We start from the raw sequence: 57,671 nt of genomic DNA, 5'->3' as shown, positions 1-57,671 counted from the left end.
CTACCAGCTGCAGATTTCCGATTCGGATGGTCAGAACGCGCGCATCGCGCTGTCGAGCACCGAACCGATCATCTCGCCGGCCTGGTCGCCGAGCGGCACGAAGGTCGCGTACGTGTCGTTCGAGCGCAAGAAGCCGATCGTCTACATCCATGACCTGCCGACCGGTCGCCGCTACATGGTCTCCGACCAGAAGGGCAACAACAGCGCACCGGCGTGGTCGCCGGACAGCAACACGCTGGCCGTCGCGCTGTCGCTGACGGGCAATACGCAAATCTACACGGTCAACGCGAACGGCGGCGGCCTGCGCCGCCTCACGCAGAGCAGCTCGATCGACACCGAACCGTTCTACTCGCCGGACGGCCGCTGGATCTACTTCACGAGCGATCGTGGCGGTGCGCCGCAAATCTACCGGATGCCCGCGCAGGGTGAAAGCGCCGGCGCCGCGCAGCGCGTGACCTTCACCGGCAGCTACAACACGAGCCCGCGCGTGAGCCCGGACGGCAAGCTGCTCGCTTACATCTCCCGCACGGGTGGGGGCTTCAAGCTGTACGTTCAGGATCTGCAGACTGGCGCGGCGAACGCCATCACGAATACCAATCGCGACGAATCGCCGAGCTTCGCGGCAAACGGCCAGTACGTTCTGTACGCTACCCAGTCGGGTGGTCGCAACGTTCTGGCTGCAGTGCCCTCCGACGGCAGCGCGCCGCCGCAGATCTTGTCCGTCCAGGGCGGCTCCGTTCGCGAGCCGTCGTGGGGGCCCTTCATGCAATGACCACAAGGAGAGTAACCATGATGTCGAATAAAGCTCGTCTGGCCCTGGCCGTGATGATGATCAGCGCGCTCGCAGCGTGCAAGTCGGGCGTGAAGCTCGACGACAAGGCAAACAACGCGGGCGCAGTCAGCACGCAGCCGAGCGCCGACAACGTCGCGCAAGTGAACGTCGATCCGCTGAACGACCCGAACAGCCCGCTCGCGAAGCGCAGCATCTACTTCGACTTCGACAGCTATTCGGTGAAGGACGAGTACCAGCCGCTGATGCAGCAGCACGCGCAGTACCTGAAGAGCCACCCGCAGCGCCACGTGCTGATCCAGGGCAACACCGACGAACGCGGCACGAGCGAGTACAACCTCGCGCTGGGCCAGAAGCGTGCGGAAGCCGTCCGCCGTGCGATGGCACTGCTCGGCGTGAACGATTCGCAAATGGAAGCCGTGAGCCTCGGCAAGGAAAAGCCGCAGGCAACGGGTCACGACGAAGCATCGTGGGCGCAGAACCGTCGCGCCGACCTCGTCTACCAACAGTAAGTAACGGAAGAATCGCCGTATGACGCACCGTTTAACCTGGCTGCGCGTTGCCGCAGCATTCTGCGTCGCCGGCGCGGCGTGGTCGGCCGCGCCGGCGCACGCCGGCATGTTCGACGACAACGAAGCGCGCCGTGCCGTGCTCGATCTGCGCAGCAAGAGCGACAACCTGTCGAGCCAGTTGTCGGCCGCCCAGCGTACGATCCTCGATCAATCCGGCCGTATCGACCAGCTGAACCAGCAGGTCGCGACGCTGCGCGGCGAGAACGAGGATCTGACGAACCGGCTGACGACGCTCGAGCGGCAGCAGAAGGAGTACTACCAGGATCTCGACACGCGGCTCAAGAAGTTCGAGCCGCAGCAGGCGACGATCGATGGTGTCGAAGGCACCGTGCAGCCGGGTGAAACGGATGCGCTCAGCGCGGCGCAGCAGCAGTTCCGCAACGGCAACTTCAAGGCGGCGGCGGCTTCGTTCCGTGCGTTCATCGCGAAGTATCCGCAGAGTCCCTATCAGCCGACCGCGCAGTACTGGTACGGCAACGCGCAATACGCGCTGCGCGACTACCGCGGCTCGACCGCGACGTGGCAAGGGATCGTCAGCAAGTTCCCGCAACACCCGCGCGCGGCCGACGCCCTCGTGGCGATCGGCACGAACCAGCTCGAGCAAGGCCAGAAGGCGGCCGCGAAGAAAACGTTCGAGCAGGTCGTGTCACAGTACGCCGGATCGAACGCGGCGCAGACGGCGCAGGGCAAGCTCGAAACGATCAAATAATTATCGTGACGGGTTGTTGACAGCCCTGCAACCCGTCGCTATAATCTTTTGCTCTTTGGGTCGTTGCCAAAGTTGTTGAAGCAACGAACCAAAACAAGTTTCAAGAACGTGGGGTGGTAACTCAGTTGGTTAGAGTATCTGACTTTTAATCAGAGAGTCGAGGGTTCGAGTCCCTCCCACCCTACCAACTATCTTCGATAGTGCAAAAAGCCTCCTTCGTGGAGGCTTTTTTGCGTCTGTCGCCGGGCAGCGTATGCTGCTCATTTCCACTTCCCGGCTAAACGCCCGTCGCCCCCTCGCCTTGATCGCTTCGCTACCACGGTTAGTCCGGCTTCTCCTGGTCGGCACCTGACATCGCGACGATCAGGTCGCCGATCCAATACCGCCGCTCCAACACGACGCCCACTGCCAAAAAGCGGAATGAGCAACTATTGCGACGACCGTTCAGTAATTGCCTCTATCAGCGCCAAAATCACCTCGCGTTTTCGCGCGTCGAGCGCTCGAAATCCAGAGACGATCCGCTGCTCATCTGGGCTTTCGAGCCGGGCGCCCTCTTCACCAGTAAGCACGTACCAGACATCGACGCCAGCAAGTGCAATCGCGCTCAAGTAGTCGGAGTTCGGGCGCCTCATGCCCTTTTCGTACTGAAATTGCGCGTGTTTCTGAACCCCTCCTAGCACCGCCAGTTCAGTCTGATTGAGCCCCAAACGCAGTCGCTCCCTTTTTAGCCGCACTTCAAAATCATTCATTTGATATTTTTTTCCTTGACAATATATCAAACGACTCTAAACTGGAATCGAGAAGTATCCGATTGATAGAAAACCTCCCGGTCACGGGGCGTTTGTGCGGGCCGACGCTGGCCAGGATCCCTAGATGCGGAGGTTGCATGTCCCTCACCTATGAAATATGCGGCTCACTGTCTGTACGCGACAATTTTCGGCACTACCATGCGCAGCAATTCGCTCGGAGCATTGCCGAGCCCGCAGACATCTACTTCGCGACCGATACCGTCACGCGATCTCTCGTAATTCGCATTCGTGGCGCACTGACAGACGACGAAACGAAATCGGTGGACAGTGCATTGGAACAATTCTCCCAGAAATGGGCGCAGACCGGCGCAATCTTCAGGCGAGTGCGCTATGGCGAGGTGTCGTTCGTGCCTGTTGGATTCGCTTGGCACGCTGAACTGCTCCAGAAGCTCATCGATGAACAGACTCGACTGGAAGCCCTTCTACAGCGTCAGGCACGGATTCTCGAAAAGTTTCGGCCTACTGCGAGCTAGCGTACGGGCCCACCAACATTGGAGCGCCAACTGCAGCGGTATGGAATCAAACCAACGGAGGTTCAGCATGAAAGAGGTAGCGCCTTATGTCCTGACCGGCGCTCTGGCCGTGCAGGACGATTTGGAAGACGAGCAACTCGATCGCGTATCCCGCCATCTAGGAGGTATCGCCACGGTGTATGCGAAGCACGACAAGATTGCCCACACTGTCGCACTGCGGATCTCGGGCACGCTGGTGCGTGACGACGTGCGCTATATCGAGCAGCGCGTGGAGCGGTTTGCCGAGGAAAACGCCCGCGTCGCCGCGATTCTCATCAGCGAATGGAATGGTGTGACGAGCGAGCTCGTTGTCGGTATGAACTGGGATGCACAATGTCTGCTCAGGCTCGGCGCTGCACAGGAACAGCTCGGGAAGCTCACGGAACAGTACTTCGACTTTTTGCTGCGTATCGAACCCCCAAGCTCCCCTGTCAACGGTAGTCCGCTCGTGCGTGTCGCGATCGAAGCACAAAACGATCGATGTTCGACGGATAGGTTCGCCCCCTAACTCAGTCTCCAGGCGTCGCGCCCCTTTCAACGGACTGGTCAAAAAAGACCATCTTTCATTGAACCGTTACATGTAACGCTGTATGCTTCGTTACATGTAACAGGAGGCTACAATGGCAGCTACCACTTCGGAGCGTGTTCGAATTCACCGCGAGAATCTTCGTGCGGCCGGGCTACGCCCAATTCAGATATGGGTGCCCGACGTCCGCCGGCCGGGTTTCGCCGATGAATGCGCTCGGCAATCGCGCATGGTCCACCAGAGCATCGACGAGAACGATCTGCTCGATTTCATTGAACAGGCTACGGACCTCGGACACTCACAATGAATCGAGGGAGCATTGTCACAGTCGCGCTCCAAGGTGATTTCGGCAAGGCTCGGCCGGCGCTCGTGGTGCAGTCGGACCTGTTTGCCGAACATCCCAGTGTAACGTTGCTGCTAATGTCGAGCTCAATGGTCGATGCGCCCTTGATACGCATTACTGTTGTCCCATCCGAGCAGAACGGCTTGCGCATGCCGTCCCAGATTGCCGTAGACAAAATGTTCACCGTGCGCCGCGAGAAAATCGGTCGCCCCATCGGCCACCTCGAAGATGAACTGATGGTTGCCGTCAATCGTTCGCTACTCGTTTTTCTTGGGCTAGCGTAACCGAGCCGCAAAAACAGCGGGCGGATTTCAGCACAAGACAAGGCCCCCTCTCCGATCACTGCATCAGTGACAGTCGGCACTTACCGCCCTTGATCGCGACCTTTTTGTTTGCCGGAGACAACTGCGCACTATGGTCGCCGTGCGTACGCCTGTCAACGCCAAACCTACCCAGTTGCCACGCTGGTACTCCCTCCGTAGATTCGAACCAGTGCAGCGATCCATCAGCGTGCCTTGCAAGGTCGGGTAAGCGACGCGCTTGCAATGCGTCGTTACCGTCGTCGCTATCCGCGCACCACACCGCTTCCAACATGCGCCGAACATGAGCAAACAAGCCCGAGCCAGACTAAGCGTTGAACTCGGCCCGCTAAAGCGGGAGTGGGACGCATATTGTGCACAGCGTGGCCTGACACCCAGCGAGGGTTTGCGGCAGTTCGTTGCGAAGGTCATTGCAAACGCTACAAATCGACCGCAGCCACATCAGCCCCTACCGCCACGACAAGGCCCATGCAAACAAATTGGGATCGCGTTGACCCACGCCGAGCTCGCACGCGTAAAAAGTGCGGCCTATCTTGACGGCTTCACGGCAAATCGATGGATTGTGGCACTGATCCGCGCATACCTGACGGACGAACCGCAGCTGGGTAACCGAGAATTGACGCTTCTCGCCGAATCAAACCAACAGCTCGCGGTAATTCGGAGGCAGCTGGGCGAGCTTGCAAGACACGTCAACGCAACCGGGTGTATAGACGGGCTCGATGGAGAGCAAATTCGTGCCACGATCGACGCCCATCTACGTACCGTGGCGAAGCTGCTGCGCAGAAACCTCGATCGCTGGAGCCGGTGATATGTCTTTTCCGAGAGTCTATGTCGACGAACTTTTGCTCAACTGGGGAGATCGCCTGTTTCACGATCCCCTACGGCATGTTCAGCCGCCGCGCCTTTCGGAGTGGGCGTTCCACCGAGACGCAATGCATCTGCGCGAGAAGCTGATGATGACACTTCGAGGCGCCTCCGAAGTGATGGTCAAGATCAGCAATAGGGCATCCGGTCCGCAGGGAATGAGCGTCGTCCGTCGTCACTTGAAGTACATTTCGCGCGACGGTTGTGTCGAACTGGAGGACCAGGACGAATGCCTGATTGCCGGAAAGCAGGCATTGGATGCTCTGATCGAACAATGGCATGTAGGCGGATGGGGCATCCCTCAAGAAAGCAAACGTCGAGAGACTCTCAACGTCTTGCTATCGATGCCCCCGGGTACCGACCGCCAGGCAGTATGGGACGCGGCACGGGCATTTGCACACGAAACTTTTGGTGACGGACGTCCGTATGTCTTCGCGAAACACGATGACGAGGCACATCCCCACGTACATATGAGCGTTCACACCCGTGGTCCGGACGGCCGGCGGCTCAATCCACGCAAACGAGATTTGCATCAATGGCGAGAAGCCTTCGCCCAACAACTTCGCGCACGCGGCGTCGACGCAAATGCAACGCCCAGAATGGTACGCGGCCAAACGCGGCGTCTTTCGAAGCAGGCAGCTGTTTGGGGAACGCTACAAGAGACCCCAATACGCTCTCCCGTAATCGACGACAGGACGCGCCATGACTTGTGGAAAGCACATATCGAAACCTTGAGCGCCTGGCACCAAATTGCACGCACATTGGCTAACTCCAATGTCCCCAAAGATCGGGCAATGGCGATAGGCGTCGTAGAGTTCGTACGGCAAATGCCCATTTGTTCACTGGGCCCAACGAACAGGCCGCAAGTCCCGGGCTCACTGCCATGGCCGACCCAGTCGACGGAGCGAGGTCGTTCACCAGCGGTACCAGACCTGCAACTGGACAGAAGTCGCCTGCCATCATTAGATGTTGAGCGCTGATGACCGACCGCCACACGGGCACATGAACAAAGGACAGTGAACCCGCGGCACACCGACGAATGCGGCCATCGCGGACATCATCGCTCAGCAGACGGCTTCGGCGGCGCACGCCCCGCAAGTCGTCACTCTTGAATTGACTGCGCGGAATCGGCGTCGATATAACGCGGCTTCGCGTTCTGCAAGTCGCGCGTGTTCTTCTGCACAGCCACCGAGCCGAACAGCGCGAGCACGAACGACATCGCATAAAAGCCCTTCTCGCTCAACTGCAGCGTCGCGTTGAAAAGGCCGACGACCAGCAGCGCGATCGACAGCAGCAGCGCGATCCAGCTGAGGCCGTAGTAGATGCCCGTGACGGGAATGCCTTCCGCGCGGTCGCGCACGCTCTTCTGCAGCGAGATCGCCGCGTAAAGACCGAACACCAGCACGGTGAAGTAATAGCCCTTCTCGTTGAGCTGCATGCCGGCGTTCCAGAGCCCGATTAGGAAGGCCGCGAAACCGGCGAGCAGTGCGGCCCACGATGCGGCCACGAACGCGAACGACGGTTGCTGGATGGTGGTCTGGTTCATTGCTGTGCCCTCTCTTTCTTGTTGTTCGAAATCGTTTTCGTTGAACTGCGTTTCGCGCATGGTAGCAGCTTTGACGCGCGTCACGGCAGGCGTGCTTGCACGCTCACGTTTCGCGCCGCGCGCGCCGCCAACGCCCCGGCGTCGTGCCCAGCACCGCGCGAAACGCCTTGCCGAACGCGGCCTCGGACTGGTAACCGACTGCCTGCCCGATTTCCGCCTGCCCGCGCTGCGTGTCCTGGAGCAGCGCGCACGCGTGCATCATCCGAATCTGCGCGACGAATGCGCCGACACTCATGCCGGCCTTCTCGCGGAAATGTCGCGCGTAGGTCGCGCGCGACATCGCTGCCTCGGCGCCGAGCGATTCGACCGTCCACGGTTGCGCCGGCGCCTGCAGCACGGCCTGGACCGACGGGCCCAGCCGCGCATCGGCCGCAAGCGCGAGCCAGCCGGACGGTACGCGCGCACCGCGACCGTACGCGCGCAGCGCATACGCCAGCAGCGCCTGCCCGAGCGCATTCACGATCGCGCCGGCACCCGGCTGCACGTTCGACGCCTCGGTACGCAGCACACTCGTCAGCAATTGCAGCGGCGCGGCCCCCGAGGTGTCGCGCAACCCGACGTGCAACACCTGCGGCAGTGTACGCATCAGCAGTTCGCCCGCGCCGCGCGCATAGACGAACCGTCCGCAGAGCAGATCCACGCTCGCGCCGCCCGGTTCGACCGGATCGAGATTCGACTTGACCGGCAGCACCGCGCCGTCGCCGACGCGCGAATCGCGCAGCGGCACGAGTGGCTTCGAGCGGCCGCCCGCTGCGTCGAGCAGGTCGTGCGCACCGCCTGCGGACAGCAGCACGAAATCGCCCTCGGCGAGTTGCAGCGTGCGCCCGTCGGCGGCACGCAGCCGGCAGGCGCCGGCCAGCACCAGATGGAACGCCGCCTCGCCGGGCGGCAGCGGGTCGTGCGGCATCGCGAACGGGCCGTCGAGCAGACAGCGCACGTCGAGCTCGACATGGCTGCGACCCAGCGACAGCAGTTGGCTCAATGCATCCATGAGACGATTGCGCTAAAAATTGACACTCTAACGTATCGAAACCCTCAGCGCGAGCGATCAGAATAGCCTTGCATCGCCCGAGATCGCGGCACCCACCGCCCTCCTCACTCTTCTCGACAAGGACGCATCATGCTGAACTGGAACGAATACCGGAAGGAACTCTCGACCCGTATCGGCGACATCGCCAAGCTGTCGCCCGATACGCTGGCTGGCTACAAGGCGCTGTCCGGCGCGGGCGCCAAGACCGGCCATCTCGACGCGAAAACCCGTGAGCTGATCGCGCTCGCGGTGGCCGTCACGACGCGCTGCGACGGCTGTATCGCCGTGCATACGGCCGAAGCGGCCAAGCATGGCGCGACCAAGGAGGAAGTGGCGGAGGCGCTCGGCGTCGCGATCGCGTTGAATGCGGGTGCGGCGCTCGTCTATTCGGCGCGTGTGATGGACGCGCTCGGCGACTGAGCCGGCACGGTGCGGCACGGCCCACGTGCCGCACCGAACTGCTGCATTGCATGGCGCCGAGCCACATGGTCGCGCGGTCGCGTATCGCGCGGAGGCGGCCGCCACGTATGACGATTGTGGGTGAGCCGCCCGGACGCGGCGACGTCGCGGAGTCGGCTACCATGCGCGAACGATACATCGTGAAGGAGCGCTCCATGTGCCGCTGGCTCGCCTATACGGGTAATCCGATCCATCTGGAAACCGTGCTGTTCCGCGCGAAGCATTCGCTGATCGACCAGAGCCTGCATTCGGAGCTGGGCGCCACGACCACCAATGGCGACGGCTTCGGCATCGGCTGGTACGGGCATCCCGACGAACTCCCGTTCCGCTATCGCTCCGTGCATCCCGCATGGAACGACCGCAACCTGCGCGAAGCCGCGCGTGCGATCCGCTCGCGGATGTTCATCGCACACATCCGCGCGGCGACCGACACGCCCGTGCAGGAAACCAACTGCCACCCGTTCCGCCACGGCCGCTGGCTATTCGCGCACAACGGGCTGATCCGCGACTTCCACAAGCTGCGCCGCGACCTGACGATGAAGGTCGACCCGGCGCTATTCCCGACGCTCGAAGGCTCGACCGATTCCGAGCTGATGTTCCGCCTCGCGCTGACGTACGGTCTCGAGCAGGCGCCGCTGCCGGCGCTCGAACGGATGGTCGGCGTGGTCGAGGAAACCGCCACGCGGCATCGCGTCGCCGATCCGCTCAACATGACGATCTGCGCGACCGATGGCGAACGGATCGTCGCGGTGCGTTACTCGAGCGAACGGCAATCGCGCTCGCTGTTTCACAGTACGTCGTTCAAGCATCTGCACGAGCTGTATCCGCATAACCCGCGTATCGCCGAAGCCGGCGATGATGCGTTCATGGTCGTGTCGGAGCCGCTCGTCGACCTACGCGGCGCGTGGGAGGAAGTGCCGGAGGGCATGGCGATCGTCGCGCATGGCGCCGATGTGCAGCAGCGGCCGTTCGGGCCGCGGCACAAGTGACATGCGGCAGTCCTGACGAAAGCGAGCATATTCAGGGCACCGGATACTTCCACGCGATAAGACAATTGCGGCGATCCGGTTTTAAGGAGCGACGCTTGGGACTACCGATGCAATCAGAAGGGATGCCAATCGTCGCCCGACAAAGATAATCGGCCAGCACGCACCGAATAATCCCCATTCGATAATGAGCGACAGAGCCTCATCACGAAGCGAGCCCCGCACGCGCTCCCTCTCCGTGTTCGCCGAATAAAAAATTAATACTCTTGCGATTTCATACCCGCGAGGAACGGGGGCGATAATCGAAACACGGTCGACGAAATATGTGCCGAGCGATTCGGCCACACGTCGACGGGCGACCGTCGCCATTCTTCTAACGATTCCGACGCAAGCGATTCCCGCTTCCCTCATGGCATCGGGCCCGGCCACAACATACCCAAACTCGGGGGCCATGAAACGGGGCCGAGATTGTACGCGCCTTTTACCTCGGCGCCGACACCTGCTCATTTCAAATTATTACGACGAATCGGCAATCATTACCGGGCAGAGGGAAGCCGAACCACGTCGTGCCGCACGAAGGCGAGCGCTTATTCCTGATTAAAATATTCAAGTTACAAATTTAGAAAAGGCACGTTACAATCCGCCGACGGATGAATCCGCATCACAAAAAAGTACGACGCAGTTACCGGCACATCGAATCCGAGATGACTCAAGATCTCCAAAATTCCCTCCCTGTCATGCTGACGGGTAATCAATCCGTGCTTTCCAGCATGAAGCAGGACCATGCCTTCGCGGTATGGCTCACCGGCGTCTCCGGTGCCGGTAAATCGACGCTGTCGAACCTGCTGAAGGAACAACTCGATGCGCGCGGCCTGCGGACTTTTGTGCTGGACGGCGACCTGCTTCGCGAAGGATTGAATCAGGACCTTGGATTCAGCGACGCAGACCGCCACGAGAATATTCGTCGGACTGCCGAGGTCGCGCGCCTGATGGTGGATGCCGGGCTCGTCGTCATCGTTGCGCTGATCTCGCCGTTTCTGGAAGCGCGCGCCAAAGCGCGCGCGCGTTTCCCGGCGGGCATGTTTTTCGAAGTCTTTGTCGACGTTGCGCTGGATGTGGCGGAAGCGCGCGACCCCAAGGGGCTGTATGCGCTAGCAAGGCAAGGGGCCATTCGGCAGTTCACCGGCATCGAATCGACCTATGAAAAACCGGTATTGCCCGACGTGCACGTGCGCACGGGCGCAGCCAGCCCGATGGAATGCGTGCACGCGATCATGCAGAAATTGCCGTTGAACGGCTGATACCGATACTGGCGCGGCCACCGGCTCATCCGCGTCTCTACTACCCTCGTCTATTTCGGCGCGTCATTGCTGCGCGGGCGACGATTGAACCGTCCGCCTGACGCCACAGCGGCCCACAGTCATCGTTGGCCGCGACGCTCGAGCCGCATCCGGATCGAATCAAGCTCGCCCGGCAACCTGCGCGAACGCGCGCGCTGCCGCGGCAGCACAACGAACCCGAGGCGTTCGTACAGTGCACGAGCCCTCGCGTTGCGCGTCAGCACGTCGAGCACGACATCGCGACTGCCATCGACCGGCAACGCGCCAGTATCCAGCGCATCGCGAAACAGCGCGCTGAACACCCCCGTGCCGCGCTGGCGTTCGTCCGTCGCGCAATGCGCGACGAGAATCTGCGAACGCTTCGGCGCCGGGAGTTCCGTTTCCAGGACCAACCCGCGCAGCAACTGGCCAACCGTGCGGCGCACGCCGAAGAAGCGCGCGAGCGCCCACACGACGTGCACGTCGTCGAACGTCGTCCGCTGTCCGTCGTGAATCGCCATCACCGCGAGCACCGCGCCATCGTCGGCGACTGCGACCCGATGCCGGCGCCACGAGAAGCGTCCGTGACGCGACCGGAACGCTTGCTGCAGGAAAGCGATGCAGCGTGCGTCGCTTTCGCCGAGAAAGAAGCCGAATTCGGCCACGCCGGACGCAAACACGAGCGGCGCGCATGCTGCCGCATCATCCGCACTGGCCGCGCGAAACCGCACCGGCTCGCCCGCGCGTGGAACCGCTTGCGCGACCGCGGCGGCCTGCGTCACGCGCTGCGCCCCGCGAGGCGCGACAACACGCCCACCGTCCGGCTGATCTGCTCCGGCTCGTGCGTCGAGCAGATGAAGAAACGCAACCGCGCGGCCTTTTCCTCGACGGCCGGATAGAAGATCGGCTGCACGTTGATCCCTTCGTCGAACATCGCATTCGCCCACTGCGCGGCCTTCAGCGAACTGCCCGTGATCACCGGCACGACCGCATACCCGGCGCTCGTGCCGGTATTCAGCCCGGCCGCACGCGCCTCGGTCAGGAACTGCCGCCCGCGCGCCTGCAACTGCGCGACGCGCTCCGGCTCGGCCTGCAGGCGTTCGAGTGCCGCCAGCGACGCTTCGGCGAGCGTGGGCGCGAGCCCGACGCTGTACAGGAAACCCGGCGCCAGATGGCGCAGCATGTCGACGAGCGGCTGGCAGCCGGCGATGAAACCGCCGCAGCCGGCCAGCGTCTTGCTCATCGTGCCCATCCACATGTCGACCTGGTCGGGCGCGACGCCGGCATGCTCGCGAATGCCCTTGCCGGTCGCGCCGAGCACGCCGAGCGAATGGGCCTCGTCGACCAGCAGGAATGCCCCGTGACGCGTCTTTACGTCGACGAAGCGCTGCAGGTCGGGGAAATCGCCGTCCATGCTGTACAGCCCTTCGATCGCGATCAGCACGTGCCGGTATTCGCGGCGCACGCGCGACAGCAGCTCGTCGAGCGCCTGCCAGTCGTTGTGCGGGAAGCTCAGCCGCTTCGCGCCGCTCAACTGCGCACCCTGCACGATGCTGTTGTGCGCGAGCGCGTCGTGGACCACCAGATCGCCGGGGCCGAACAGCGCACCGATCACGGTCACGTTGGTCGCATGGCCGCTCACGAACGCGACGCAGTCGTCGGTCTCGTAGAACGCGGCCAGCGCCCGCTCGAGCGCGCGCTGCACCGGACGCTCGCCCGCGACCATCCGGCTCGCCGAAGCCGACGTGCCGTAGCGGTCGATCGCGGCTTTCGCGCGCGCGGACACCGCCGGATCGCCGGCCAGCCCCAGATAGTTGTAGTTGGCGAAGTTCAGGTATTCACGGCCGCCGATCTGCGTGGTGGCCCCGGCGACGCCGTCGTGCACGCGGAAAAACGGCGACTCGACCCGCAGTTTCTCGCCCATCTCGCGCATGATGCGGACCTGCTGATACTGCGGCATCGACTCGAAGCGGCTGCGTGCCGACGCGGTCTGCGCAGCCGGCGTACCGGGCACACCCGGCGCCGCCGCGGCGTCGGTCGCGCGCTCCAGTTGCCGTTTCAGCGCTTTCGCCGCCAGTTGCTGGCGAAGATGCTCTCCCAGTGCCATTGCGTCCTTCGCTCTATCTCGAAAAGACGCTATGTTACGCCGCGTATCTTGAAAAAGTGTGGTTTCAGGTCTCGAAAAACTCGGCCCACTGCCATGCATCGGGCGCGGCCAATAGCGCATCGACCAGCCGGAAATTCATCTCGTGGCTAGGCCGCAGCGCGCTCACGCGCGCGAGCAGCGGCGCGCCGGCCAGCGCGAGATCGCCGACCAGGTCGAGCACGCGATGCCGGACGAATTCCTCGGGCAGCCGCATTCCGCCCAGCACGCGATTGCCGACGATCGACGCGGTGCACGACGGCCGCGCGCCGCGCAGGATCGGCACACCACGAAGATAGCCGGCGACGATCGCGGGCACGGCCCACTTCACGCGCCCGTACGAGCGAGACGGCGCGATGTCGGTCGCGAATGCGGCCGGCGTCAGCGCGCCGTCCCAGTGCATGTCGCCGAAGCCGCGCAGATCGTTGCGCACGCTCAGTTCGTAACGCGGCGCCGGCTCGATCCGCATCTCGCGCCGCTGGTCGCCGTCGCCGTCCGTGACGACGACGGGCCGCAGCACGCGGATGAAGCGTTTCGGCGCATCGAGCGCGACGCGGCCGCATGCGCGGATCGCGTCCACCCACGGCGTGGCGCTGCCGTCGAGGATCGGCACCTCTTCCGCGTCGAGCTCGACGATCGCGTGATCGATCTCGCACGCGAGCAGCGACGCGAGCAGGTGCTCGATCGTGCGCACGCCGATGCCGTCGGCATTGCGCAGCATCGTGCAGAGCGGCTGCGCGCGGCGCAGCGCGGGGTCGACGGGCAGCGTCGCGAGCGTGCGGCCGTGCTCGACCCGACGGAACACGATGCCGGTCACGCCGTCTTCCGGACGCGCGGGCAGAATCCGCACGCCGACCCGGCGCCCCGTATGCAAGCCGTGCCCGTCGATCGTCAGCGGGCGCGCCAGCGTGCCCTGCCGCGTCGCCCAGCCGGTCGGCGCGCTCACCGCGCCACCTCCAGCGACGGCGATACCTGCTCGGCGACCGGCGCCGGCTGCGCATCGAGCATCGCGCGCGCTTCGCCGTCGATCGCATGCTTCGCGGCGAGTGCCGCGACGGCCTCCTGCGCGGCATCGGCCGCCGACGCGGCATCGGAGCCGGCGTCGGCCGATGCGCCGATCGAATCGACGATGCGCCCGGCCAGCGTCGTCACCGACGCGCCTTCCGCGATCGCCATCACCGACAGCTTGACCTCGAACGCTTCCTCGACCGCAAGGCCGAGCTCCATCCCCATCAGCGAATCCATGCCCATGTCGAGCACCGACTTGTCGAGCGCGATGCGATCGGGCGTCATGTGCAGAATCCGCGCGATCTGCGCCTGCAGCGTTCGCGCCACCAGCGCAATGGCTTCATCGCGCGGCAGGGCAAGCACCTCTTCACGCAGTTGCGTGCCGCCGTCGCGCGCATCGCCGCCCTTCGCCTGCGATTGCAGCAGCGCATACCGGCGCGCCTTCGCCGCCGGCATCCCGCGCGCCACCGCATGCCAGTCGAGCCGCACCACCGCTTCACCGGCCGCACCCGCCACCAGCACGCGCTCGAGCGCGGCCATCGCCTCGTCGGACGTGATCGACGCACCGCCGATCCGCGACTGCAATGCTTCGCGCGTATCGGCGTGGCGTGCGAGGAAGCCGACGTCCTCGAGCGGCCCCCAGGCCATGAACGTGGCGGGCAATCCTGCCGCGCGGCGATGTTCGACCAGCGCCTCGAGGAAGGCGTTGGCCGCGACGTAGTTCGATTGCCCCGGATTGCCGAGATAGGTGGTCGCCGACGAATAGACGACGAACAGGTCGAGCGGCAGCCCGCGCGTCGCGCGATGCAGGTTCCACGCGCCGGCGACCTTCGGCGCGAGCACCGCGATCATCCGCGCATCGTCGAGATTGCGCACGAGACCGTCGTCGATCGACATCGCGGAATGCAGCACGCCCTTCAGCGGATGGGCACGCCGGACGATCGCGGCAACCATCGCGTCGACTGCCGCCGCATCGGTCACATCGCACGACACGACGTCGACGGTGACACCGAGCGTGTCGCGCCAGCGCGCCACCTCCTCGCGCGCCGCGGCGGCGAGTTCGCCGGAACGGCTCGCCAGCGTCAGCCGGCGTGCGCCGTGCTCGACCATCCAGCGCGCGCTCGCGAAGCCCAGGCCGCCCGTGCCGCCGACCACCAGGTAAGCACCATGCGGATCGAGCGCGAGCGCTTCTGCCCGCGCGACGCCGCGCGTCGGCGCGGGCGTGCCCGACGGATAGGTAACGAGCACCTTGCCGATCTGGCGCGCCTGCTGCATGTAGCGGAACGCATCCTCGGCCCGCTCGGCCGGGAACGCGCGATACGGCAGCGGATGCAGCACGCCTGCCGCGAACAGCGCCATCACTTCGCCGAACAGCCGCTCGGTCAGCTCCGGCAACGCGCCCATCAACTGGTCGGCATCGATGCCGAAATAGCTGATGTTGTTGCGGAACGGCCGCAGCCCGATATGGCTGTTTTCGTAGAAATCGCGCTTGCCGAGCTCCAGGAAGCGGCCGAACGGACGCAACGTATCGATGCTGCGCACCATCGCCTCGCCGGCGAGCGAATTCAGCACGATGTCGATGCCCTCGCCGCCCGTCATCGCACGAATCTCGTCCGCGAACGCCAGGCTGCGCGAATCGAGCACGTGGTCGGCGCCGAGCAGGCGCACGAACTCGCGCTTCTCGTCGCTGCCGGCCGTCGCGAACACTTCCGCGCCGAAGTGGCGCGCGAGCTGGATCGCGGCGATCCCGACGCCGCCCGCGCCGCCATGCACGAGCACGCGCTCGCCGCGGCGCAGCCGCGCGAGTTCGACGAGCGCGTAGTACGCGGTGAAGAACGTGGTCGGCACGGTCGCCGCTTCCTCGAACGACAGGCGCTGGGGTTTCTGTGCGATGGCCTGCGCGCGTGTCCTGACACGCGTCGCGAACGACGCCGGCGCGAAACCGAGCACCGCATCGCCCGCTGCAAATGCCGTCACCGCGCGGCCTACCCGGACAACGCGGCCGGACAGCTCCATGCCGATCGTCGCGCCCGCGAAGCCGGTTTCCACCGCTTCATCGGACAGGAGGCCCATCGCATACATCACGTCGCGGAAATTCAGGCCGGTGGCAACCGGCTCGATTTCCACCTCGTCGTCGCCCAGCGCGCTTTCCGGCAGCGCGAACCATTCGAGATTGCGCAACGAGCCCGGTGCGTCGAACGCCAGCACCGACGCGCGTGCAAGCGCGCCGTCGCTGCGCGCCGCGGCCTGTGTGGCCGTCAGCATGCGCGGCACCAGCCGCCCGTGCGCGCTCAGCACGACTTCTTCCTCGACCGCCGCGCCGGTCAGCTCGCGAATCAGCGCATCGGGAATCCCGTGCGCCGAACGATCGACGTCGATCAGGCGACACGCGAGTTCGGGATGCTCGTTCGCCAGCACGCGACCGAGGCCCCACAGCGTCGCCTGTTCCGGATGCGCGTTCGCGGCCCCGGCGAACGGCGCGCCGCCGCGCGTGACGACGGTCAGCCGCGTGCGTGCGTTCGGTTGCGCGCCGAGCGCGCGCACGAGCGCCGCCAGCGCGATCACGCCGTGACGCAGCGCGGCCATCAGGTCGTCTCCCGTCGTCGTGTCGGCGAGCGGCGTTTCCGGCGCGCAGAACACGACATGCGCCGGTTGCCCCGCCGGCAACGACGCAATGGCATCGGCCGCATGCGCGAGGTCGACGATATCGGCCGGGTAGCCCGCGTGCGCGAGCGCGTCGGTCAGTTGCCCGCCGAAACCGCCGGCCGTGTCCAGTGCGTGCATCACGAGCCATTGTTCGCTGCGGGCAAGCGTATCGAGATCGGTCGCGTCGCTGCCGCGTTGCGCGGCCGCGGCGCTCGCCGGATTGCGCGCGATGACGAACGTCGGCGTGCCGTCCAGATCGAGCGACTGCTCGACGTGCCGCACGACGTCGACGAAGCCCGCGCGCGCGAGCGTCACCTCGAGATCCGCCGGCGCCAGCGGCGCAGGCAGGTCGACGCCCGTCGACGCAGGCTGCGCGCCGAACACGATGTCGGAGAAGCGGCCGCGACGCGGCTCGGCCAGCAGCAGCAAGCCGCCTGGCGCGAGCCACGAGCGCATCGCGTTCAGTGCATCGGCCGCATCAGGACGGCCGCTCAGCGCGCGGTTCGCGACGATCAGGTCGTACGGCCCGGCTTCGTCGGCGGACAGCGACAACCGTTCGCCCGGCTGCAGCGCCACCGTGCGCACCACGGCTTGCGCGTCCGTATCGAACCCGGCGAGCTGGCCCGCCGTCGCTGCGATCGTGTGATCGCAGCGCGCGGCGGCGAGATGCATGCCGAGCGTCTGCAGCACGTCGCCGTCCGTCGCGCCCAGTTCGAGCACGCGCAGCCGGCGCGCCGGCTGCCACGCGTCGACCGCCTGCTCGACACCGGCCGCCAGCAGCGCATGCACGTGCTGCCAGGTCGGCGATGCGGCGAGCAGTTGCTCGACCAGGCTGTGCCCGGTCGGCGACAGCCAGCGTGCGCCGTCCTTCGCGCCGCTCAACACGTCGGGCAACGCCGCGCCGCAATGAGCGAGCAGCGTCAGTTCGGCCACGTGCCCCGGCGATTCGGCCAGCAGCCCGCGCCACAGATCGTCGAGCGGCGGCAGCGCCGCGCACGCCGCGTCGTCGCGTACCAGACGCACGCCGTCACGCGCGGCAAGACCGTCCTCGATGAGCATGTCGGCCAGGCGTGTAGCCAGCGCCGCCTGCTCCGGTGCGGGCTGCCACGTACCGGCGAATACGCCGAGCGCATCGAACGCGTGCAGCACGTACAGGCTGGCCAGCACGTCGAGCAGCGGCAGGATCTCGGTCAAATGCTGCGTCCGACGGCCGTCGAGCTCCGCGGCGTCGACGCGCGCGACCGCTTGCGCGAGCAGCGCGTCGGGTGCCGGCAACGCGGCCGCGTCGACGTCGTTCGGCAACGGCATCTCTTCGAGGCGGTAGACGAAACGCGAAGGCAGATTCTGCCGCCGGCCGACGAGGTCCACGCGCCGGAACCGGCAGCCGCCGAGCCGCGCGACGATCGCGCCCTGCGCGTCGAGGAATTCGAAATGCGCGACGATCGAATGCGGGCTGCGCCGGTCGACCCGTGCGAGTACGCGGGCGACCGCGTCGCCGCGCAAATAGTCGACCCGGCCGATCTGCACCGGCACGTAGGCCGGATGCTCGCCATCGCGCGCCTGCGCCGCCAGCAGCGCGAACAGCGGATGAAACCCGCTGTCCATCAGCGCCGGATGCAGCAGATACGCGGATAGCGCCCGCGCATCGCCGCACGCGGCCGGCGCGGCGACGTCGGCCAGCGCGGCGTCCTCGGCCGCGGCGACCCGCACGGTGCGGACCCAGCGGAACGCCGGCCCGTAGTTGAGGCCGATGGCTGCCGTGTTCGCATACAGCGTGTCGCCGTCGGCGGCCGGCAGCGCGAGCAGGCGTTCGAGCGTCGCGGCCGGCACGATGCTCGCGGCGCCGAGCGCATTGCCGCTTTCCAGCATCCGCCCCGTCACGTTCAGCGTCCATGCGCCGTCGGACATCCGGTCGCGCGTCTCGATCGTAAACGTCGCGGTGCGCGGCTCGATCACGAGCCGGAACAGCTTCGCCTGCTGCGGCTGGAACACGACCGGCGTGCGGATCTCGACGTTTTCGAGCGCCGCATCCGGCGTATCGAAGAAGGTGCGCGCCGCGGCGAGCGCCATTTCCACGTAGCCGGCACCCGGGAACGCCACGCCGCCGTCGACGACGTGATCGGCCAGCATCGGCAGCTTCGCCGGATCGAGCTGGTTTTCCCAGCCGAATGCATGTTCGTGCAGCCGATAGCCGAGCAGCGGATGCTCGCGGCGCCGATTGACGAGACCGTAGCCTTCGACGGTCGGCGTGAGCCAGAAACGGTCGCGCTGCCACGGATACGACGGCAATGCCGCACGCGATTCGCCCGGCGCAAAGCGGTCGGCATCGACGCTCGCGCCGTGCGCGATCGCCGTGAGAATCGCTTGCCGCAGCGTCGCGGCGCTGCCGTGATCGCGCTTGAGCGTCGGCAGCACCGCGCCGGTCACACCGGCGCCCGTCAACGCCTGCTTCACATACGTGCGCAGGATCGAATGCGGCGAGACTTCGATGAACAGCCGGACGCCCTGCTCGATCAGATACGCGATGCCATCGCCGAAGCGCACCGGTTCGCGGATATTGCGCCACCAGTAGCGCGCATCGAGTGCGTTGCCCGCGAGCGCGCCGCCGGTCACCGTCGACACGAACCTGCCGTTGCCCGGCTGGGGTCGCAGGCTGGCCAGCTCGGCCAGCACGACCGGCTCGATGCGGTCCATGTGGCTACTGTGGAACGCATAGTCGAGATCGAGCATCTGGAAGAACTTGCCGCTGCCGCGCAGCGCTGCCTCCAGCGCCTGCAAGCCCTGCAGCTCGCCGGCGAGCGTCACCGCATCGGGGCTGTTGATGCCGGCCACCTCGACCCGGCGCGCGAGCCCATGGCGCGCGATCAGCTCGCGCGCGGCTGCCTCGCCGATGCCGACGGCCGCCATCCGGCCACTGCCGCGCGTCATCGCCTGGGCGCGGCTGCGGATCTTGATCACGCGCACCGCGTCGGCGAGCGACAGCGCGCCCGTCACCCACGCCGCGGCAATTTCGCCGACGCTGTGGCCGATCGCCGCGTCGTAGCGCATGCCGCGCGCGTCGATCACCCGGATCATGCCGACCTGGATCGCGAACAGCAGCGGTTGCGCGTTCTCGGTCGCGGCGAGCCATTCGGCGCCCGCACCGGCCAGCCATGTCGCGCCCGGGCCGCCGCGCATCACGTCGACCAGCGACGGGCTGCCGTCCGCGCACCACAGCGCGTCGACTTCGTCGAGCGCCGCCCGGAAAACCGCGTTCTCCGCATAGAGTTCGTTGCCCATCCCGACCCACTGGCAACCGTTGCCCGAGAACACGAGCGCGGTACGCAATGCGTCGGCGGGCGCCTGGCCGGTCGCCACGCAGGCCGGCAGCCCTTCCTGTGCCGGCTGGGCCAGTGCCGCGAGCGCCGCACGACCTTCGGCCACGTCGGCCGGCGCGACGATCGCGCGATGTTCGAGCCACTGGCGCCGACGGGCGGCGGCCGCGGCAAGCGCCTGCCAGTCGCCGCCGTCGTCGAGCATGGCCAGATAGCGGCCCGCGAGTGCCGCGAGCGCAGGCGTGCTGCGCGTGGTCAGCACGAGCGGAGACAGTTGCGCTTGAACCGGCTCGGGCGCTGCCGTCGCCACGTCGTTTGCGACCGGCGCCTCGGTCAGCACGACGTGCGCATTCGTGCCGCCGAAGCCGAACGAGTTGACGCCAACCGTCAGCGGCGCGTCGCCCGCATCGAGCGGCATGTAACGATCGACGACGCGCAAACGCCCGCCGTCGAAATCGATGCCGGGATTGGGCGTGACGAAGTGCAGCGATCGCGGCACCGCGCGATGCTTGAGGCACAGCACGGCCTTCAGCAGGCCGGCCATGCCGGAGGCCGTTTCGAGGTGGCCGATGTTGGTCTTCACCGAACCGATGAGCAGCGGACGGTCCGCCGGGCGCTCGCCCGACACGACGTCGATCAGCGCGCGCGCCTCGATCGGGTCGCCGACTGCCGTGCCGGTGCCGTGTGCCTCGAGGTACGCGAGCGACTGCGGATCGATGCCGGCGCGCGCGTACACGCTGCGCAGCAGCGAAGCCTGCGCGGCCGCGCCCGGCACGCTGATCCCGCCCGGCGAGTGGCCGACCGAGTTCACGCCGGAGCCGGCGATCACGGCGTGGATCGTGTCGCCGTCGGCCAGCGCGCGATCGAGCGGCTTGAGCAACACGAATGCGCCGCCTTCCGAGCGCACGTAGCCGTCGCCGGTCGCGTCGAATGCACGGCAACGGCCGCGCGGCGACAGCATCGACGCCTTCGAGAAGCTGACGAAGCCGAACGGGTGCAGCAGCAGGTTGACACCGCCCGCGAGCGCCACGTCGGCCTCGCCGGACTGCAGTGCCTTGACGGCCTGATGGAGAGCGACGAGCGACGACGAACAGGCGGTGTCGACCGTCATGCTCGGGCCGTGCAGGTCGAACAGGTAGGACACGCGGTTCGACGCGATGCTCAGCGTATTGCCGGTTGCCGAATACGGATCGATCACGTCCAGATCGTCCATGTTGCGGTTGCCGTAATCCATGCTGGCCGCGCCGACGAAGACGCCGCAGTTACTGCCGCGCATGTCGGCCGGGCGCACGCCGGCATCCTCGAACGCTTCCCATGCGAGTTCGAGCAGCAGGCGTTGCTGCGGGTCCATCTGGGCCGCTTCGCGCGGCGAAATGCCGAAGAACGCGGCGTCGAAGCCGGCGACGTTGTCGAGCACGCCGGCCGCGAACGTGTAGCTCTTGCCCGGTTCGCGTTTGGACGGGTGCTGGTAGAAATCGGTACCGAAGCGGTCGGGGGGGATTTCGGTCACCGCGTCGCGTTCGTCGCGCAGCAGTTGCCAGAAGTCGCCAAGATTGTTCGCGCTCCCGGGAAACCGACAAGCCATCCCAATTATTGCAATCTTACTGTTCATCTTTTATGTCGCTTTCTCGGATGCGTGCGGTTCTTCCGCGCGATGTCCGTCATCTTGTACCACATGCAAAAGTACCGACCCAAGCTCTTCGGCTGCCAAATTCCGGCATTCGGGCGTGTCCGTGCCGTAATTTCGCCAAATGAAGTAGTCACTGGTTTGCGGAGAAACACCCAGCTTATCGAATACGTGAGGCAGCGCGGGAACGTGGTCGCCGTAAAAACAAACGACTGTTTCACGATCGCTGGTGCGCAAATGATCGAGCAGGCGCCCGATCATTGCGTCTGCATTTTCAATGTGCCGCAGGTAGGCTGTCAGGTCGCGCCAACTGGCATCTTCGCCAAGAGTATGCCTCGAAGACGATTCTCCCGGTAATACCTGCTCAAGGTGCAGGGGGCCGTGGTTCTCCATTGTCATCGCGAAGATGAAGCGCGGCGCGTTCCGGAGTTCGTCCAGCACATCGATGACGGTATCCAGTACGGCCGAATCGGCAATATACGGTCCGGCTCGCGGGGCGGCGACAAAGCTTTCAATATCCAGAAATCTATCGAATCCGAGCAACGGAAAGACCCGATTCCTTCCGAAGAAGTCTGCATAGTACGGATGAATCGCGACAGTCGTGTAACCGCCCCGCCGAAACCAGGCTGCAATCGTTGTACACGCGCGCCGTACGAAAGCGTAAGGGTAGAAACGGGCGTAGCCGAGACGCGCGGACGTCAGTCCGCTCAGCATCGCAAACTCTGTACGCATCGTGTTCGCACCCCAGGCCGGCACGAGGAGTTCACCGTGGCAGATGGATTCCCCGCGCGCAATGTCCAGATTCCGGTAGTTCGCCGAATCGATCGCCGAACCAAGACGCCTCGCGTCGAAATACGATTCGCTCTGGATCACGATCACATCAGGGCCCGCAGTCGGCGCGCCCGATGCGAACGGTCCAGTCCGGGCAACCCCGTCGAATGCGCGCAGCGTCGCGGGACGCAAGCCGTTCAGCAGATACGCAACGAATACTGCAAAAAATCCATGCCGCTGTTGGTCCGCGCCGGCATCCAGCGTAAGCGGCAAGCGTGTCGCCAACCAACAGGTTGCGACCGCAGACACCAGGAGGAGCGCCGTCACCGACCAGAGCGCCCCGTCGAACGGTTGCTCAGCAAAGAAGCCGGTCAACAGCGCCGCGACGCCAATCACGATTCCGATCACCTTTCCGACGCTCAGAAACGGCAGGTACAACCGGGGATGGGCGAACAACTGGCTGAACAGACTCAGATCCGTAAAAACGAATGGCTCGCGCAACGACTCGTACTTTGCATTGTTCACCGTCACCAACAGGCCGACCAGTGCCACTGCAATACAGACGGAAAATACGATGCGTCTTGTCACGATCAGCATCGCACCAGTCAGAAACACAAGTGCAACGGCATGCAACATTAGCGCGACGCCGGAACGTTGCCGCACACGCGGCAACGCCAAGACATCCAGCGCAAACGACACGCCAAGCGCAATCAGAAGCGTGAGCAACATGCCAACGCTCAAGCTAGCGCTCCCGTCGAGGTAAGTAGGACAATCCGCCGAGTATCGCGTCACCCAATCGCGCCGGCAGCAGCGTCAACAGGCGCATACCGAGCGCGAGCAATCCCGGAAACGCAATCTCGGCCCGCCGCGCCGCCAGCTTGCGGCGAATATAGCCTGCGGCCTTATCCGCCGACCACATGAACGGCTTGTCCCCCGGGAATACATCGCTCATCGCAGTCTTGACGAAGCCGGGCAACACGATCGCGAGATGTATACCGTCACGCGCCAGCAACGGGCGCACCGAATCGCCGTACGCCTTGAGTGCCGCCTTGCTCGCGCAATACGCAGGCGAAATCGCCATGCCGCGTAGCGCCGCGATCGAACTCACCAAGGCAATCTGGCCGCTGCACCGCGCTCGCATGCGCGCAATCACCGGCAGTACCGCGTGCATCGCCCCATAGAAGTTGGTATCGACGACTGCAGCCATACGATCAAGTTCTTCCCAGTCGCAAGCTGACTCGAGCGTACTGGCAACCCCGGCATTGGCGATCAGCAAATCTATCGAATATGTGTCGTCAAACTGCCAAAGCCATACCTGCATCGCCGCTGCGTCTCGCACGTCGACCGGTGCGGTCACCACCTGAGCGCCAAGCGCTCGGCACGCGTCAGCGCAGGCATCAAGCCGCCGCACGTCCCGACCAACGAGCCCCAACACCACACCAGGCGCGGCGTAGGCAGTCGCGAGTGCGCGTCCGATGCCTGCACTGGCACCGGTGATGACAATGTGACGAGGGGTGGTACTAGTCATGCGATGCCTCAAGCCGTGACACGGCACCGCGAATCGCCCGCTCGATCCCCGTACGGGTATAGAAGTCGCCGTTGATTTGGGTATGGTGAATAACGTAGTCGAGAAATGCTTGGTAAAGCTCACGATCAGGTTCAAATTCAGCTTTCCAAAAATCATCAAGACTGCCTTGCCATGTCAGTCCCTGCATATCGTAGATCGCATGCCCGAGAGCAATTAGCGGCCGCCGATGATGAAGGGCTGACAACCCAACCGTACTGTTCACGACGATTACGCCGCGCGCATACTCGAGCAAGGTCGGCAAGTGCCCCGCGTCGATGAAGGTAACGCGGTCGGCAATTCCTAATTGCTGCGCGAGCAGCAGCACATGGCGCCGATGATCGATTAGCCCCGTATCTAACGGATGATTCTTGACCACCAGACGAACGTTGGAGTCGGCATGAGCAGCGAATGAGCGTAGTACTTGATCGACCGCCGGCCGGGTGCCGCCAAATGGGGAATGCACAACGAGTTGAGCATCCGAATTGAGTTGCAGGGGGAACAAAAAGTAGCCGCCAGTTGCGCGAAGCAGTTGATCCGTTACCCGGCCTGCATCACGCTCGAACCCACGCTGCGCAAGTGCGCGCCAGGCGAGCCCGGCATACTCTACGAACCCGTTATGTGGCCGATGACTGCGATAGTGCGGGAATCGACGTGAAAATAGCGTGTTGGCTCCGCGATAGGCGATATCGTGAAAAGCTCGCTCACGAAGGTTATAGCCGGTCGGTGCGGCAGGCGGACTTGCTGGCGTCTCCTTGCGTCGGTCACGATACCAGCCCGGATCCCGGGGTAACAGGGAGCGTCCATTGACGCCGTGACGCTCCAGCGTCAGCCAGTGCGGCCGCACATAGCCCTCTTCGAAGACATGCACGCGCATGCCCGCCTTCTGTGCTATCGCGTGCGCGGGTACATGAACCTCGCGACAGTCGCCGAACATCAGCACATCAGTGAAATCACCTCCTCCGATTACGTCCGAATACCATGCCGGCAGTTCGCCAAGGCGCCCCTCATAATTTACCGCATGGCGGGCAGCCCCCCCGTATAGAAGATCTCCTCCACAAAAATTAACCTTCTGTACTGCATGGCCGCGCGTGCGCAAAGCCTCGGCCAGCTTGGAAAAAAAAGGGGAGGCCGTACCCTGAAGCGCAAGATATGAGCGACGCATGAAAGAATGTTGCGAGCGGTGCGGACACACAAGAAATCGGGACACTTTCGTCCCTCACAGCATCCACACTATATATATGAACCGGAAGTGGAAATCACACGGGCGCCACCGCTGGCAATTATCGCATTCGACGGTACCAAAAACATTAGCGCGAACAAAATCGTGAGCCGAAACAGAAATGCAGTGACGCGTGTCACGCAACATCGCTATAATACCGCGCCCCCTCGCCACCCATCCCCGCATACCGCCATCGAGCATGGCCAGATCCGACTACACCACCGACCGGCGCGTATACGCCGTCAGATCCGTCCCACGGCAACCGCCTGAATCTGGCCCGCAGAAATTACCACGCCGCCTGCAAGCCTTACCGCTCACATTCGAAAAAATTACACAAATGACATTGTTGAGTCAGGCGCGAAAAACCACACTTAGATAGCGCAAAATTACGGCGCTGGCTATAATCACTCGCCCGAATTTCGGTGTGAACGTCGCCTGCCAGAGGTGCAGCGGCACGAGCGCTGGGTCGCGAAGCAACCCACTACGCATACCTTGCGCTGGTGGCGCATGCCCTTGACGGTGGACGCGAGCGGCGCCCCCGGCATCCCAAGATCCTTGGCAATTGAGTTTGGACAAGACGTTGAAAACGCTATCGGAAAAGTATTCGGCGTCGTCGCTAGGCGGCAACGATAAAGGTGTAGTGGCACGGCTCAAACGAATCAACACGCTGTTTGCAGTTACCGTTCTGGCCCCGACCATCATCGCCACGGTCTACTACGGCCTGATCGCGTCGGACATCTATGTTTCCGAATCTCGGTTTGTTGTCCGCAGCCCGCAGCGCCAAAGCCAGACAAGCCTTCTCAGTTCTCTGCTACAAGGTACTGGTGCGGGCCGCGCGCAAGACGACACATACTCCGTAGTCGACTACATTCGGTCCCGCGACGCACTGCGTGAGCTGAATCGGGATAACTATATTCTCGACGCCTACAGCCAGCACGGCGACGTAGTCAGTCGCTTTTCACGTTATTTCGACGACAGTTTCGAAGCGCTGTGGCGCTACTACGGCAAACGAATCGTCTCCGTCGATCTGGATGCGACGTCGGCAATCACAACCCTACAGGTACGTTCGTATACCGCAAGTGACGCGCAAAAGATCAATGAAGACCTGATTGCGATGAGCGAGCGCCTTGTCAACCGCATGAATCAGCGTGCGGCAGCAGATACGGTCAGATTTGCACAACAACAAGTGGACTCTGCAACGACAAAAGCGAAAGACGCGGCCGCAACCGTAGCGGCCTATCGCAATTCTTTTTCCGTGTTCGACCCGGAACGCCAGTCCGCTTTGCAGTTGCAGCAAATCACCGGTTTGCAGAATCAATTGCTTACAGCCCAAAACCAACTTATCCAGCTTCAGTCAATCGCTCCGCAGAACCCGCAGATTCCTGTGCTGAAGACGAATATTCAGACACTCGAAAAGCAAATCGCGAATACAACCGTCGGTGTCACCGGAAGTAAAGACTCCCTTTCCGCGAAGGCCGCCAATTACGCACGCCTGCAACTCGATGCCCAATTTGCCGATCGCCAATTGGATGCGGCAATGACTGCCCTTCAAAACGCACGAGTGGAAGCAAATCGCAAGCAGTTGTATCTTGAACGTCTCGTCGAACCCAACAGGCCCGATGTAGCGATCGAACCTAAACGTATCCGCGGCATTGTTACTGTGTTTGTGCTTGGCATTGTAGCCTGGGCCTCGCTCAGCCTGCTGATTGCCAGCGTGCGCGAACATCAGCACTGACGTCATGTCGTCTCCTCAGCCATATCCTTCGCTGCTTACCTCGCTCAAAATCCAGATGCGAGTAGTGTTCGCGCTAACCATGCGTGAAATCATTACGCGCTACGGTCGTCACAATATTGGTTTCGCATGGTTGTTTGCAGAACCAATGTTGTTCACGGTCGGTATCGCGGCACTTTGGAACCTGCTACACGAAACGGGACAGGGACACGAGATTAACGTGACGGCCTTTGCGGTCACAAGCTACTCCACGGTTCTGGTCTGGCGCAACACAATTGGCCGATGCACGCTGGCTGTCGAGCCTAATGCAGCCTTGCTGTTCCATCGCAATGTTCGCGTTATCGACCTATTTTTTGCGCGCATCACACTTGAGATTGTCGGTACAACGCTATCGATGCTGGTGCTGACCAGCACACTGATCGCGATAGGAATAATCGACCCGCCCGCCGATGTCTTGAACATGGCAGCCGGCTGGGTGTTGTTATGCTGGTATTCGGCCGCGCTTGGCCTGCTGATCGGGGGACTGTGCGAATACAGCGAACTTGTCGAAAGACTCTGGCACCCGATTTCCTACTTCCAGCTTCCTGTATCCGGCGCCTTCGTTATGGCGAGTTGGCTCCCCCCCAACCTGCGTGACATCGCAATGTTGTTTCCTGCGCCGAACTGCGTGGAATTATTTCGCTACGGATACTTCGGCTCGCAGATTACGCCATACTACGACGTTCCCTATACGATCATGGTCTGTGCTTTCCTCACGTGGATCGGACTTGCGGTTGTGAGAGACGTGTCGACGAGAGTGGAACACTGATGTTAAATCTTCAAGACGTGTCGAAACACTACAGCACACGTAACGGCAGACGGTTAATTCTCGACCATATCAATCTCACAATCGAACCGTCCGAACGCATCGGCATTCTGGGGCGCAATGGCGCGGGCAAATCGACACTGGTTCGCCTGATCAGTGGCTCCGAATTACCGACTTCGGGTACTATCGAGCGAGCAATGAGCGTATCTTGGCCGCTCGCCTTTTCAGGCGGATTTCAAGGAAGCCTGACAGGTCTCGACAATCTGCGATTCGCCTGTCGAGTCTACGGCGCATCCTACGAGGCCGCCCTACCTTTCGTAGAAGACTTCACCGAACTGGGAACGTATCTGCGAGAGCCGGTGAAGAAATATTCGAGCGGCATGCTTGCACGGCTTGCGTTCGCGATGTCAATGGCGATCGAATTCGACTGCTTTCTGATCGATGAGGTTATCGCAGTCGGTGACGCAAGTTTTCGCGACAAATGCCATCGGGAACTATTTGAAAAACGCCGCGATCGAGCGATGATTATGGTGTCGCACGATCCTCATATTATCCGTGAACACTGCACGCGCGCATGTGTACTTGAGAAAGGGGTGCTGCGTGAGTTCCTGGATGTAGACTCAGCATTTGATTTCTATCACGAAATCACGGGTCAACCTATTCACTCGTAAGTTTGGCCCACTTTCTTTCGTCGAACACGTGCCGCATCGTCAATGCACTCGACCCGACAACGGGTAGGCTAACATTTCACTTGTCGCCGTTGTGCGTTAGACAGCGCCCTGAGCAACACTATCGCAAATCCGATCACGCACGCATTGGAGCCCTACCGTGATTTTCAAGAAGCGCAAAACTGACGCCACCACAGAATCGGATCAGGCGTCGCAAGCCGACAACATCAACGTAGTGACAGATGACGCTACTACCGAAGGGTTTCAATCATCCTCGGCAATAATCCGCGAGAACGATCCAGCTGTTGACGAGCTCGTACGCGACCTGATCGAGGATGCGAAGCGGCGTGTGCACACGGGCGCCATCAAGGAACTGTGTGAAGAATATTTGAAGCATGAGAGCTATCGGATTGCGCGGCGAATTCTCGATCTCGCGAAAAACGCATTTCCTAATGACGCGAGCGTGCATGAACTCTTGGCACGCGCGTGTCACTTCCTTGGTGATCACCTCGCAGAAGCAGACGCTTGGCATCACGCCGCTAAATTGACGAATCGGGTCGAATTCAAGGTCTGCGAAGCGCACGCTCGGCTGCGTATCAGCGATTTCGCAACAGCCGAGACGATTCTCCAGGCAGTCTCCGGTGACGGCATCACTCGTTTCGATGTCGCCGCTGGCCTTGCGGAATGCGCATACCAGCGCCACGATCTAATGCGCGCTTTCGAGTACTGGACGCGTGCGGCGGAACTCGATCCGGAAGATTTGAATGCCTCACTGCAGCGAACCAATGCCCTGATCGAAATGGGAGACTTGCGTACAGCCGAGGCCATTATCGACGACGCGCAGGAAAGGTGGCCGGGCTCGGCGCTCGTTGCGGAAACGAAGGCACGCGTCCTGAAAAGCCGTGCCGATTATCCCGCAGCGCTCGAGTTCAGCCAGATCGCTGTCGTTATGGACTCGTCACCCAATCTGCATTTGACCCATGCAAGTGTCTTGCTGGCACTCAGTCGCGCAGATGACGCATGTCAAACGCTACGACAAGCACTCGCAAGGCAGCCTCGAGATACGAGTGTGCTTGCCATGCTCGCTGAATGCGAAGAGGCAGCTGGTCGCCGTTCGATAGCATTGGCAACCTGGCGCGGCTTGCTGCACTTTCAACCAGATTTTGTTCGAGCGCACATTGAGACGGCCAGGTTGGAAAACGTCGGGCGTTCTGCACAGGATTACCGCGACGCGTTGCTGAAGATTGCCGGACGCTATCCGCTGGCACCAGAGCCTCTTGTAGCAGTGGCCGATATTGCACGCGACGCTCGTCAACAAACAGAAGTCGCGTCGCTTTGGAACCGAATCCTGACTATCGCACCTGGTCGCAAAGAATTCTGGCTACGGTGTGCGGCAGCCCTGCGCGAGTGCAACAAACTCGACGACGCAGAAAGAATGGTGTGGGATGCACTCGAACGTTTCCCAGAGGATCGTGATCTTCTGGAAGATGCGCTCGACCTAAGTACTGGCTTGGAACATCAGGCCCGAGCGGTAGAAGCCGGTAGGCGTCTGACCTTGCTGCTGCGCCGCACCCGTAGCGACGAGCCGGGATCACCCGATATGGCCAATCCCCTGTTCAACGCATACACTCGCCTGACTTGGCTGCATTTCAACGTTGGGGATTTCAAGAATTCCCGAGCGATATGTGAAGAAATCGCGGAAATCTGGCCGAATTGCGCGTTCTATCTTGAACTGCGCGCGATGATGTCGATCCGGGAGCGTAACTGGCAGGATGCGCTCGACTCCGCACGTACCTACAACTACCTGTTCCCGCACTATCCGCGTGGCATTGAACTCGAGTACGAAGCATTGCTTGGCGCTCGAGAATTCAATGCTGCGGCAGAGCTACTCACTCGCGAAGACCTCGCGATGCGTTTTCCGGAATGGACCAGCCGATTCGCAGCCTGGCGCGACGCGGTTCGCTCCATTCGCCCTCCTGAACAGCCTACTGATACTCGTCTTGTCCTCGACGTCACGAGCCTCGCCACCGTTGTCGCGGCATCTGCCGCACCTGGCGGGATCGAGCGCACGATCGTCGAAGTCGTACTGGAATTGTTCGAAAGCTGGAAGGGCAACCTTGCACTCGTGAACTGGAAAACGATCGCCGTCGAAGTCGACCAGGCGGATTTCGCGTCGGCTATCTTCCCATCGAGCTTCGGCGAAGCATCACAGCAAAAAATCAATCCGTTCGTCCAACGTACGCTCACGAATGGAGAGAAAGCGTTCGAATCGAGCCCGCACGACATCGTCGTCATTCTCGGCTCGGCTTGGCACTACGATGCAAATAACGCGATTCTCAACGAATACAAGCGAGCTGGATCGCGTGTCGCAATATACATTCACGATCTGTTGCAGTTGTACTATCCAACGCTCGTCAGCGAAAAATGGGCAGCCATTTTCCGCTACTGGATCGGACCTGCGCTCGACCAGGCTGATCTGGTGATGGTCAACTCGAACCACTCCGGACGAGAAATTCAGCAGTTTTGCGCCGAAACCGGCCGCCAGCCGATCGAAGCCATCAAGGTCGAACTCGGTGACGATTATCGTTGCCTGCCCCGGAAACAACGTGTCGACGAGGCAAAAGTCGCGTCCGTTCTTCGCCTCTCGAAAAGTGCCGGGTACGTCATGTTCGTGTCAGCACTTGGCAAACGCAAGAATCATGGGTTCCTCGTCCGTGCGTGGGACAGACTGCGCAAGATGAGCGGTGAGGATTGTCCGACGCTCGTGTTCGTCGGCTCGCCAGGCGACGGTATGACTGCAATTGAGGCAGAACTTCGCGCAACGCAATACGCCGGTGGCAAGGTTGTCCTATTGCACAACGTCGATGATGCGAGTCTGGACAAGCTCTACGAGAATTGCTTGTTCACCGTGTTTCCGAGTCTGTGCGAAGGCTGGGGGTTACCGATTGCTGAAGCCTTGTCTCACGGGAAAGTTTGCCTCGCATCGGCGACGACATCCATGCCGGAAGTCGGCGGCGACTGCGCGGACTATTTCGAGCCGACCGACGAAGACGCATTCATTGCCCTGGCAACCCAATATGTCTACGATCATCCAAAGCGCACGGAGCGCGAAGCGTACGTCCGGGAGCACTACCAACGTCGCAAATGGAGCGCCACAACAGAGCATATCGTCTCCCTAGTCGATACGCGCCTGCTCGCATCGGGCGGCAAGCCGGTCCTGCCAATTCCGAGAACAACGCAAATTGCAGGCGTCATTCAGGTATGCGCGAGCTACGGAAAGCAATGCGGTATCGCTAGCTACGCATCTCACGTCGCAGCCGCAATGCGAGGACAAGGTAGGGATACCGTGATCGTCCGCGGGGTGGACGAATGTGAACCGTATCTGGCGACGGGTCGCTATGGCTATATATTCGTGCAGCATGAATACGGATTGTATGATTCCTTCAATCCAACTCTTGCCGGCCCAGATACGACTGGAGAATTGATCGAGCAACTCGAAGACTACGCAGAGCGTTACCCGAACGTGAGCTCAGCTGTCGTGATGCACACGATCGACATGAACAAGCCCGATCTACGTGAACGCAGTCAAATGCTGTTTAACTCTACGATTCCTGTCGTTACTCTGAGCAGTGCCGCTGCACGCAATACCCGTGCAATATTCGTTGAGCACGGCATTCATGTGACGTCACCGATCGCTTCAGTTGAAGCCCCGGCACGTGCTGAAGGAAATGCTCTAACCGTATCGTCCTTCGGCTTCCTGTCCCCTCATAAGCGCATCGATCGGATTCTCCAGGCGTGCGTCGAGTCGAATAGTCGTCTTGTCGCCAACTTCGCATGTGATTCCGCTGAGCGGGCACAGCGAGCTCGAGAACTAGTTGCAAGCATGGGCGTTGCTGGCAAGGTCACTTTTGACTTCCAAACCGACGAGGAAATTCTCGCAACGTTGCGCTCGGGCGATGTCGTGTATTTCCCGCAAGGTCCGATTTCTTATTGGGCGACTACCGGCTCCGCTCGTGTGGCAATGACGGCCGATCGGCCAGTCGTTACCTCCCCGGAAGATCAGTTCGAGGACATGGCCGCCGGCGTTATTTTTGCGACCGATGCTGATTTGCCGACCGTTCTTCGCAGATTGTCGAACCCAACCTACTACGCACAAGTTCTGGGCCGATTAAGGGTGTTTCGTGATGAAAACACGATCGATGCGGTCTATCGCGACGCGTTGGTTATGTTGAACTCCGAAAATCGTGCCGCGCGCATTCCGAGTGCCCGATCCGCAATCATCGTCTCGGATCTACTCGCGCTCCCAGCACGCACTGCAGTAAAGACCCTCTATACGTCTCAATTCGATCGACAACCCACATCGAACGAATTCGAATCGTTCGAAGCTACCGAAGGTGGCTCCGTTGACACTCGACTGGCAGCGATTTTTGGTGCTGCTCGCAATGCTCTGATGCAGGGACGCCCGATAGATCTGGCCGTTGATTCATGTCATGCAGATTTGCTCGCAAGTTCCGAGCTCTCCGCTATAGACGGCAACCGACTCGTCAGTGCACTTTCGCTATTGTTACTCGACCAAACTGACTTCATCGACACGGCCATGCTGGCCATCGCCAAGCGTCGTCCGTCCGATTTCGAACGCGCGGAACTGGATGCTATGCCCGTCGACGATGTCGCTGCACGAATGTCCGTTCTGCGCGCAATCGTACGCATTGCAAATAAGGCCCGCGCGACACGCAGCGCGGTCGGTGACTTGCAGGCTCACCTGTACCTCCAGGCACCGGTTCCCGGTCAAATTCAGCATTCGCGACGCCGTTATCATCTATCGGAATTGTGTGTGTATCCTGCTATCTACCGTGCGATCGCTGTTTATCGCAAGCTCTTCAAGCGCGATCCGTCACTAGAGGAGCATCTTGCGTTATCGTCGGTCGACTCATACGAGGCTATCGACAGAGTTTGTCAATTGGCGGCCACCACCGATGCAGTTCATGTGATCGACAACATCCCCGATCGCGCCGGCTGGTTAACGACAATGCAACGCGTACAGTCGGTGCTCGAGGAAATTAGCGATACACAGGCTGACGAGATGACCGGTGAGAATCTCTGTTCGCTCGAGAAGCGACGGTTGTCGCGTGCGTTCCCCAGCTTTGTGCTGCTCACCTGAAACCTCATCGTGCGCGCGAATCTATCGCGCGCACGATGTTCGTCACGATCGATTCAATCCAAGGCGCGGAAGATCCTCCACGTCCGGAAGACAATATCCCCGCGAACCGGCGCATGTTGTGCCGTTTTGCTACCACCGGTGTCTACCGCAGGACACGAATTGCGATCACACCGCTCTATTTCTATGAAGCTGATTCTCCACATTGGCACCGAGAAGACGGGAAGCTCTTCACTGCAGCTCACGCTTGCACATCAACGAGACCGCCTCGCCACCCAAGGTGTATGGTACTCGCGAGTGCTAGGCGAATATGCTCATCGCAAACTGTCGCTCTATGGGAGGGACCCACTAAATGTGATGACGGACGACCGACTTGCCTCATTCGGCGTCCAAGACTCACAACAGTACGCGGCGCTTTGCGCGTCGATTGAAAGCGATCTACAGAGCGATGTCGATGCGGCACTATCCCGCAACTGCCGATACTTTATCGTCAGTTGTGAGTATTTCAGCAGTTTGTATCGCAATACAAATGAAACAGCTCGACTCGCCGACATGCTCTATCGGCACTTTGACGAAATCGAGGTCATTTGCTTTATTCGACCTCAGATCGATGTACTGATTTCCAGAATATCAACACTCGCCTGCGACGGGATCGAAATCAACGAGTCGATGATCCATGATCTCGCTGAAGACGAGCAGTATTTTAATTTCGACCTTTTACTTGATCGATGGGCAAATAGTTTCGGTCGGGATTCCATTAAACCGATTCCTTATAAACGGAATCGCGATACACTCGCATACCTAACGAACAAATTCGACATTCAGATTGAAGAAATTGGACTCGAACGTATCAACCAGTCTATTGACGTTGAATCGATTGCACTTCTGAATGCGGCTCGCTTATCGGGTAGCACACTCGAATCGGTTGCCACGTATCTCAAGGACTTCGGCGCGACAAACAAGCTCAGTTTGTCGCGCCACGATCAAGAGAGACTGCAATCAAAATTCGAAGAGAGCAACTTGGCACTTTGCTCGAAATGGCCGACGATTGCACCGGCGGATCTACAACCAAGCGATGTAGCGGAAGATGATGCCGGAAATCTCCATTTGCTCACTACAGCAGATCGGTTCGCACCGCAGCTTCGCTATGTGCTCGAACGCTTTCAGACCGAAGCGGCTTCACGCACTCGCCGGCACACCTTCGTGCGTGCGTGCGACTTCACGCTAGCCATTCCGGAGGGACACTTTGCAGCCCGCTATCTTCAGGATGGAGGACTTTTTCGACCACGATTTATTCCCTTGTTCGAAAGATTGCTGCATAACGGTCACGTGGTCATCGACGTCGGCGCCAACATCGGTTTCTTCAGTTTGCTCGCGGCACGACGCGTTGGGCCGAGCGGAAGAGTCATCGCCTTTGACCCGAGTGCCAAGGCGATCTCCGCACTGTTGCACGCGTCAGCCATCAACAATCTCTCCAATATCGAGGTGCACAACGTCGCGTTGTACGAGCGATTCGATACGCTGGCAATCGTTCACAACTTGGCATCGACCAACTGTGTCGTAAAGCCAGTCGGCGCGATACCGGGTCATTTGATTGACTACTCACAACTCGATCTTGTTTCCGCAATACAAGCTGACGCTGCGCTCTGCGATCTCACGCGCTGCGATCTCGTAAAGGTCGCCGTAGGCGGCAATGAACTTCCCGTCATGCGAGGTGCGCAAAGATTACTCGATCGATTTAAACCGGTCGTCTTGTCGGAGTACTCCCCCGCCTATCAAGCTGACGTCTCGAACACTTCACCCGATGCCTACTGGCAAGTATTCGCCGAACTCGGTTACCACTGCCGTCTCATCGGCGCGGACGGCCAATACGAAACCATGGCGGATTTATCACAATTGCTCGAACGTTACGAAGCGGAAGAACGAGCATGTGGAGGCGTGACTCACCTTGAGCTCTGCTTCGACCATCCGGCCTCGTCATTGCGGCTATTCGAATAAACGTCGGTATGTGCCTGACGCTTAAAGATCCGCTTCCATCGTCGTCGCCTCGAGTTCCGAGGCTTCCCATTGCCGTCCTACGGCAATGAGTTTTGCATTAAGCTGGGAACTAATTGACTGGATCCAGCGCTTATCAAAACGATGCACATGTACGAAATGCCGGAACAAGCCTATCGTCCATGATCCGTGTCGTTCAGCACTGGCCAAGAGCAGCGACCGAGCGTAGTGTTGAGATCCATTTCGAATATCCGCGCGCAGCTGGCGCACCGAAATCGGCACATCTTCGATTAGATCGCGAATCAACGTGCTGAGTCGACGACATTCGAATAGTGCAGTTGCACTGGGGTGCCCAGAGAAAGGCAATGCAATATCGTCGTGATTCTGAAAAACAAATTTCAGGCACTCTACATGGCGCCGATCAGAGGCCATCCTCGAATCATAAATGAAATACGCGTGTTGGCTGACTGGCTCACGCCATCTATGGGAGTAGCCCATACGGTGACGCACGTCATGCCATCGATCTTCGAATGACGTATCTGCCGGCCTTGGCGAGTATTGCGGACTAATTGCAATGACTTTATCCACATCGAATGCTTGAGCGAAATACAACGCAGCATATGCACCCATACTCGATCCATACGAAATACGTCGACTGTACCCTTTGAGCAAAGGGCGACAGTAATGCTCAATCATACCGGTGGTGATGTCCTGATACCAAATATTACGCTTCGGTTTAAAGCACAGTACATCCAAACCCAAGGATGAGAAATAATCCTCTCCAAATCCCGGCCTCTCGAAGCCAACATAGTCAAATGGCTGAAACGTAACAATAATCGTATCCGAACCAACAGATGTTAGCTCGGCAATCGTCTCCTCATTATCAAAAATTACTCGCTTGCAACGCTGACTATTAGCTTCCGTAGAAACGAGCTTTGTCACGCTAACCCGGTCAATGACCACCGTCGAGTGTGCGTCAACATGCGTGCGAATTTCGAGATCTTGACAAGGCACGTCGAGAGTGAAAATCAGGTTCCGAACCAACCCTCGGCTTGACGTGCTCGCTTCCATTTGAGCCACTACGTGCTTTCCAAGATCGACGGTCACCTCGACAAGACATATGCCGCCATCGGCAATCGTGCCCTCGCCGTCAATATCGACACGATATCGTCCCTTGTCCAAGGTCAAATACGGTCCGTAGGTCAACCAACCCGCGGCACCTGACGAGACGAGCCGACCGCCTTTGAAGGCACCCACGACAGACTTGATCTCCTGCTCAGCCGCCAGTAATGAGCAAATTGTCTCGGCAGCCGATGCCGGCGCAGTGGTGGTTGCGATCCCATTCGACTCATCCGATCGATTGCCACCGAACAACTTTGCTGCTCGCCTCAACAACATCATTGATATCTTGCCTCTATCGAAATATTTCGAAACGACCGTGCGCCCGGGTCGATATGAACATCAAGGTAATATACGGTTATACATTGCTTGCAGGCGGTCGGCATAAGCTGCTGAATCGAACATTTGAGCACGTGCGACTCCACGTACCGCAAGTTGAGCTCGCAACCCAGCGTCCTGTTCGAGTTGACGCAAGCCATGAGCAATCGAGTTCACGTCGTACGGATCGACAATTACGCTGGCATCTCCAGCGATTTCCGGCAGCGAACCGCCCGTCGAGCATAACGTAGGGGTACCAAGCTGCATGGCCTCGAGAATTGGCAGGCCAAATCCCTCGTATAGCGACGGAAACACCACAGCCTTGGCCGCGCGAATAAGGCTGATCAGGAATGAGCGCGGCGTGTAGTCGAATACATGAATTCGACGCCTCAGGTCTGGCCGCTGCTTCAGCATTGCGTTAATGAGTTTCATTTCCTCATCCGCCTTCCATGCGAGCGAACCGACAATAACCAACTGCGTGTTCAATCGAGCAGAGAGAAATGCCTCGACCAGACGCCCAACATTCTTCTTCGGCTCAATTGCACCGAAGAACAAGAAATAACTCCGAGGCTCCAGTCCAAAAACCCCCTCGACCTCAAGCTCCGCATCATACAGACTCTTGCCAGCGGCCACGTCGCTTGTATCAACAGCCTGATAGGTGTTGCTGACGTGTTGCGGCGACGTACCGAACAATTCAATAATATCCGCCTTGGAACGCTCCGACACCGTACAGATGTGGGCGCTCGTTTCAAGGCAAGACTTGATCAATCGGTAGTAATAGCGCTTGTTGTCGAGAGTGGTGTACGGCAATCGCAGCGGTACGAGGTCGTGAATCGTGTAGACGTTAGGTACACCCTCTATGCGAATAGGAAGTGGGTAGGTCCAATGCATCACGTCCGGCTTTTGTGGAAGGCGAATCGTGAGGAATTTTCCATAGCGCCGGAAATGCGCACGCGCGACAGAAAAGAGATCTGTCACATTCCAAATATCGGATTCTCTCGGTAACCGCTCCGCAAAACGGGCAGTTTCCACCTTCCCCGAGATTAATATGGGGCTGGCTTCATAGCCGAACGGAGCCGACAGTGTCGACTTCACGTAAGACACGGTAGTCTGGAGCAACTTGCGATTCGGCGTTGTTCCACCAAGATAGTCGAAGAACGATATCTCACGCAGCAACGGAAGCAGCTTCGGCGAAATTGGGGCACCATATAGTGTCTGGGTACGCCCCCCCATCTGACTCACGTGATTCGCGAGATTGCGAGCGTAGGTGGCAACGCCCGTTCCGCGTTGGAGCGCAAGATTGTGTCCGTCGATAGCAACAACTTTATTCATTGAAACGGGTCACAACATAGATATCTTGATCAGATGGCCAGCGCATGGGCCGCTCGACCGCACAATAGGTGACGGCCGACATCCAGTGCGATGGACGTACACAACTATTTGAAATTCTGGACGCCGGTCACGACCGGATAGGCGACCGAAAATACAAGATTCAGCACCTTTTGAATTTCAGTAACCGGTGCGTTCGAGACATAGAGCAAGTCCTTATTATCCATCATGAAACTCTGCGCGACGAAGAATGCATTCGGATCACGCAAATTCACTCGATAAATAACCGGAACTTTGCCGTCGGCCGTAGTTCGGACAGGTGAATTGGGCCATGTAATCGCATTCTGATCTTCCAGTCGGAAAATAAATACGCCCTGTGCATCGGAGCGCGAGTCCTCCAATCCCCCGGCCCTCGCCAACGCTTGCGCCAGTGTGATCCCCTGCGCTTCGAAGTTAACCTCTTGATTCTTGCCGGTAGCTCCAAGCGCCGTAAAGCTGTATGGCTGATATAACGCTGTCACGACATCGCCGGCTCGCAACACGACATTTTGGCGAGGATCCCGGATGATCGCTTCCAGCGGCTGCGAAACGACGGTGTTACCCCGCGTAACTTGTATCGTCACTTTATTGATCGACTCGCGCACGCCGCCTGCCGTCGCCAGCGCGTCAAGTAGGCGCTCACCACGCGCGGTCAGTTGCATCCTGTTGCTGGCGGCGACATCGCCGACGATGGTCACATACGACGTCACATTCTTGGACAACTTGACAAGAACTTGCGGGTTGTGAGCCATGCCGCGCAGCCTTGCGGCGATACGCTCCTGCAATTGCGAGGACGTACTACCGGCGGCCTTGACCGCGCCGATAAAGGGCACATTTATATTGCCATCAGCGTCGATCATCTGATCCGGCAGGACCGTAACACGCGCGCCATTCACGCCGCTGGCCGACTCAAGCTGCTGGCCCGCACCAAACAAAGCCGCAGGCGGCGCCTCCCAAATCGACACGGAAACGGTATCGCCAGTCCCGAGTTGCTGCTGGAATTCCGCCCCTCCGCCAAGCGTCGAAAAAAAGTCAGTTTGCTTGCGATCTGCATACAACTGGCGTGCAACTTCATCCGTTACATCGACGATCTGGATGCCGGAAGCGTTATTCCGGGCCTGCCCTGCACCATCGATCTGAGCTCTACTTGGGCCCGACGTCGGAATTGCAGAACAGCCTGCAAGCCATACGACGCCGCAGCAGAGCAATCGCCCACCGATACCTCGAAACAAATGCAGCATTTTTGACACACGTGATTGAGTTCGGCGCAAATTGTCTCACGTAGTCCATTAGAATGAAGCGCAGAAGCAAAAAAACCACGCTCGAAGTGCGTACGCGTCTCGATTGACTAGCACACAAATGTAACAGCAGTGTTGAATATCTTCCTTGATGTCTCCCGCCTGATGACGCGGTTGTACGATGGACTGCGCCCTACCGGGGTCGATCGTGTCGGGCTCGCTTACATCCAGCGATACGGAACAAACGCGCGCGCGGTGCTAAGTGAGCAGGGCTTCTGTTCCATCTTGTCCGCCGCCGATACGCGTGCGACCTTCGACCTACTACTCTCCTCAAAAATCGACCGCTGGGCGATACGCAAAATTGTGGCGCGAGCATGCATGCAGAGCGTCTCGAGACAGGCAACGAACGGCGGCATATTGCTACATACCAGTCACAACGGGATGGAGCACGGCCGTTACTATGACGCTCTGGCGCGTCGAAATATTCGCCCGGTCTTCTTGATTCATGATTTGATTCCTGTAACTCATGCCGAATTTTGTCGCCCTGGCGTCGATACATTGCATCGTCATAGAATCGATACCGCGCTGCGACGTGCTGCTGGACTGATCGCGAACTCCGATGCCACCCTGGAGAGTCTTTTAGCAGAGGCAGTAAAAGCGGGCATAACAAAACCTCCACCTACTGTGGTCGCGCGCCTGGCGCCGGGTACAGTAGAGTGCTCGTCATCTCCGGCCCCCATCGACGAGCCGTATTTCGTTATGTTGGGCACGATCGAACCTCGCAAGAATCACTGGTTCATCCTTCATGTCTGGCGGCGTCTTGTTGAACAGATGGGTAACGACGCACCCAAGCTTGTCATTATCGGTCGACGTGGCTGGGAATGCGAAAACGTTATAGATATGCTCGAGCGCTGTGAGCCGCTGCGTCGAGTGGTCATCGAAGAATCGGACTGCAGCGATATACAACTCAACGCGTGGCTGCAGCACGCGCGCGCGTTGTTGTTCCCTTCTTTCGTCGAAGGTTACGGCATGCCGCTTGTGGAAGCTTTGGGCCTCGGTGTACCAGTAATCGCGAGTGACCTCCCGGTGTTCCACGAGATTGCGTCGGATTTCCCCACGTATCTTGATCCGCTAGATGGTCCCGGCTGGTATGCCAATATCCGGGCCTATATGGAATATGACAGCCCTGAGCGTCGCCATCGGATTCAAAAAATCGCTAGCTTCCGCACGCCAACATGGAGCGAACATTTCGAGCAAGTTGATAGCTTTCTCGATTCGCTACGTTAAATGATGCCCCCGTCACACTCCTACTTCACGTCGGCGGCCGATCGCGAATTCAACGTGCGTTCGGTCGTTCGCGGCAGACGACTGATCGGATGGATGACCGGTAGGTCGCCGCTGATCTGGGTAGACACGTTGGTGGGTCGCATTGCGGCTCGTTCGGCACTCGTCGTCGGAGCCGCAATGCAAGCGACCTATCCCGGACCGATACTTGGGCACCGCAAGCAACATGCGCCGCCACTTTCGTGGTTCGTGTGTCCTGATGATTGCATCTCTCGCGGCGGATTCGTTGCCGCACTGGAGTCGCAACTTGTGCGCTCCTCAGATGCCACGCCAAAGGAACATATAGAGGATGCCATCGCCCGCGTTCTCGAAACGGATGCTCTCCATATCCGTCATCGCGTCAGCCCATTGCCGAAACAATGGCATGATTCATGTGCCACCTCACGAGTCGTTTTGCTGGACGAGCGCACAACTACTCACATTGACTACTGCACGTCGCGCGTCTCTCGAAGAGCGGCCTTCACTGAAATGGTGGCCAATGCACGCCGTTCGCATCCTGACGCACAATTCTGGCTACTGAGGTCGGCAGACTCCGGCCAAGGCACTTGGCTGTCAAGCCAAACGACACTGCCCCCGGATACGGCCTTACTCGAAGTCGACCACTCACTATACGAAATGCTCGATCGAATAGATGCAGTGTATGTCGTCGGCGCCTCGGAAGGAATGGCCGCTCTGTTGGCAGGCATTCCAACTCATGTCTTTGGAACCCCTTACTATTCGGGCTGGGGTCTCACTCAAGACTATGCGGTGATGCCCGAACGCACGGCGCGCCCTACGCGCAACACGTTCTTCAACGTAGTGTTTCAACAGCTTGCTCGTTACCTCGATTCGACCACCGGTCAGCCGGGTTCGCTGGACGCGACGCTGGATAGTGTCGCCCTGCAGCACTCGGTCGCTACTCGCTTCTTCGACTTGACGGCGATCGCCGCTTTGCGCTTTCAGTGGTGGAAACGCTCCTATGCCACTCCTTACCTGCGTGCTGGGGGCAGCAACCTCCGTTGGGTTGGAAAAACCGGAGACGTTGGCTCTAACGAGACCGCAGCCGTTTGGGGTGGCCGCACCGCAGTCGGTTTGCCCACCGGCACGCGCGTGGTTCGTATAGAGGACGGCTTTCTGCATTCGGCGGGTCTCGGCTCGGACATGTCAGCGCCGTATAGCCAGGTACTCGATTTTCAGGGAATCTACTTCGACGCCACCCGTCCAAGTGACTTGACCACGATACTCAATACGGCGCAGTTTGATGAACGGGAACTCGAGCGCGCAGCAGCGTTGCGCCACGCTATCGTGCGATTCGGGCTGACCAAATACAATCTTGGCAGGCGAGCGCCCGTCTGGCGCGCCCCGTCGGGAAGACGCATTGCATTGGTTGCTGGCCAGGTTGCGGATGACGCTTCTATCCGGCTGGGAACCGGGAGTATCGCAACAACCGAAGCCTTGCTTAAGGAGGTGCGTTCGCGCTATCCCGACACGTTCATCGTGTATAAGCCGCATCCTGACGTGATGTCCGGAAATAGACCCGGTGTCATCGATGGCGCGAAACTCGCTGACATCGTCGATGACCGAGCAGACCTCGTATCGCTCATCGCCGCAGTAGACGAAGTCCATACGCTGTCTTCATTGACAGGCTTCGAAGCATTGTTACGTGGTAAAGAAGTGTACACCTATGGACTGCCGTTCTATGCTGGCTGGGGGCTCACCCACGACGCGCTACCCCAGCCCTGGAGAGCCCGAACGCTGACGCTCGACATGCTGACAGCCGGCGTATTGATCCGGTATCCAATCTATTGGGACTGGGATCTCGCACTATTCACCAGCCCCGAGGCGGTCGTTCTGCGGTTATCGCAGATAGCCAATCGCCCTCTTGGCGAAATCCGCAAGGACCACAAACGCTTTTTCGTCAAAGCCGCACGATGGAGCCGTAATGTGCTTTGGCATGCGTTATGGCACTGCCGACACCGCCCAACCGACAACTCCCAACCGAGGCGGCGCAGGCAGACGTAAAGGGCTTTCAACGATATCGCATTTCACCCTTTCCTCTATGTCGGTCGAAAACTGATATCAGAGGTAATTCAACTCGAGGCATCCTATGATTTATCCGGTCATCCTATGCGGTGGTAGCGGCACTCGGCTCTGGCCGATGTCACGCGGCGGCTATCCCAAACAGTACCTGAAACTCACGGGTGACAGTACGCTCGTGCAGCAAACAGCGCTACGCCTGCGCAATATACCGGACGCTATTAACCCGATCGTCGTCACGAACAATGAGCAACGCTTCTTGGTCGCGGAACAACTTCGACAGATCGGCGTCGTGCCATCTTCGATCGTGCTTGAGCCGATCGCTCGTAACACAGCACCGGCGATAGCAATCGCCGCTCTATTGGCACAACAGAGCAATCCTGATGCACTGCTTCTAGTGCTGCCGTCCGATCATGTCATCCAAAACGAAGCTGCCTTTGTAGCAACAACCGCAGAAGCAGCATCGATTGCCAAGCAGGGGCATCTCGTCACCTTCGGCATCAAACCGGCCGAACCACATACCGGTTATGGCTATATCCGTCGCGGATTGCCCGTGGCCGACGGCATTTCGGCTTTTCAGGTCGATGCGTTCGTCGAAAAACCCGACGCACCGACGGCCGAACGCTTCCTCAGCGACGGCAACTACTACTGGAACAGCGGCATGTTCATGCTGAAGGCGTCCACGTACATGGAAGAGCTGCATCGCCATGCACCGGAAATCGCCCGCCATGCAGAACTCGCGTTCGAATCCGCCAAGCGCGACAACGACTTCGTCCGCCTCGACGCAGACGTGTTCGCCGCCTGCCCGAACGTCTCGATCGACTACGCGGTGATGGAGAAGACCGAGCGCGCCGCAGTCGTCGCGGCGGCGGACCTCGGCTGGAACGACATCGGATCGTGGAGCGCGCTTGCTGACATTGCAGAAGCTGACGAACAAGGCAACGCGCTGATCGGCGACATCTTCACCGACTCGGTAAAGAACTCGTACATCCGCGCCGAACACCGGATGGTCGCCGCCCTCGGCCTCGACAACATCGTGATCGTGGAAACCGCCGACGCCGTGCTCGTCGCGCATCGCGACAAAGCCCAGGACGTCAAGAAAATCGTCGAATGGCTGAACGCGTCCGGCCGCCACGAATCGGTCACGCACCGCCGCGTCGTGCGCCCATGGGGCTCGTACGAAGGCATCGACCAGGGCGATCGCTTCCAGGTCAAGCGCATCATCGTGAACCCGGGCGCACAGCTGAGCCTGCAGATGCACCACCATCGCGCCGAACACTGGATCGTCGTGAAGGGCACGGCGATGGTCACGAACGGCGACAAGGAGATCATGCTGACCGAGAACCAGTCGACCTACATCCCGCTCGGCGCGACCCACCGTTTGACGAACCCCGGCAAGATCCCGCTCGAACTGATCGAGGTCCAGTCGGGCGCGTATCTCGGCGAGGACGACATCGTCCGCTTCGAGGACACCTACGGACGCGCAGCGAAGTAAACACCGCAACTTCGGGGTCGCGCGCCGCAACCGGCGTCAATCCGATGCGCCAGACGGGCAGCACGCACAGGCGTCCTGCCCGTTTTTCATTACGTCAACCAATGTCAGCCCGGTTGCCCGCCCGTCCCAGGTCAGGTTATAAAAGCGCCTCCCATTCCGGTGCATGCGCCGCCCCTTTACCCTTGACTTCGGAGAACGCATGATCGATCTCGCCACCGCCCAGCAATTCCTGATGACCCGCGGCCTCGACTTCGGCCTCAACCTCCTCGCGGCCATCGCGCTGTGGTTCGTCGGCCGCTGGGCGATCCGCATCGGAACCCGCCTGCTCGGCAAGGTCGTTCGCCGCAGCGGCAAGGTCGACCCGACGCTCACCGACTACCTGACTTCCGTCGTCGGCGTGCTGCTGACGATCCTGCTGATCCTCGCGATCCTGCAGATCTTCGGCGTGCAGACCACCTCGTTCGCCGCGTTGCTCGCCGGCCTCGGCCTCGCGATCGGCACGGCCTGGGGCGGCCTGCTCGCGCATTTCGCCGCCGGCGTGTTCATGCAGGTGCTGCGCCCGTTCAAGATCGGCGACGTGATCAGCGCGGGCGGCGTCACGGGCACGGTGAAGGAGCTCGGCCTATTCGGCACGACGATCATCACCGCCGACAACATCGTGACGATCGTCGGCAACAACAAGATCTTCTCGGACAACATCGCGAACTACAGCGCGACGCCGCATCGTCGCGTCGACCTGACCGCGAAGATCGCGCACAGCGTCGACGCGGCCGATGCGATCAACCGCCTGAAGATGCAGATCCAGCTGGTGCCGAACGTGCTGAAGGTGCCGGCACCGGACGTCGGCGTGCTGCAGTTCACGCCGGAAGGCCCGCTGCTGTTCGTGCGCCCGTCGACTCAGCCGGAGAACTACTGGCAGGTGTACTGCGACACCAATCGCGTGATCCTCGATACGTTCCGCGAAGCCGGCTATCCGACGCCGGAAACCCCGGTCTCGCAACGCAACGCGTAACGGACGCGGCGGCCGAGCCGCATGGACGAAAAAAAAGCCCCCGCTCAGCGCCCGCCCGCCTTCGGCGCCCCGTCCGACCCCCGCCCCCGCACGAGCTTCCACACCGCACCCAGCGCGACCGGCACGATCGCCGCGCCGATCCCGACCAGCACGATGACATTCAGGTACTGGCGAATGAACGGAATGTTGCCGAAGAAATAGCCGAGCAGCACGAGCAGCAGCACCCACACCAGCGCGCCGATCACGTTGAACAACTGGAAGCGCGCGACGCTCATCGACGAAGCCCCCGCGACGAACGGCGCGAACGTGCGCACGACCGGGATGAAGCGCGCGAGCACGATCGTCTTGCCGCCGTGCTTGTCGTAGAACGAGTGGGTCTTCTGCAATGCGGCGCGATCGAGGAACCGCTCGAGCACCGGGATATGCGTATTGAACACCTTCGGGCCGACCCAGCGGCCGATCAGGTAGTTCACGGTGTTGCCGGAAATCGCCGCGACGAGCAGCAGCACGATCAGCAGGCCGACGTTCATTTCGCCCGTGGCCGCGAACGCGCCGCCGATGAACAGCAGCGAATCGCCGGGCAGGAACGGGAACACGACGAGCCCCGTCTCGCAGAACACGATCAGGAACAGGACGAGATAGACCCACGCGCCGTACTGCCGGATGAAATCGCCGAGGAAAGCGTCGATATGCAGGACAAGGTTGACGAAATGAAGCAGCGTATCCAAATGCGATTCCTCGAAGGCGATGGGGCCGGAACGGCCGGGACAGGCCAGACATGGCCGAGGCGGCCGCCAGCCAAGGCGGCGCGTGCAACGGGGTGATGATACCGAAACTACCTTAAGGCTCCGTGAAAAAACGTAACGGCCGGCCGCGCCGGCACGCGTTCGCCGCCTCGCTATAATTCGGCCATGTCCGATATCACCGAAACGGCCGCGGGCGCCGCGCCCGCCCCCGCCGCGCGCCCGCTGCGCGCGATCCAGCCCCTGCCCGACCAGCTGATCAGCCAGATCGCCGCCGGCGAGGTCGTCGAACGCCCGGCGTCGGTCGTCAAGGAGCTGCTCGAGAACGCGATGGACGCCGGCGCGACGACGCTGCGCATCGTGCTGGAAGAAGGCGGCGTCAAGCGCATCTCGATCACCGATGACGGCTGCGGGATTCCGCCCGACGAACTGGCGCTCGCGCTGATGCGCCACGCGACCAGCAAGATCCGCTCGCTCGAGGAGCTCGAGGCAGTCGCGACGCTGGGGTTTCGCGGTGAAGCGCTCGCGTCGATCGCGTCGGTGGCCGAAATGTCGATCACGAGCCGGACGGCCGATGCCGCGCATGCGATGAAGATCGACGCGCAGACGGGCGTGCTGTCGCCCGCCGCCGGCTCGATCGGCACGACGATCGAGGTGCGCGAGCTGTACTTCAACACGCCCGCGCGGCGCAAGTTCCTGAAGAGCGAGCAGACCGAATTCGGCCACTGCCTGGAAATGATCCGTCGTGCGGCGCTCGCGCGGCCGGACGTCGCGATCTCGGTGCTGCACAACGGCAAGGCCGTCGAGCACTGGAACGCGACCGAGCCCGCGCAGCGCGTCGCGAAGATCCTCGGCGAGAGCTTCGCGACCGCGCACCTGCCGCTCGACGAGCAGGCCGGCCCGCTCGCCGTCTACGGCTGCGCCGGCCTGCCGACCGCGAGCCGCGGGCGCGCCGACCAGCAGTATTTCTTCGTGAACGGGCGCTTCGTGCGCGACAAGCTACTGACGCACGCTGTGCGCGCGGCCTACGAGGACGTGCTGCACGGCGACCGCTACCCGTCGTACGTGCTGTTCCTCGACCTGCCGCCCGAAGCCGTCGACGTGAACGTGCATCCGTCGAAGATCGAAGTACGGTTCCGCGATTCGCGCTCGATCCACCAGTACGTGTTCCATGCGGTCCAGCGCGCGCTCGCGCGCCACGCGGGCGCGTCGCCGGAAACCACCGCGGGCGGCCATGCCGCACATCTCGAGCCCGCGTCGCGCGGGCCGGCGTCGTTCCTCGACACGCCGCTCGGTCAGGGCACAAGCCACACGACCGGCGGCACGGGCGGCAGCGGCTTCTCGTCGCCATCGTCTTCATCGTCGGCGGGCAACACGTGGATGCGCCAGGCGCGGATGACGCAGGGCACGCTGCCCGTCGCGCAGCCGCTCGCGCTCTACGACGCGCTGTTCGGCCGCAAGGACAGCGGCGCGGGCACGCCGGACGGCACGACGCTCATCGCGCGCGATGCGGCCGATTCCACCGACGCCCCGGTCGCGCCGCTGCCGGGCTTCGCCGCGGCGCCGCTCGCCGCTGGCGCGCACGACGAGCAACCGCTCGGCTTCGCGCTCGGCCAGATCCACGGCATCTACGTGCTCGCGCAGAATGCGTACGGGCTCGTGATCGTCGACATGCACGCGGCCCACGAACGAATCCTGTACGAGCAGTTCAAGAACGCGCTCGCCGACCGCACGGTCGCCGTGCAGTCGCTGCTGCTGCCGATCTCGATGACGGCCACGCCGGTCGAGATCGGCACGGTCGAGGAAGAGCGCGACACGCTCGAATCGCTCGGCTTCGACCTCGCGGTGCTGTCGCCGACGACGCTCGCGATCCGCGCGGTGCCGGCGCTGCTGAAGGACGCCGACCTGCAGTCGCTCGCGCGCGCGGTGCTCGCCGACCTGCATGCGTTCGGCGGCTCGCGCGTGCTCACCGAGCGCCAGCACGAACTGCTCGGCACGCTCGCGTGCCATCACGCGGTGCGCGCGAACCGGCGCCTGACGCTCGACGAGATGAACGCGCTGCTGCGCCAGATGGAGGCGACCGAGCGCGCGGACCAGTGCAATCACGGCCGGCCGACCTGGTATCAGCTCACGCTGAACGATCTGGACCGTCTCTTCATGCGCGGGCAATGAGCGCTTCCTCGCAGTCCCGCCCGACGACGATCGCCTGCCTGCTCGGCCCCACCGCTTCCGGCAAGACCGCGGCGGCGCTGGCGCTCGCCGCGCGCCGCCCGATCGAGATCGTCAGCGTCGATTCGGCGCTCGTCTACCGCGACATGGATATCGGCACCGCGAAACCGTCGCGCGACGAGCGTGCGAGCGTGCCGCATCACCTGATCGACATCATCGACCCGGCCGACGCGTATTCGGCCGCGGAATTCCGCGCCGACACGCTCCGGCTGATCGGCGAGATCGTCGCGCGCGGCCGCACGCCGCTGCTCGCGGGCGGCACGATGCTGTACTACAAGGCGCTGACGCAAGGGCTCAACGACTTGCCGGGCGCCGACCCGGAAGTCCGCGCGGCACTCGACGCCGACGCCGCGCGCGACGGCTGGCCCGCGCTGCACGCGCGGCTCGCGCAGGTCGATCCCGACACGGCCGCGCGGCTCGCGCCGAACGATTCGCAGCGAATCCAGCGTGCACTGGAAATCTTCATGCTGAGCGGACAGCCGATGTCGGCGCTGCTCGCCGCACCGCGCCGCACCGATGATGCAGCCGCCGCGTACCGCTTCGTGCCGGTCGCGCTCGAGCCGTCGGACCGCGCGGTACTGCACGCGCGGATCGCGCAGCGCTTCGACGCGATGCTCGACGCGGGCTTCATCGACGAAGTCGAACGGCTGCGCCGCCGCGACGATCTCCATCCCGACCTGCCGTCGATGCGCTGCGTCGGCTACCGACAGGCATGGGAATTCCTCGAAGGCGACACCGACTACCGGACGATGCGCGACAAGGGCATCTTCGCGACACGCCAGCTGTGCAAGCGCCAGATCACGTGGCTGCGCGCGATGCCGGAGCGGATCGTCATCGACTGCATCGCGCCGGATTCGACGGCCCGCGCGCTCGACGCGCTCGAACGCGTGCTCGACGGCCGCACGCCGGACTAGCCGCTCAACCGGCCCGACGCGCCGCCAGGCGCGCGCGCGCGCCGTCGACGATCCATGCGATACCGCGCTCGAACGCTTCGTCGCCGCTGCGCTCGCGCAGCGCGGCCCAGCCTTGCGCGAACAACGGGTATTCGGCTGCATCCGGCAGCAGCGCATCGGTGTCGCCGTCCGGCCGCGCCTGCTCTTCCAGCACCCATCCGACCACGAAGCGCCCGATCGCGACCATCACGTCGACCGCCTCGTCCGGCTTGAAACCCGCTTCACCGAGCAGCGCGACCTTGCGTTCGATCGAACTGAAATGCAGCGCGCGCGGTCGCGTGCCGGCGTGCAGGCGCGCGCCGTCGCGATAGGCGAGCAGCGCGCGGCGAAAACTGCGCGCGTTCTCGGCGAGCCACACATCCCACACGTCGCCCAGTCGGGGCAGCGACTCACCGTGGCGCTCCAGCATGATCGCCTCGGCCATCGCGTCGAGCAGCTCGGCCTTGTTCCTGAAATGCCAGTACAGCGTCGGCGACTGCACGCCGAGCCGCTCGGCGAGCCGCCGCGTGGACAGCCCGTCGATCCCCACCTCATCCAGCAATTCGAGCGCCGCGCGCAATACCGTGTCGCGCGTCAGTCGCGCGCCTGTGTCCTTCATCTCTATCACCGATAGGGAAACTGTGGAATACTGTGCACTCTATCATTGATAGAGTGATGCTCTTGAACCCGTCCCTGATTGCCATCCTGGCCACGGTCCTGCTCGACGCGATCGGCGTCGGGATAGTGATGCCGATCCTGCCCGGGCTGCTGCGCTCGCTCGCCGCCGCGGGCAACACCGACACCCATTACGGCATCCTGCTCGCGCTGTACGCGTTCGCGCAGTTCCTGTGTGCGCCGCTGCTCGGCGCGCTGAGCGACCGTTTCGGCCGCCGTCCCGTACTGCTCGCGTCGCTCGCCGGCGCCGCGCTCGACTATCTGCTGATGGCGCTCGCGCCGACGCTCGCGTGGCTTTACGTCGGCCGGCTGATCGCGGGTATCACCGGCGCGAACGTCGCGGTCGCGACTGCGTACGTGACCGACGTGACGGCCGAGCCCGACCGCGCACGGCGCTTCGGCCAGCTCGGCGCGATGATGGGCATCGGCTTCATCGCCGGCCCGTTGATCGGCGGGCTGCTCGGCGTGCTGCATCTGCGTGCGCCGTTCGTCGCGGCCGCGTTGCTCAACGCGCTGAATCTCCTGCTCGTGTGGCGCGTGCTGCCGGAATCGCGGCCGCGTTCGGCCCGCGAAGGCCAGGCAGTCGGCGCGCTCAACCCGTTCGCGAGCCTGCGCCGGCTGAGCGGCGCGCCCGCGCTCGCGCCGCTGGTCGGCATCTACGTGATCGTGGCGCTCGTGTCGCAGGCGCCCGCGACGCTGTGGATTCTCTACGGCCAGGAACATTTCGGCTGGTCGACACCGGTCGCGGGGTTGTCGCTCGCCGGTTACGGCGCATGCCACGCGCTCGCGCAGGCGTTCGCGATCGGGCCGCTGATCGCGCGGCTCGGCGAGCGGCGCGCGCTCGCGCTGGGCCTCGCGGGCGATGCGCTCGGGCTGGCGATCATCGCGTTCGCGACCGCCGCCTGGGTGCCCTTCGCGCTGCTGCCGCTGTTCGCGGCCGGCGGCATGACGCTGCCGGCATTGCAGGCGATGCTCGCGCGGCAGGTCGACGATGCGCGCCAGGGCGAACTGCAAGGCACGCTGGCGAGCGTGGCGAGCCTGATCGGCGTCGCGGGGCCGCTGGTCGTCACCGCGACCTACGCGGCGACGCGTGCGACCTGGCCGGGGCTCGTGTGGGCCGCGGCCGCGCTGCTGTACCTGCTCGTGCCGCCGTTGCTGGCCGGCGCGCGCCCGGCGAACGCGCCGCGAGCGTCCGCATAAGCGTCGGCGTGCGCCGTCGCGCTGAGCCCGCGACCGTCCGAAAAAAAACCGCCCGGATCGCTCCGGGCGGCTTTTCCTGCTGCATCTGCTTGCCCTGCGTCAGACCACGACCGTCTGCGCCTCGCCTTCGCGGGTCGCACGCACGGTGCCGATCTTCCACACCTGTTCGCCTGCAGCGGTCAGGTCGGCGATCGCTGCGTCGGCATCGACCGCCGACACGATCACGGCCATGCCGATCCCGCAGTTGAACACGCGGTGCATTTCCGCGTCGGCGACGCCGCCGTGCTCCTGCAGCCACTTGAACAGCGGCGGCAGCGGCCATGCTTTCTGGTCGAGCTCGGCAGTGAGGCCTTCGCGCAGCACGCGCGGGATGTTCTCGACGAGGCCGCCGCCCGTAATGTGCGCCATGCCCTTCACCGACAGCTTCTGCATCAGCGCGAGCAGCGGCTTCACGTAGATGCGCGTCGGCGCCATCAGCGCGTCGGCCAGCGAGCGGCCATGGAAATCGGCGGACAGATCCGGGTTCGCGCGCTCGATGATCTTGCGCACGAGCGAGAAGCCGTTCGAGTGGATGCCGCTCGACGCGAGGCCCAGCACCACGTCGCCTTCGGCGATCGTGCTGCCGTCGATGATCTTGCTCTTCTCGACCGCGCCGACCGCGAAGCCGGCCAGATCGTATTCGCCGTCCGGGTACATGCCCGGCATTTCGGCCGTTTCACCGCCGATCAGCGCGCAGCCCGACAGTTCGCAGCCCTGCGCGATGCCCTTGACGACCGTTGCGGCCGTGTCGACGTCGAGCTTGCCGCACGCGAAGTAGTCGAGGAAAAACAGCGGCTCGGCGCCCTGCACGAGGATGTCGTTGACGCTCATCGCGACCAGATCCTGGCCGACGGTGTCGTGTTTGTTCAGATGAAACGCGAGCTTGAGCTTGGTGCCGACGCCGTCGGTGCCCGACACGAGCACGGGCTCCTTGTACTTCTTCGGCACTTCGAACAGCGCGCCGAACCCGCCGATGCCGCCGAGCACGCCGTCGCGCAGGGTTTTCTTCGCAAAAGGCTTGATCTTGTCGATGAGCGCGTCGCCTGCGTCGATGTCGACACCTGCGTCGCGATAGGACAGACCCTGAGCGTCGGGAGCGGATTTCGGAGGATTCATGGGGGAATGCGAGAAGGTCGGTAAAATGCGATTTTACCCGAAGCCGGCCCGTTGGCCGGAATTCCCAGCACCGAATCGTCAGGGATTGCATCTTGGTCAACACGTCCCCGTTTTCATCGCCGGGCGAAGCGCGCCGAAACCCGCGCCGCGCCGCCGTGCGTACGGTCGCGCGTGAAGCCAGCCGAGGCGCCTTCCCCCGCGCGTGCCCGGCGTACGGCACGCGTTTTTTCAACCGATCCGCATTGTGACTGCTGTGTCCCGTCAACTGACGCTCGATCTCGGCACGCCGCCGCCCGCCACGTTCGACAACTTCATCATGAGCGACGAGAACGACGAGCTCGTCACGCGCCTGCAGAAGCTCGATCTCGCGCTCGCGGCCGGCCCCGTGCCGGACCGGTCGTTCTACATCTGGGGCGAGCCGGGCAGCGGCCGCACCCACCTGCTGCAGGCGCTCGTGAGCGACGCGTCGTACGGCTATGCGCGCTACCTGACGCCGCAGAGCCCGCTCGGCGCGTTCACGTTCGACCCGCGCATCGGCATCTATGCGATCGACGACTGCGACCGGATGAGCGACACGCAGCAGGTCGCGCTGTTCAACCTGTTCAACGAAGTGCGCGCGCACCCGTCGAGCGCGTTCGTCGCGGCGGGCCCGGCGGCGCCGCTCGCGCTCGACGTGCGCGAGGATCTGCGCACGCGCCTCGGCTGGGGGCTCGTGTTCCACCTGTCACCGCCGTCCGACGCCGGCAAGATCGCCGTGCTCAAGCTCGCGGCGAAGGAGCGCGGGATCGCGCTCACCGACGACATCGCCGCGTACCTGCTGACCCATTTCCGCCGCGACATGCCGAGCCTGATGGCGCTGCTCGACGCGCTCGACCGCTTCTCGCTCGAGCAAAAGCGAGCGGTCACGCTGCCGCTGCTGCGCCGGATGCTCGCGCGTCCCGGCGACGACATCACACCACCGGGCACGGGCCCGAACCGCTTCGAGTAAAATGCGCTTCCATGACTAATCTGGCACTCTTTGACCTCGATCACACGCTGATCCCGACCGATAGCGACCACGAATGGGGTCGCTTCATGGTGAAGCTCGGCATCGTCGACGCGGAAAGCTTCTCGCGTCAGAACGACCAGTTCTTCGCCGACTACAAGGCCGGCCAGCTCGACATCCACGCGTACCTGTGCGCGATGCTCACGCCGCTCGCGAAGTATTCGCGCGCGCAGCTGGCCGAATGGCACGAGCAGTACATGCACGAGGTGATCCGGCCGGCGATGACGCCCGCCGCGCTCGAACTGGTACGCAAGCACCTCGATGCGGGCGACCTGTGCTGCGTCGTGACGGCGACCAACGAATTCATCACGCGCCCGATCGCGACCGCGTTCGGCGTCGACACGCTGATCGCGTGCGAGGTCGAAACGACCGACGGGCACCCCGATTCGCCGTACACGGGCCGGCCGACCGGCACGCCGAGCTATCGCGAAGGCAAGATCGTGCGCACCGAAGCGTGGCTCGCGTCGCTCGGCAAGCATTGGGACGACTTCGAACACAGCTATTTCTACAGCGACTCGCACAACGACATCCCGCTGCTCGAGAAAGTCACCGACCCGATCGCGACCAACCCTGACGACACGCTGCGCGCGCATGCAAGCAACCGCGGCTGGCGTATCCTCGATCTCTTCTGAACGTCGTGATCAAAAAATTCATTCGCAAGCTCCTCGGCCAGGACGAAACCGAGCAAACGCATCCCGCAGCGGCCCCGGCCGACGAAGCGGCCCCTGCTGCCCCGCGCGCCCCGAAGGGCGCCCGCGGCGGCGGCGCGAAGAAACCGCGCAGCAACCATGAGCCGACCGTCGTGCCGGCCAGCGTGCACGGCATCAACCCGGCGCTGATCTCGAAGAACGCGGTGCGCGTGACCGACACGCTGCAGCAGGCGGGTTTCCGCGCGTTCATCGTCGGCGGCGCCGTGCGCGACCTGCTGCTCGGCATCGCGCCGAAGGATTTCGACGTCGCGACCGACGCGACGCCGACCGAGGTGCAGCGCCTGTTCCGCCGCGCGCGCCTGATCGGCCGCCGCTTCCAGATCGTCCACGTGCAGTTCGGCCAGGACCTGATCGAAGTGTCGACGTTCCGCGCGCTGGTCGACGCGCCGCCCGAGGCGGCCGCGGCCACGGCCGAGCCGCCGCGGCGCCTGAAGCGCGACGAACTCGATCGCCGCACGCATGCGGTCGACGCCAGCGGCCGCGTGCTGCGCGACAACGTGTGGGGCGAGCAGCACGAGGACGCCGCGCGCCGCGACTTCACGATCAACGCGATGTACTACGACCCGTCGACGCAGACGGTGCTCGACTACCACGACGGGATGGCCGACGTACGCGCCCGCCTGTTGCGGATGATCGGCGATCCGGCCACGCGCTTTCGCGAGGATCCGGTGCGGATGCTGCGCGTCGTGCGCTTCGCGGCGAAGCTCGGCTTCGAGATCGAGCCGCATACGCGCGAGCCGATCCACGCGCTCGCCGACCTGATCAACAACGTGCCCGCCGCACGCCTGTTCGACGAAATGCTGAAGCTGCTACTGTCGGGCCACGCGCTCGCGTGCCTGCAGCGGCTGCGCAAGGAAGGCCTGCATCACGGGCTGCTGCCGCTGCTCGACGTCGTGCTCGAACAGCCGCAGGGCGAGAAGTTCATCACGCTCGCACTGAACAACACCGACGCGCGCGTGCGCGCCGGCAAGCCGGTGTCGCCGGGCTTCCTGTTCGCGACGCTGCTGTGGCACGACATGCGCCAGCGCTTCGAGCAATACACGGCCGCGGGCGAAATCCCGGTGCCGGCGCTCCATCGCGCGATGGACGACGTGCTCGACATGCAGACCGAGAAACTCGCGATCCACAAGCGTTATTCGGCCGACATGCGCGAGATCTGGGGCCTGCAGCTGCGCCTCGAGAAGCGCTCGGGCCGCAGCGCGATGCGGCTGCTGGAACACCAAAGGTTTAGAGCGGGGTATGATTTCCTCCTGTTACGCTGCGAATCCGGCGAGCTCGATGCGGAAGTCGGACAGTGGTGGACGGATTTCATCGAAGGCGACGCGGCCGCTCGCGAGGCATTGCTCACGCAGGGCGGCTCGAAGGAAAAATCGCCCCGCAAGCGGCGCCGCCGCGGCGGTGCGCGAAACCGCCAGCAGGGTGAAGGTGCCGCCGAGCAGGCGCCGGACACCGCAGGCGGTACCGCGAGCGGTTCCGACGACTGACGCGCGCGCCGGCGAACGACGTAGGAAGTGATGCCATGACGGTTGCATATATCGGACTGGGGGCGAATCTCGGCGATGCGCGCCAGACCCTGAAGGACGCGGTGGTGTGCCTCGCGCAGCAGCGCACCATCTCGATCCTCGGCAAGTCGAGCCTGTATCGCACGGCGCCTTTCGAAGCGGGCGGCGACGACTACTACAACTGCGTCGTCAAGCTCGACACGACGCTGTCGGCCCGCGAGCTGCTCGCGCTCTGCCAGAAGATCGAACATCACTTCGGCCGCGAGCGCCCGTATCGCAATGCACCGCGCACGCTCGACCTCGACATCCTGCTGTTCGGCGCCGATTCGATCGACGAACCCGACCTGATCGTCCCGCACCCGCGCCTCACCGACCGCGCATTCGCGCTCGTGCCGCTCGTCGAGATCGAGCCGGCGCTCGACATCCCCGCGCGCGGCCGTGCCGACGCCTTTCTCGCCGCCGTCGCGGATCAGCGCGTCGAAAAGGTGCAAACCTGCCAGTGCCTGATGCAGAAGGCGCTCGCTGCCGGCGAAGACGCCGACAAGACCCGCTGCCGATGAACTCGACTCCGCTGACCGTCACCGCGCCCGACCTGCGCGCCCCGCACCGCTATCTCGTGATCGAAGGGCCAATCGGCGTCGGCAAGACGTCGCTCGCGCGCCTGCTCGGCGAGCGCTGGTCGATGCAGACGCTGCTCGAGCGCCCGCAGGACAATCCATTCCTCGAACGCTTCTACCGCGACACCGCGCGCTACGCGCTGCCGGTCCAGCTGTCGTTCGCGCTGCAGCGCGCGCAGCAGGCGCGCGAGCTGATCGGCGCGCTCGACACCGGCCGCCCCGTCATCGCCGATTTCATGCCGCAGAAGAACGACATCTTCGCAAGGCTGAACCTGCCGGAAGACGAGTGGCAGCTGTATCGCTCGATCGCCACGCACGTCGACGTGCCGCAGGCGCCGTCGCCCGATCTCGTCGTCTATCTGCAGGCCAGCCCCGAAGTGCTGTTCTCGCGCATCCAGAAGCGCGGGCTGCCGATGGAACTGCAGATCAGCGACGCGTACCTGCGCTCGCTCGTCGACGCGTACAACGAATTCTTCTACCACTATGACCGCACGCCGGTGCTGACGGTCGCAGCCGAACACCTGAACCCGCTGGATTCCCCCGACGATCTCGCCCTGCTGGTCGAGCGCATCGAGACGATGCGCGGCCGCAAGGAATTCTTCGTCAAGGGCGAGACGACGCGCTGACGCGTCCCGCCTGTCGTTCTACCCCCATCGACCCGGATTTCCCATGACCTATCTCCAGGAATCGAGCCGGCCTGCCGTGACGGTACCCAAACTGCAGGCAATGCGCGACGCCGGCGAGAAGATCGCGATGCTCACCTGCTACGACGCGAGCTTTTCCGCGCTGCTCGATCGCGCCGGCACCGACGTGCTGCTGATCGGCGATTCGCTCGGCAACGTGCTGCAGGGCCACACGACCACGCTGCCCGTGTCGATCGACGACATCGCGTACCACACCGCCTGTGTCGCACGGGCGCAGCCGCGCGCGCTCGTCGTCGCCGATCTGCCGTTCGGCACGTACGGCACGCCGGTCGACGCGTTCGCGAACGCGGTCAAGCTGATGCGCGCGGGCGCGCAGATGGTCAAGCTCGAAGGCGGCGAATGGCTCGCCGACACGATCCGTTTCCTCGTCGAACGCTCGGTGCCCGTCTGTGCGCACCTCGGCCTCACGCCGCAGTCGGTGCATGCGTTCGGCGGCTTCAAGGTTCAGGGCAAGACCGAAGCCGGCGCCGCGCAACTGCTGCGCGATGCGCGCGCGATCGAGGATGCCGGCGCGCAGCTCGTCGTGCTCGAAGCCGTGCCGACGCTCGTCGCGGCCGAGGTCACGCACATGCTGAAGATCCCGACGATCGGCATCGGCGCCGGCGTCGACTGCTCGGGGCAGGTGCTCGTGCTGCACGACATGCTCGGCGTGTTCCCCGGCAAGCGGCCGCGTTTCGTGAAGGATTTCATGCAGGGGCAGCCGAACATCCAGGCGGCCGTCGAAGCCTACGTGAGCGCGGTGAAGGATCGG

General features: G+C 62.4%; 46 protein-coding genes and 1 tRNA gene (2 of these 47 cut by a window edge). 31 read left to right on the top strand and 16 right to left on the bottom strand.

The window, feature by feature from the left end:
* The 4 genes from tolB to AP428_RS01270 all read left to right on the top strand — a co-directional run.
* Positions 1 to 772, top strand: the 3' portion of a protein-coding gene (gene tolB, locus AP428_RS01285) for a Tol-Pal system beta propeller repeat protein TolB (protein WP_006476798.1). The gene continues 524 nt to the left of window position 1, outside the view; only the last 772 of its 1,296 coding nucleotides appear in the window; the start codon falls outside the window, past its left edge; it ends in the stop codon at positions 770 to 772.
* A gap of 17 nt (positions 773 to 789) precedes the next feature.
* Positions 790 to 1,302: a peptidoglycan-associated lipoprotein Pal gene (gene pal / locus AP428_RS01280; RefSeq protein WP_006484980.1), complete on the top strand. Its 513-nt coding sequence runs from the start codon at positions 790 to 792 to the stop codon at positions 1,300 to 1,302.
* A 19-nt stretch (positions 1,303 to 1,321) separates the two neighbouring features.
* Entirely contained in the window at positions 1,322 to 2,071 is a 750-nt protein-coding gene (gene ybgF, locus AP428_RS01275; RefSeq protein WP_011544679.1) for a tol-pal system protein YbgF, read from the top strand.
* A gap of 110 nt (positions 2,072 to 2,181) precedes the next feature.
* Positions 2,182 to 2,258: transfer RNA gene (locus tag AP428_RS01270), tRNA-Lys, on the top strand.
* A gap of 241 nt (positions 2,259 to 2,499) precedes the next feature.
* Here AP428_RS01270 and AP428_RS01265 read toward each other — a convergent pair.
* Complete coding sequence (locus AP428_RS01265; protein ID WP_041489160.1) at positions 2,500 to 2,820, bottom strand: helix-turn-helix domain-containing protein; 321 nt, start codon at positions 2,818 to 2,820, stop codon at positions 2,500 to 2,502.
* Between the two features lie 137 nt (positions 2,821 to 2,957).
* Here AP428_RS01265 and AP428_RS01260 point away from each other — a divergent pair, with 137 nt between their 5' ends.
* The 6 genes from AP428_RS01260 to AP428_RS34445 all read left to right on the top strand — a co-directional run bounded on the left by AP428_RS01260 (position 2,958) and on the right by AP428_RS34445 (position 6,425).
* Positions 2,958 to 3,353 (top strand): hypothetical protein, encoded by a 396-nt coding sequence (locus AP428_RS01260; RefSeq protein ID WP_041489159.1) that lies wholly within the window; start codon positions 2,958 to 2,960, stop codon positions 3,351 to 3,353.
* Positions 3,354 to 3,420: 67 nt separating this feature from the next.
* A complete protein-coding gene (locus tag AP428_RS01255; RefSeq protein WP_011694172.1) occupies positions 3,421 to 3,900 on the top strand; it encodes a hypothetical protein in 480 nt (159 codons plus the stop codon).
* A 112-nt stretch (positions 3,901 to 4,012) separates the two neighbouring features.
* Complete coding sequence (locus tag AP428_RS34455) at positions 4,013 to 4,225, top strand: antitoxin MazE family protein (protein WP_011544675.1); 213 nt, start codon at positions 4,013 to 4,015, stop codon at positions 4,223 to 4,225.
* Complete coding sequence (locus AP428_RS01250; protein ID WP_011544674.1) at positions 4,222 to 4,545, top strand: type II toxin-antitoxin system PemK/MazF family toxin; 324 nt, start codon at positions 4,222 to 4,224, stop codon at positions 4,543 to 4,545. Before AP428_RS34455 ends, AP428_RS01250 begins: the two co-directional genes overlap by 4 nt.
* Before the next feature lie 526 nt (positions 4,546 to 5,071).
* Complete coding sequence (locus tag AP428_RS37340) at positions 5,072 to 5,389, top strand: hypothetical protein (RefSeq protein WP_226245292.1); 318 nt, start codon at positions 5,072 to 5,074, stop codon at positions 5,387 to 5,389.
* A gap of 1 nt (position 5,390) precedes the next feature.
* Positions 5,391 to 6,425: a relaxase/mobilization nuclease domain-containing protein gene (locus AP428_RS34445; protein WP_082409259.1), complete on the top strand. Its 1,035-nt coding sequence runs from the start codon at positions 5,391 to 5,393 to the stop codon at positions 6,423 to 6,425.
* A 122-nt stretch (positions 6,426 to 6,547) separates the two neighbouring features.
* Here the strand turns inward: AP428_RS34445 and yiaA are convergent, their stop codons facing one another.
* Positions 6,548 to 6,991, bottom strand: coding sequence for an inner membrane protein YiaA (yiaA, locus tag AP428_RS01240; protein WP_054927406.1), 444 nt, complete (start codon positions 6,989 to 6,991; stop codon positions 6,548 to 6,550).
* A gap of 103 nt (positions 6,992 to 7,094) precedes the next feature.
* Positions 7,095 to 8,042 carry an AraC family transcriptional regulator gene (locus AP428_RS01235; protein ID WP_054927405.1) on the bottom strand — a complete coding sequence of 316 codons (948 nt, stop codon included), beginning with the start codon at positions 8,040 to 8,042 and terminating at the stop codon, positions 7,095 to 7,097.
* Between the two features lie 129 nt (positions 8,043 to 8,171).
* Between AP428_RS01235 and AP428_RS01230 the strand changes: the two genes are divergently transcribed.
* From AP428_RS01230 to cysC, 3 genes are all read left to right on the top strand, one after another.
* A complete protein-coding gene (locus AP428_RS01230) occupies positions 8,172 to 8,501 on the top strand; it encodes a carboxymuconolactone decarboxylase family protein (RefSeq protein ID WP_006484989.1) in 330 nt (109 codons plus the stop codon).
* A 194-nt stretch (positions 8,502 to 8,695) separates the two neighbouring features.
* Complete coding sequence (locus AP428_RS01225) at positions 8,696 to 9,529, top strand: class II glutamine amidotransferase (protein WP_054927435.1); 834 nt, start codon at positions 8,696 to 8,698, stop codon at positions 9,527 to 9,529.
* A 734-nt stretch (positions 9,530 to 10,263) separates the two neighbouring features.
* Complete coding sequence (gene cysC, locus AP428_RS01220) at positions 10,264 to 10,827, top strand: adenylyl-sulfate kinase (protein ID WP_054927404.1); 564 nt, start codon at positions 10,264 to 10,266, stop codon at positions 10,825 to 10,827.
* 119 nt (positions 10,828 to 10,946) lie between these two features.
* On the opposite strand, the gene AP428_RS01215 is transcribed toward cysC, so the two are convergent.
* The 7 genes from AP428_RS01215 to AP428_RS01185 all read right to left on the bottom strand — a co-directional run bounded on the left by AP428_RS01215 (position 10,947) and on the right by AP428_RS01185 (position 25,083).
* Complete coding sequence (locus AP428_RS01215; RefSeq protein ID WP_054927403.1) at positions 10,947 to 11,627, bottom strand: N-acetyltransferase; 681 nt, start codon at positions 11,625 to 11,627, stop codon at positions 10,947 to 10,949.
* On the bottom strand, positions 11,624 to 12,952 hold the full coding sequence (locus AP428_RS01210; RefSeq protein ID WP_027807500.1) for an aminotransferase class I/II-fold pyridoxal phosphate-dependent enzyme: 1,329 nt from the start codon (positions 12,950 to 12,952) through the stop codon (positions 11,624 to 11,626). Before AP428_RS01210 ends, AP428_RS01215 begins: the two co-directional genes overlap by 4 nt.
* Before the next feature lie 64 nt (positions 12,953 to 13,016).
* A complete protein-coding gene (locus AP428_RS01205; protein WP_054927402.1) occupies positions 13,017 to 13,934 on the bottom strand; it encodes a UDP-3-O-acyl N-acetylglycosamine deacetylase in 918 nt (305 codons plus the stop codon).
* Entirely contained in the window at positions 13,931 to 21,568 is a 7,638-nt protein-coding gene (locus tag AP428_RS01200; protein ID WP_054927401.1) for a type I polyketide synthase, read from the bottom strand. The genes AP428_RS01205 and AP428_RS01200 overlap by 4 nt, the downstream gene beginning before the upstream one ends.
* 3 nt (positions 21,569 to 21,571) lie before the next feature.
* Entirely contained in the window at positions 21,572 to 23,083 is a 1,512-nt protein-coding gene (locus tag AP428_RS01195; protein WP_054927434.1) for an LTA synthase family protein, read from the bottom strand.
* A gap of 13 nt (positions 23,084 to 23,096) precedes the next feature.
* Positions 23,097 to 23,882, bottom strand: a complete 786-nt coding sequence (locus AP428_RS01190; protein ID WP_012327962.1) for an SDR family oxidoreductase — start codon at positions 23,880 to 23,882, stop codon at positions 23,097 to 23,099.
* Positions 23,875 to 25,083: a capsule biosynthesis protein gene (locus tag AP428_RS01185; protein WP_054927400.1), complete on the bottom strand. Its 1,209-nt coding sequence runs from the start codon at positions 25,081 to 25,083 to the stop codon at positions 23,875 to 23,877. The genes AP428_RS01190 and AP428_RS01185 overlap by 8 nt, the downstream gene beginning before the upstream one ends.
* 625 nt (positions 25,084 to 25,708) lie before the next feature.
* Between AP428_RS01185 and AP428_RS01180 the strand changes: the two genes are divergently transcribed.
* The 5 genes from AP428_RS01180 (at position 25,709) to AP428_RS01165 (ending at position 35,501) form a co-directional block, all read left to right on the top strand.
* Positions 25,709 to 26,875, top strand: coding sequence for a hypothetical protein (locus AP428_RS01180; RefSeq protein WP_054927399.1), 1,167 nt, complete (start codon positions 25,709 to 25,711; stop codon positions 26,873 to 26,875).
* A gap of 4 nt (positions 26,876 to 26,879) precedes the next feature.
* Positions 26,880 to 27,680: an ABC transporter permease gene (locus tag AP428_RS01175; RefSeq protein WP_012327959.1), complete on the top strand. Its 801-nt coding sequence runs from the start codon at positions 26,880 to 26,882 to the stop codon at positions 27,678 to 27,680.
* Positions 27,680 to 28,348 (top strand): ABC transporter ATP-binding protein, encoded by a 669-nt coding sequence (locus AP428_RS34440; RefSeq protein ID WP_012327958.1) that lies wholly within the window; start codon positions 27,680 to 27,682, stop codon positions 28,346 to 28,348. Before AP428_RS01175 ends, AP428_RS34440 begins: the two co-directional genes overlap by 1 nt.
* Before the next feature lie 157 nt (positions 28,349 to 28,505).
* Positions 28,506 to 33,506, top strand: a complete 5,001-nt coding sequence (locus AP428_RS01170) for a glycosyltransferase (RefSeq protein WP_054927398.1) — start codon at positions 28,506 to 28,508, stop codon at positions 33,504 to 33,506.
* 183 nt (positions 33,507 to 33,689) lie between these two features.
* The gene (locus tag AP428_RS01165) at positions 33,690 to 35,501 is read left to right on the top strand and encodes an FkbM family methyltransferase (RefSeq protein WP_231691671.1); all 1,812 of its coding nucleotides are present in this window, start codon (positions 33,690 to 33,692) and stop codon (positions 35,499 to 35,501) included.
* Positions 35,502 to 35,522: 21 nt separating this feature from the next.
* On the opposite strand, the gene AP428_RS36550 is transcribed toward AP428_RS01165, so the two are convergent.
* The 3 genes from AP428_RS36550 to AP428_RS01155 form a co-directional block, all read right to left on the bottom strand.
* A complete protein-coding gene (locus AP428_RS36550) occupies positions 35,523 to 36,899 on the bottom strand; it encodes a hypothetical protein (protein WP_156349289.1) in 1,377 nt (458 codons plus the stop codon).
* A 60-nt stretch (positions 36,900 to 36,959) separates the two neighbouring features.
* Positions 36,960 to 38,267 (bottom strand): glycosyltransferase family 1 protein, encoded by a 1,308-nt coding sequence (locus tag AP428_RS01160; protein WP_054927396.1) that lies wholly within the window; start codon positions 38,265 to 38,267, stop codon positions 36,960 to 36,962.
* 104 nt (positions 38,268 to 38,371) lie between these two features.
* Positions 38,372 to 39,544, bottom strand: coding sequence for a polysaccharide biosynthesis/export family protein (locus AP428_RS01155; protein ID WP_050780481.1), 1,173 nt, complete (start codon positions 39,542 to 39,544; stop codon positions 38,372 to 38,374).
* Between the two features lie 162 nt (positions 39,545 to 39,706).
* Here AP428_RS01155 and AP428_RS34435 point away from each other — a divergent pair, with 162 nt between their 5' ends.
* The 4 genes from AP428_RS34435 to AP428_RS01130 all read left to right on the top strand — a co-directional run bounded on the left by AP428_RS34435 (position 39,707) and on the right by AP428_RS01130 (position 45,408).
* Positions 39,707 to 40,828 carry a glycosyltransferase family 1 protein gene (locus AP428_RS34435; RefSeq protein WP_082409265.1) on the top strand — a complete coding sequence of 374 codons (1,122 nt, stop codon included), beginning with the start codon at positions 39,707 to 39,709 and terminating at the stop codon, positions 40,826 to 40,828.
* Positions 40,829 to 42,886, top strand: a complete 2,058-nt coding sequence (locus AP428_RS01140; protein ID WP_054927393.1) for a capsular biosynthesis protein — start codon at positions 40,829 to 40,831, stop codon at positions 42,884 to 42,886.
* Between the two features lie 85 nt (positions 42,887 to 42,971).
* Positions 42,972 to 44,396: a mannose-1-phosphate guanylyltransferase/mannose-6-phosphate isomerase gene (locus AP428_RS01135; protein WP_012327950.1), complete on the top strand. Its 1,425-nt coding sequence runs from the start codon at positions 42,972 to 42,974 to the stop codon at positions 44,394 to 44,396.
* Positions 44,397 to 44,595: 199 nt separating this feature from the next.
* On the top strand, positions 44,596 to 45,408 hold the full coding sequence (locus AP428_RS01130) for a mechanosensitive ion channel family protein (protein WP_054927392.1): 813 nt from the start codon (positions 44,596 to 44,598) through the stop codon (positions 45,406 to 45,408).
* 44 nt (positions 45,409 to 45,452) lie between these two features.
* Here the strand turns inward: AP428_RS01130 and AP428_RS01125 are convergent, their stop codons facing one another.
* Positions 45,453 to 46,136 (bottom strand): DedA family protein, encoded by a 684-nt coding sequence (locus tag AP428_RS01125; protein WP_054927391.1) that lies wholly within the window; start codon positions 46,134 to 46,136, stop codon positions 45,453 to 45,455.
* 183 nt (positions 46,137 to 46,319) lie between these two features.
* On the opposite strand from AP428_RS01125, the gene mutL reads away from it, so the two are divergent.
* Together mutL and miaA are read left to right on the top strand one after the other, a co-directional pair.
* A complete protein-coding gene (gene mutL / locus AP428_RS01120) occupies positions 46,320 to 48,323 on the top strand; it encodes a DNA mismatch repair endonuclease MutL (RefSeq protein ID WP_054927390.1) in 2,004 nt (667 codons plus the stop codon).
* Positions 48,320 to 49,294: a tRNA (adenosine(37)-N6)-dimethylallyltransferase MiaA gene (gene miaA, locus AP428_RS01115; protein WP_054927389.1), complete on the top strand. Its 975-nt coding sequence runs from the start codon at positions 48,320 to 48,322 to the stop codon at positions 49,292 to 49,294. Before mutL ends, miaA begins: the two co-directional genes overlap by 4 nt.
* 4 nt (positions 49,295 to 49,298) lie before the next feature.
* Here the strand turns inward: miaA and tetR are convergent, their stop codons facing one another.
* Positions 49,299 to 49,931: a tetracycline resistance transcriptional repressor TetR gene (gene tetR / locus AP428_RS01110; RefSeq protein ID WP_054927388.1), complete on the bottom strand. Its 633-nt coding sequence runs from the start codon at positions 49,929 to 49,931 to the stop codon at positions 49,299 to 49,301.
* Between the two features lie 62 nt (positions 49,932 to 49,993).
* Between tetR and tet the strand changes: the two genes are divergently transcribed.
* Positions 49,994 to 51,187, top strand: coding sequence for a Tet(A)/Tet(B)/Tet(C) family tetracycline efflux MFS transporter (gene tet, locus AP428_RS01105; RefSeq protein ID WP_374105007.1), 1,194 nt, complete (start codon positions 49,994 to 49,996; stop codon positions 51,185 to 51,187).
* A 99-nt stretch (positions 51,188 to 51,286) separates the two neighbouring features.
* Here the strand turns inward: tet and purM are convergent, their stop codons facing one another.
* Positions 51,287 to 52,342 carry a phosphoribosylformylglycinamidine cyclo-ligase gene (gene purM / locus AP428_RS01100; protein WP_054927386.1) on the bottom strand — a complete coding sequence of 352 codons (1,056 nt, stop codon included), beginning with the start codon at positions 52,340 to 52,342 and terminating at the stop codon, positions 51,287 to 51,289.
* A gap of 253 nt (positions 52,343 to 52,595) precedes the next feature.
* Between purM and hda the strand changes: the two genes are divergently transcribed.
* The 6 genes in view from hda to panB are tightly spaced (at most 43 nt apart) and all read left to right on the top strand, a layout consistent with a single transcriptional unit that may run on beyond the window.
* Positions 52,596 to 53,330: a DnaA regulatory inactivator Hda gene (gene hda / locus AP428_RS01095; protein ID WP_012327945.1), complete on the top strand. Its 735-nt coding sequence runs from the start codon at positions 52,596 to 52,598 to the stop codon at positions 53,328 to 53,330.
* A gap of 11 nt (positions 53,331 to 53,341) precedes the next feature.
* Entirely contained in the window at positions 53,342 to 54,019 is a 678-nt protein-coding gene (locus AP428_RS01090) for an HAD family phosphatase (RefSeq protein WP_006476830.1), read from the top strand.
* A gap of 5 nt (positions 54,020 to 54,024) precedes the next feature.
* Complete coding sequence (pcnB, locus tag AP428_RS01085; RefSeq protein WP_012327944.1) at positions 54,025 to 55,581, top strand: polynucleotide adenylyltransferase PcnB; 1,557 nt, start codon at positions 54,025 to 54,027, stop codon at positions 55,579 to 55,581.
* Between the two features lie 35 nt (positions 55,582 to 55,616).
* Positions 55,617 to 56,159, top strand: coding sequence for a 2-amino-4-hydroxy-6-hydroxymethyldihydropteridine diphosphokinase (folK, locus tag AP428_RS01080; RefSeq protein WP_006476832.1), 543 nt, complete (start codon positions 55,617 to 55,619; stop codon positions 56,157 to 56,159).
* The gene (locus tag AP428_RS01075; protein ID WP_054927385.1) at positions 56,156 to 56,842 is read left to right on the top strand and encodes a deoxynucleoside kinase; all 687 of its coding nucleotides are present in this window, start codon (positions 56,156 to 56,158) and stop codon (positions 56,840 to 56,842) included. Before folK ends, AP428_RS01075 begins: the two co-directional genes overlap by 4 nt.
* Positions 56,843 to 56,885: 43 nt before the next feature.
* Positions 56,886 to 57,671 carry the 5' portion of a 3-methyl-2-oxobutanoate hydroxymethyltransferase gene (panB, locus tag AP428_RS01070; protein WP_006476834.1) on the top strand. It continues 30 nt past the right edge of the window, so 786 of the gene's 816 nt are visible here — the first part of the coding sequence; its start codon is at positions 56,886 to 56,888; its stop codon lies beyond the right edge, outside the window.

The sequence above is a fragment of the Burkholderia sp. E168m22 genome (assembly GCF_001319805.1).
GTDB classification, from domain to species: Bacteria; Pseudomonadota; Gammaproteobacteria; order Burkholderiales; family Burkholderiaceae; genus Burkholderia; species Burkholderia orbicola.
The sequence above is the reverse complement of the archived record's forward strand: the minus strand, read 5'-3'. Positions and strand labels throughout refer to the sequence as shown.

Excerpts from the sequence above, each read along its gene's own strand:
- pal (WP_006484980.1), top strand. The coding sequence starts at position 790 with ATGATGTCGAATAAAGCTCGTCTGGCCCTGGCCGTGATGATGATCAGC.
- ybgF (WP_011544679.1), top strand. The coding sequence starts at position 1,322 with ATGACGCACCGTTTAACCTGGCTGCGCGTTGCCGCAGCATTCTGCGTC.
- AP428_RS01265 (WP_041489160.1), bottom strand. The coding sequence starts at position 2,820 with ATGAATGATTTTGAAGTGCGGCTAAAAAGGGAGCGACTGCGTTTGGGG.
- AP428_RS01260 (WP_041489159.1), top strand. The coding sequence starts at position 2,958 with ATGTCCCTCACCTATGAAATATGCGGCTCACTGTCTGTACGCGACAAT.
- AP428_RS01255 (WP_011694172.1), top strand. The coding sequence starts at position 3,421 with ATGAAAGAGGTAGCGCCTTATGTCCTGACCGGCGCTCTGGCCGTGCAG.
- AP428_RS34455 (WP_011544675.1), top strand. The coding sequence starts at position 4,013 with ATGGCAGCTACCACTTCGGAGCGTGTTCGAATTCACCGCGAGAATCTT.
- AP428_RS01250 (WP_011544674.1), top strand. The coding sequence starts at position 4,222 with ATGAATCGAGGGAGCATTGTCACAGTCGCGCTCCAAGGTGATTTCGGC.
- AP428_RS34445 (WP_082409259.1), top strand. The coding sequence starts at position 5,391 with ATGTCTTTTCCGAGAGTCTATGTCGACGAACTTTTGCTCAACTGGGGA.
- yiaA (WP_054927406.1), bottom strand. The coding sequence starts at position 6,991 with ATGAACCAGACCACCATCCAGCAACCGTCGTTCGCGTTCGTGGCCGCA.
- AP428_RS01235 (WP_054927405.1), bottom strand. The coding sequence starts at position 8,042 with ATGGATGCATTGAGCCAACTGCTGTCGCTGGGTCGCAGCCATGTCGAG.
- AP428_RS01230 (WP_006484989.1), top strand. The coding sequence starts at position 8,172 with ATGCTGAACTGGAACGAATACCGGAAGGAACTCTCGACCCGTATCGGC.
- AP428_RS01225 (WP_054927435.1), top strand. The coding sequence starts at position 8,696 with ATGTGCCGCTGGCTCGCCTATACGGGTAATCCGATCCATCTGGAAACC.
- cysC (WP_054927404.1), top strand. The coding sequence starts at position 10,264 with ATGCTGACGGGTAATCAATCCGTGCTTTCCAGCATGAAGCAGGACCAT.
- AP428_RS01210 (WP_027807500.1), bottom strand. The coding sequence starts at position 12,952 with ATGGCACTGGGAGAGCATCTTCGCCAGCAACTGGCGGCGAAAGCGCTG.
- AP428_RS01200 (WP_054927401.1), bottom strand. The coding sequence starts at position 21,568 with ATGAACAGTAAGATTGCAATAATTGGGATGGCTTGTCGGTTTCCCGGG.
- AP428_RS01195 (WP_054927434.1), bottom strand. The coding sequence starts at position 23,083 with ATGTTGCTCACGCTTCTGATTGCGCTTGGCGTGTCGTTTGCGCTGGAT.
- AP428_RS01190 (WP_012327962.1), bottom strand. The coding sequence starts at position 23,882 with ATGACTAGTACCACCCCTCGTCACATTGTCATCACCGGTGCCAGTGCA.
- AP428_RS01185 (WP_054927400.1), bottom strand. The coding sequence starts at position 25,083 with ATGCGTCGCTCATATCTTGCGCTTCAGGGTACGGCCTCCCCTTTTTTT.
- AP428_RS01175 (WP_012327959.1), top strand. The coding sequence starts at position 26,880 with ATGTCGTCTCCTCAGCCATATCCTTCGCTGCTTACCTCGCTCAAAATC.
- AP428_RS34440 (WP_012327958.1), top strand. The coding sequence starts at position 27,680 with ATGTTAAATCTTCAAGACGTGTCGAAACACTACAGCACACGTAACGGC.
- AP428_RS01165 (WP_231691671.1), top strand. The coding sequence starts at position 33,690 with ATGAAGCTGATTCTCCACATTGGCACCGAGAAGACGGGAAGCTCTTCA.
- AP428_RS36550 (WP_156349289.1), bottom strand. The coding sequence starts at position 36,899 with ATGATGTTGTTGAGGCGAGCAGCAAAGTTGTTCGGTGGCAATCGATCG.
- AP428_RS01160 (WP_054927396.1), bottom strand. The coding sequence starts at position 38,267 with ATGAATAAAGTTGTTGCTATCGACGGACACAATCTTGCGCTCCAACGC.
- AP428_RS01155 (WP_050780481.1), bottom strand. The coding sequence starts at position 39,544 with ATGCTGCATTTGTTTCGAGGTATCGGTGGGCGATTGCTCTGCTGCGGC.
- AP428_RS34435 (WP_082409265.1), top strand. The coding sequence starts at position 39,707 with ATGACGCGGTTGTACGATGGACTGCGCCCTACCGGGGTCGATCGTGTC.
- AP428_RS01140 (WP_054927393.1), top strand. The coding sequence starts at position 40,829 with ATGATGCCCCCGTCACACTCCTACTTCACGTCGGCGGCCGATCGCGAA.
- AP428_RS01135 (WP_012327950.1), top strand. The coding sequence starts at position 42,972 with ATGATTTATCCGGTCATCCTATGCGGTGGTAGCGGCACTCGGCTCTGG.
- AP428_RS01130 (WP_054927392.1), top strand. The coding sequence starts at position 44,596 with ATGATCGATCTCGCCACCGCCCAGCAATTCCTGATGACCCGCGGCCTC.
- mutL (WP_054927390.1), top strand. The coding sequence starts at position 46,320 with ATGTCCGATATCACCGAAACGGCCGCGGGCGCCGCGCCCGCCCCCGCC.
- miaA (WP_054927389.1), top strand. The coding sequence starts at position 48,320 with ATGAGCGCTTCCTCGCAGTCCCGCCCGACGACGATCGCCTGCCTGCTC.
- tetR (WP_054927388.1), bottom strand. The coding sequence starts at position 49,931 with ATGAAGGACACAGGCGCGCGACTGACGCGCGACACGGTATTGCGCGCG.
- purM (WP_054927386.1), bottom strand. The coding sequence starts at position 52,342 with ATGAATCCTCCGAAATCCGCTCCCGACGCTCAGGGTCTGTCCTATCGC.
- AP428_RS01090 (WP_006476830.1), top strand. The coding sequence starts at position 53,342 with ATGACTAATCTGGCACTCTTTGACCTCGATCACACGCTGATCCCGACC.
- folK (WP_006476832.1), top strand. The coding sequence starts at position 55,617 with ATGACGGTTGCATATATCGGACTGGGGGCGAATCTCGGCGATGCGCGC.
- AP428_RS01075 (WP_054927385.1), top strand. The coding sequence starts at position 56,156 with ATGAACTCGACTCCGCTGACCGTCACCGCGCCCGACCTGCGCGCCCCG.